Below are 54837 nucleotides of genomic sequence, written 5' to 3' on the forward strand. Positions count from 1 at the left end.
CGGATGGCCGATCGGTAGACCCGCGCCTACAATCTGCCGGTGACTTCCCCCCCTCTGCCCTCCCCGGCCCCGGCCCGGCGTGCCGCGCTGCCCTTCATCCTCCTGACCGTCCTGCTGGACGTGATGGGGGTGGGCCTGATCATCCCGGTCTTTCCGGGGCTGGTGAGCGACCTCGCGGGCGATCCCACGCTGGGGGCGCGGCTGCTGGGCGTGTTCACGGCCGTCTATGCGCTGATGCAGTTCATCTTCGCGCCCATCCTGGGGGCCTTGTCGGACCGCTATGGGCGGCGGCCGGTGCTGCTGCTCAGCCTGCTGGGGCTGGGGCTGGACTACCTGCTGCTGTATTTCGCGCCGAACCTGTGGTGGCTCTTTGTGGGCCGGGTCATCGCCGGGGTCACCGGGGCGAGCATCACGGTGGCGAACGCCTACCTGGCGGACGTCACGGCGCCGGAGAACCGCGCCCGGTCGTTCGGGCTGCTGGGAGCCACCTTCGGAGTGGGGTTCATCCTGGGTCCGGCCCTGGGCGGGGTGCTGGGCGACGTGGACGCGCGGCTGCCCTTCCTGGTGGCGGCGGTGCTCGCGCTACTGAACGCGGCCTACGGCTTTTTCATCCTGCCCGAGTCGCTGCCGCCGGAGCGCCGGGGCACGCCCGAGCGCATCCGCCTCAATCCCCTCGCGCCGCTGACCGTGCTGGGGCGCTACCCACTGGTGCGCAACCTCGCCGCCGCGTTCGTGCTGATCGGGATGGCGCAGCAGGTCATCTTCAGCACCTGGGTGCTGTTCACCGAGCGGGTGCTGGACTGGAGTTCGACCCAGAACGGGCTGGCGCTCGCGCTGGTGGGCCTGCTCTCGGCGGTCGTGCAGGCGGGGCTGGTGGGCACGGCGGTGCGGGTCTTGGGCGAGCGCGGGGCCATTATCACCGGGCTGCTGCTGGGCGTCGTGCAGTACCTGCTGCTGGGTGCCGCGCGGACGGACGCCATGCTGTACGCCTCCATCGTGCTGGGGTCGCTGGCGGGAATCGCGGGGCCGTCCATTCAGGGCCTGATCAGCCGCCGGGTGGACCCCACCGAGCAGGGACGGGTGCAGGGCGCCCTCACGAGCGTGCAGAGCCTCGTCGGGGTGGTCGGGCCGCTCGTCGCCACCAGCGTCTTCGCGGCGTTTACCCGGCCCGGCAACCCGTATCACGAACCCGGCGCGGCCTTTTACATGGCGGCGCTGTTCAGCCTCGCGGGGACGGTGGTGGCGGGCGTGGTGCTGCGCCGGGCGGGCAAGCAGAGTTAACGCAATAGACGAGACAAGCCCCTCACCTCACGCTCGGCGAGGGGTTCTTTGTCGCTGCTCCTGCCCGTCTGTCAAATGCTGGAAGCGGTCAAACTGCCTGCTCCTCCCCCACTCCCGGCCGTGCGTCCAGCACGCTGTCCGGCACCCCCGCCAGCGCCCGGCGCACCACATCCAGCCCAGCAGCAGGGCGGTGGCCCTCCTCGCTCAGCGTGCGCTTCCAGTGCCGCGCTCCCGGCTGGCCCGCGAACAGGCCCAGGGTGTGCTTCATCATCCGGTTGAGGGGTTGCCCCTGCTCAAGCTGCGCGGCGACGTAGGGCAGGAAGGCTTCGATCGCCTCGCGGCGGGTGGGCGGGGCCACGTCCTCCCCAAACACGTCCCGGTCGGCGGTTGCCAGGAGGTAGGGGTCCCCGTAAGCCGCCCGCCCGATCATCACGCCGTCGGCCCAGGTCAGGTGCTCGCGGGCGGCCTCCAGGGTCAGGACACCGCCGTTGAGCACCACCGTCAGCCCTGGAAAGTCGGCCCCCAGCTGCCGCACCACCTCGTACCGTAGCGGAGGAATCTCGCGGTTCTCCTTCGGGGAGAGGCCGGAGAGCCACGCTTTGCGGGCATGGACGATGAAGGTCTCGCAGCCCGCCGCCGCGACGGTGGACACGAACCGGGTGAGGTGCGCGTAGCTGTCCAGATCGTCAATCCCAATGCGGTGCTTGACCGTCACGGGCAGGCGGGTCGCCCCCCGCATCGCCTCCACCGCGCGGGCCACCACGTCGGGGGTCGCCATCAGGCAGGCGCCGAACGCGCCGCTCTGCACCCGGTCGGACGGGCAGCCGCAGTTGAGGTTGACCTCGTCGTAGCCCCAATCTTCGGCGATGCGGGCGCACTCGGCGAGCGCCGCCGGGTCCGAGCCGCCGAGTTGCAGGGCGACGGGATGCTCGACCGCGCTGAACCCCAGGTGCCGTTCGCGGTCGCCGTGCAGGATGGCCCCGGTCGTGACCATCTCGGTGTAGAGCAGGGTGCGGCGGGTCAACGTGCGGTGGAAGACCCGGCAGTGCCGGTCGGTCCAGTCCATCATCGGGGCGACCGAGAGGGTGTGGGGAAGGCGGGAGGCGGCGCTCATCGCCCGGCAGTGTACGGGGTGGGAGCGGCTGGAAATGGGAAGGGAACCGCAGGCCCTCGCCCACGGTTCCCCGGCTCCTCTGCCTTTACTTTCCGGCCTTGTCGTCCCGCTCGGCAGGTTGCGCGACCTCGTCCTCGTGCCCGGCGCGGACGGTCTGACGCGGCTCCACGATCAGGCCGGGGCCAACCTTCGCGCCCGACTCCACGACGCTGTGCGCCCCGATCACGCTGAGGGGCGCGTCCGCCTCCTCGCCCCCGATCACCGCATCCGCCTCTACGACCGCCCCCTGGTCCACGATGGCGCGATTGACCCGTGCCCCGGCCTTCACGACCGCCCCCGGCTGCACGATGCTGTCCCGGACACTGGCCCCCTCCTCCACGACCGCGTTGGGGCCAATCACGCTGCCCAGCACCTCGCCCGCGATCACGGCGCCGCCGCAGACATAGGTGTGGTCCATCCGGGCGCTGCCGTGAATCCGCGTCGGCGGGCGGGCGATGGAACTGGTGATAAAGGGCCAGTCGGGCGTGTCCAGCGGGAAGCCCTGGCCGTCCAGAAAGTCCTGATGGGTCTGCATGTAGGCGTCCAGCGTGCCCACGTCCATCCAGTAGCCCTCCAGCGGAAAGGCGTAGGCGTCCCCCCGCGCGACGAGGGCGGGCAACAGTTCCTCGCCGTAATCGCCCACTTCGCCCTGCCGCTCCAGCTCCTCCAGGGTGTCCATCAGAATGGCCGCGTCGTACACGAAGACCTCAGCGGTCACGGTCTTCCCCAGCGGCTCGTCGGGTTTGTAGGCGAACTCGGTGACCTTGCCCTCCGCGTCCGCCCGCACGTTGCCGAAGCGGGTGGCCTGCGCCTCGTCCCCCAGGTCGGTGGTCACCATCGTGACGCTGGCCTCCCGGCGAACGTGCTCGCGGATCACGTCGGAGTAATCCAGCTTGTAGATGTGGTCGGCGCTCATGACCAGCACCACGTCGGGGGCGAACTCGCGCATCAGCGGCACGTGCTGGGCGAGGGCGTGGGCGTTGCCCTGCGCAAACTCGCCGTCCTCGTTCTCGGGGCTGGAAAAGGGCGGCATCACCACCAGCCCGCCGCGCGTGCGGTCGAGGTCCCAGGGCCGCCCGCCCGAGAGGTGGTCGTTGAGGCCGTGAGGCAGGTACTGCTCGACCACCCACACGTCCTGCACCCCGCTGTGGACGAGGTTCGAGAGCGAGAAGTCGATCAGGCGGTAGGTGCCCAGAAAGGGCACGGCGGGCTTGGCCCGTTCGGTCGTGAGGGGAGCGAGGCGGCTCCCCTTGCCACCGGCGAGGACGATGGCGAGGACCTTTTTTCCCGCGATGCGCGTATTCACAGGGGTCAGTCTGCGGGGCTTTTCCCCGGCCGCACATGAGGGAGGGGTCGAGAGGAGTTTACCCCCCCTCCCACCTTCAGGCCCCGGCAAGGCACATGAGAAGCCCGCCGCCTACGCTGGTCCCATGTTCGCACTTCTCGTCCTGATGGTCCTGCTCGCGCTGACGGCCCACGCTGCCGCCCGGCAGGCCCGGCTGAATCTCGGCGCCGATGGCAGTAGCGGAGATACCCGCCGCACTCCGGCCCCTCCGCGCGGTGGGCACCCGGCCTGACCGGACGCAGCTTCCAGAACTCACCCCGATCAGCGGGAAAAGGCACACCCCCTCCAGTGGGCTGGGAGGCGGCGGCTGCGGTGTTTCCTCCATCGTCACAGCAGTCAGCGGGGTGAAGGGGCAGAGTTGGCCGCGCCCTACGCCCCGACCGCCCGCTCTGCCTCGGGGTTATTTTCCGCTCGCCCCAGCACGGCGTCCGCGTCGGGCCATTCGATGATCTGGAAACGGCTGTTGCGAATGGCGGGGGTAAAGCCCGCGTCCACGGCGATCCGCACGAGTTCGCGCACGGTGGCCTTATGCCGCCCGTGCCCCCCCGCCGCCGAGACGACGTTCTCCTCCAGCATGGTCGAGCCGAGGTCATTCGCCCCGTAGTACAGCGATGCCTGCGCGACCTTGAACCCCTGCCCCGGCCACGAGGCTTGCAGGTTGGGAAAGTTGTCCAGCGCGATCCGCGCGACCGCGAGCTGCTGGAGGTACTCGTGGGCCGAGGCACCGGGGGCCTTGCCGTGCAACCGGGTGTGCTGGGTCTGGAGGGTCCACAGGGCAAAGCCCGAAAAGCCGTTTCCGCCGTACTCGCGCAGCGCCCGGTCCTGCTGCTCGCGCAACCGGGTGAGGTGGCGCACCCGCTGCGCGACCGTCTCCCCGAAGCCGATCACCATCGTGGCGATGGTGTAGAGCCCCTTGCGCTGCGCCGCGTCGATGATGCGGAACCAGTCGGCGCTGCGGATGCGGGCGGGGGCGGCCTTGGCCCGCACCTCGTCCTCCAGAATCTCGCCGCCTGCCCCCGGCAGCCCATGCAGCCCGGCGTCGATCAGGGTGTCGAGCAGCTCGTCCAGGCTCAGGCCGAAGCTCTTCTCCATGAACAGAACTTCCTCGGGCGAGAAGGCGTCGATGCGGATGGTGGGGTGATGCTCGCGCACATGCCGCAGCAGCCCGGTGTAGTAGTCCAACCCCAGCGCTGGGTTAACCCCGCCCTGAAGCAGGATGCGGGTGCCGCCCACTGCCTCCAGGTCACGGATTTTGGCGCTGATCTGCTCGTAGTCCAGCACGTAGCTGTCGCTCTGGCGGCGGGTGCGGTAGAAGGCGCAGAAGTTGCAGCCCACGTTGCAGATGTTGGTGTAGTTGATGTTGCGGTCGATCAGGAAGGTGACGACCTCGGCGGGGGTGCGCTCCAGTCGCAGCCCGTGCGCCACCGCCGCCACCTCGGGAAGGGGCAGGGCGTACAGCGCCTCCAGCTCCTGCGCCTCCAGCCGCACCCCGGAAGCGGCTTTCTCCAGCACCCCGGCCCTCACTTGCACGTCCGCCGTCATGCCCGCACGCTAGCACCGCGCGGGGGCGTCAAGCGTCCCGGCCCTCACGCTCCAGCAGCGTTCTCGGGGACGAGCAGGAGGACCGTTCCCGCCTTGATGGGAAGGGCGGTCCAGGGTTCGGCGGGCGTGACCCGGTAGCCCTCGGCGGCCCGCAGGCGAACGAACTCGCCGTGGGGAAGGTCAAGCACGGCTTCTCCCGCGAGGCAGGTCAGCCAGCCCCTCACGGTGGGACCGCCCACCTTGCCCGGCAGCGCGAGCACCCGCAGCCCGCCGCCGGGGAGGGCCACCCACTCGCCCGGCGTGCCCCCCGCCAGCCGCGCGAGGTGCAGGGCCTGAGGCGGCTCGGGGCGGGTGGGCCGAGCGGGCAAGGCTCAGCCTCCCCGCGCCGCCTGGTTGAGTTTCTTGCTGGCTTGCAGGGCCATGCCCTTGGCCTTTTTCACGTCCAGGCCGAGTTCTGGGGCCACATCCTCCACCTTGCGACCCTGGTCACGGGTGGCGGTGACGAGCGCCCGCTCGGTGTCGCTCAGGACGCCGAGGTGGGGTTTCAGATCGGCCCAGGTGAGGGCGGGGGCTTTGGGCGTGCTCGCTTTGGCGGGCGACTTCTTCGCGGCGGTCTTGCTGGCCGTTTTGCTTGCTGAGGCCTTCCCCGTCGTCTTGCGAGTCGCGGCGCCCGAGGCGACTTTGCGCGGTGCGGCCTCCTTCGCCGTCCCCGTCTTGGCCCCGGCCTTCGCCCCTGTCTTCGCCGCTCGCGTGCCCGGCTTCTTCTTCGGCTCCTTGCCGCGCTCCTCCAGAATCTCCAGCGCACGTTCGGCGGTCAGACTGGTCTCGTCCTCGCCCTTGCGGAGGGTGGCATTCTTCTCGCCGTCGGTGAGGTACGGCCCGAAGCGGCCCGACTTCAGCAGGATGGGGGCACGGCCCTCGTACTCGAAGGTCCGCAGCGGTGCGGCAGCCGTCCCCCGACCCCGGAAACGCGGCTGCATGAAGATCGCCTCGGCCTCGGGCAGCGTCACGGTGAACAGTTGCTCGTGTGTGGCGAGGCTGCGCGAGTCGTTGCCGCGCTTGAGATATGGGCCGAACTTCCCATTCTGCGCCCAGATTTCCTCGCCCTCTGCGACGCCCACCAGCCGCGGCAGGCTCAGCAGCCGCAGCGCCCGCTCCAGCGTGAGCGTGGCGGGGTCGTCGCCGGGGAACAGGCTGGCCGAGCGGATGGGCGGTGTCCCCTCCCCCAGCGTCACGTAGGGGCCGTAGCGCCCGGCCCGCACCACCACCGGATGCCCGGTCGCGGGGTCCTCGCCCAACACCCGGTCCCCGGTGGGGCGGCTGAACAGGTCCTCGGCCCGCTCCAGCGTCAGGTCGTCGGGCAGCAGATCGTCGGGGAGGTTGACCTTCTCCTCACCGCGCTGCATGTAAGCCCCGTAGCGGCCCACCCGGACCTCGATGCCGCTGCCCGCAAGCCGGGGCACATGGATGGTGGCGATGCCCCGCGCGTCAATCTCGCCCATCTTGGAGTCGATCAGGGGACGCAGCGCCATTCCCTCGCCGCCCTCGCCCAGATAGAAGCGCCGCAGGTACGGCACCCGCTGCGCCCGCCCGCCCGCGATGTCGTCGAGGGCCTCCTCCATCCGGGCGGTGAAGTCGTAGTCCACCAGATTCCCGAAGTGCCCCTCCAGCAGCGCGGAGGTGGCGAAGGCCGTCCAGGTGGGCACCAGCGCCTGCCCCTTCTTGACCGCATAGCCCCGGTCCTGAATGGTGCCCAGAATCGAGGCGTAGGTCGAGGGCCGCCCGATGCCCGCCCCCTCCAACGCCTGCACCAGCGAGGCCTCGGTGTAGCGGGCAGGGGGTTGCGTCTCGTGGTCCTCGGCCTTCACCGACTCGGCGGTGACGCGCTCGCCTTCCCTCAGGGGGGGCAGGGGCGTCTCGCGGTCCTCCAGGGCGGCGGCGGGGTCGTCGCTCCCCTCCACGTAGGCCCGTAAGAAGCCGGGGAAGTCGATGGTGCGCCCGGAGGCACTCAGACCCACGGCCTCGCCGGTCGTCACTTGCCCGGACAACCGGACCCGCAGGCTGCGGCCCCGCGCGTCGGCCATCTGGCAGGCGACCGTGCGCTTCCAGATCAGGTCGTAGAGGCGCCACTCGTCGCCCGAGAGTTCGCCGCGCAGCGAATCGGGCGTGCGGAAGCTGGACCCGGCGGGCCGAATCGCCTCGTGCGCCTCCTGCGCGTTCTTGGCCTTCTTGGCGTACACACGCGGCTGGGGCGAGAGGTAGTCCTGCCCGTACATGGCCTTCACCTGGGTGCGGGCCGCCGTCACCGCCTCCAAAGAGAGGTTGGTGGAGTCGGTGCGCATGTAGGTGATGTAGCCGCCCTCGTAGAGCCGCTGCGCCGCCCGCATGGTCCGGGTGGCCGCGAAGCCCAGCTTGCGACTGCCCTCCTGCTGGAGGGTGGAGGTGATAAAGGGCGCGTAGGGCCGCTGGGTAAAGGGCTTCTCCTCCGCCGAGGTGACCCGGAGAGGCTGCCCCGTCAGGCCATCTGCGAGGGCACGGGCCGCCGCCTCGTCCAGCAGACGGACCCCCGCGCTATCCCTCAGCCGCCCGGTGAGGGGGTCGAAGTCCTTGCCCGTCGCCAGCCGCACCCCGTCCACATCGGTGAGGCGGGCGGGGAAGGTCGCTCCCGCCGCCGTGCGCCCCGTCACCACGAGGTCCCACCACACCGCGCTCACGAAGCGCATCCGCTCGCGCTCACGCTCGACGAGCATCCGGGTCGCCACCGACTGCACCCGGCCCGCGCTCAGCTTGGGCGCGACCTTCTTCCAGAGGACCGGGCTGACCTCGTACCCGTACAGGCGGTCCAGCGCCCGGCGGGCCTCCTGGGCCTCCACGAGGTTGGTGTCGATGTCGCGCGGGTTCTGGATGGCCTGCTGAATGGCTTCCTTGGTGATCTCGTGGAAGACCATCCGGCGCACCGGGACCTTGGGCTTGAGTTCCTGATACAGATGCCAAGCGATGCTCTCGCCCTCGCGGTCGTCGTCGGTCGCCAGGATAATCTCGTCGGCTTCGGCGGCCAGCTTCTTCAGGCGGGCGACGTGCTGGCGCTTTTCCGGGGAGACGATGTACAGGGGTCTGAAGTCGTCTTCCACGTCCAGGCCGAGCCGCGCCCAGGCCTTGCCCTTGTACTTCTCGGGGATGTCGGCGGCGCTTTTGGGCAGGTCGCGGATATGCCCGATGGAGGACTCCACCGCGTACCCCTTCCCGAGGTACTTCTCGATGGTTCTCGCCTTGGCGGGCGACTCGACGATCACGAGGGTTCTGGGCATAAGAGAGGGGCTCCACCGGGGCGAAGTGCGCCGAGCGTAGCACGCCCTCTCCGGGGCGCACGGCGGTGTGGGATGCGATTGGGCGTGGGGCAAGTTCTCCATCTGCTGCTTAGGCGCAGACAGAAAGGGGCAGGATCGGAAACGCGACGTGTGCCTCTGGGTTCAGGGCTGACCGGGGCAAGCGAAGCGGCGCGAATCCTGCGTTTCCAGGGTGACCCGGCTTCCTGCCCTCGCCGTGCAGGACGACAGGCATGGCCCGTGCTACGCTCGGCTCCCATGCGTGACCGGGGGTCCACCGCTTCGCTGCTGCCGCTGCTGGTGCTGCTCGGCTTGGTTCTCGGTTTTCTGCTGTTGCCGCGTGTGCCGACCCCCGCGAGTGCCCCCTACCCCACCGTCGTGGTGCTGGGGGCCGCGCAGTACGCGGGCACGCCCAGCCCGGCCTTTGCCCGGCGGCTCGACCACGCCCTCGCGCTGTACCGGGCAGGCGGAGTGCGCCGCGTCGTGGTGACGGGCGGGCGGCGGCCCGGCGACCCCCACTCAGAGGGCGAGGTCGGGGTCCGGTACCTGCGGGCAGCGGGCGTCCCGGCCTCGGCCCTGGTCGCGGAAACGGCCAGCCGCACCACGGTCGAGAACCTGCGCGGCGCCCGTGCCCTGCTGCCCCCCGCCACGCCCCTCACCCTGGTGACTGACTCAGCGCACACGCCCCGCGCCCTGGCCCTGGCGCACGCCCTGGACCTCACCGCCAATGCCAGCCCCAGCCCGCTGAGCCAGCCTCCCGCCGGGCGCTACCTGCTGCGGGAGCGACTGGCTTTGGTGGGGTATGCGGTGGTGGGGGTGCGCTAGAGAAAGTGGTGTCGTGGAGCCGAGAAGAAGGTGGGAGACGTTCCGAAGCGTCTCCCACCTTCCTTCTACAAGCCACACGCTCTACTGCCCCAGTCGCCGCAGCACCCCCGCCACCTCCGGCAGCCGCAGGGCCAGCGCTCCGGCGAGGTACACGGCCAGCCCCACGCCGCCCGCCAGCGCCAGCCCGACCACGCCGGGCACGATGAAGCCGGGCTCGGGCATCACCAGCGACACCAACCACGCGGCCAGACCGGCGGCGGCGGCCACCGGCACCACCCGCAGCAGGTGCCCGGCGACCTCGCGCGAGGGGAAGCCCAGGGCGCGGCGGTACATGAAGACGAGGGCTCCCGCCATCAGCACGCCGCTGATCGCCGTGCTCAGCCCGAAGCCCAGAAAGCCCAGCCGGGGCACCAGCAGGTTGTACAGCCCGACCTCCAGCACGAAGCCTGCGGCGCTGACGACCACGGCTTCGCGCGTGCGCTCGCGGGCGTAGAAGGTCCGCAGCAGCACGGTCACGACCGCCCAGGGCACCAGCGCCAGCGCCCACCCGGTCAGGATGCCCGACCCCGCCTGGAACTTGGCGACCTCGAAGTTGCGGCCCAGGTTGAAGAGACTCACGGCATAGGGAGCCAGCGCCAGCAGCAGCGCACTCATGGGCGCGGCGAAAAAGGTGGTGGTCCGCAGGCCCTGCACCGTCAGCGCCCGGAACGCGGCCCAGTCCCGGTCAGCCGCGTGTTGCGAAAAGCGCGGAAAGAGGGCCAGCACGGGCGAGACCACGAAGAGGCCGTTTGCCATCGTGAAGAGGGCCTCCGCGTTGGCATAGCCCGTCTGGGTGCCCACCGGAAACTGACTGCTGTTTGTGAGCAGCCGCGTCACGTAGACGTTCAGGACCTGCCGCGCCCCCGCCGTCAGGGTGAAGGGGGCCATCTGCCGCAGCACCCGCCCCAGCGCCGGGTGGCCGCGCAGCGCGGGCGTGGGCAGCACCCCGAAGCGCGAGAGCGCCGGAAGCTGCACCACGAGTTGCGCCACCCCGCCGATCAGCCACCCGAAGGCCAGCCACGTCGCCGTGTCGGGCAGCAGCAGCAGCGCGACGATGGACGCAATGTTGAAGGCGACGGGCGCGAAGCTGCTTTCCTTGAAGTGCTCGTCGGCGTTCAGCAGCCCCATCGCCACCGCCGAGAGGCTGATCAGCATCAGAAAGGGCATCACCAGCCGGGTCATGTACGTTGCCAGCGCCGGGTCCACGTTGGAGTTCGCGGCGGTGAGCAGGTCCACGATCCAGGGGGCCGCAAAGATGCCCAGCGCCATCAGCAGCAGGTTCACCGCGATCAGCACACCGCTGAAGGCCTGTGCCAGCTTCTTGCGGTCGGCCACGTCCAGCGTCTTGTAGACCGGAATGAAGGAGTTGACGAGCGCCCCCTCCGCCAGCAACTCCCGCAAGAGGTTGGGCACCCGCACCGCGACCGTGAAGGCGTCGGTGAGGGTCGCGTCGAACAGGTTGATGATCTGCTGCCGCACAATGCCCGAAAGCCGCGACCCCAGCGTCCCCGCCATCACGATCAGGGTGTTCACCCGCAGCGAGCGCCGGGGAGCCGGAGCCGGGGCGGGCGAGGCCGGACCCTGGGGCGGCGGACTGGGATCGGGCGCAGCGGGCGGAACGGTCACGGGGCCAACTGTAGTGCGGGGAGCGGCCAGCCGCCAGCTTCCAGCGGCCCGCTCCGGTCAGTTCCCCGGACGTACCGGCAGCGGCTCGTACACGCTCTTGACGCTGCCGTTGTCGAAGGTCACCTTGCCCGTCACGTTGATGCTGGTGTACACCCGCTCGGCCCGGACGCGCACGTTCAGCGGCAGGGTAAAGACCAGGCGGCTCCCCTCCTGCCGAAAGCGGGTCACGGTGCCCCCGGCAGAGGGCCAGCGGTCCACGCCGGGCAGGGTCAGCTTGCCGGTGCGCCCGCCCTCGCGGTATTCCAGCTCGTAGCGGAACTCGGCGGCGACTGGACGTGCCCCATTGGGAACCGTCTCGATCACGAGGTCACACAGGTGCGCCCGCCCCGCCACCAGCCCAGCGCGGGAGGCCCCGCTCACCGTGTCGCGGCAGGTCGTGAAATACCACTCGGTGAACTTGGGGGCACCGGCCGCCGGGGTGGAAGGGGTGGTCGCACGCGGCGCGGCCGTCGCCACCCGGCCGTAGGGCTGGCACCCGTTCACGCCCGCCCACGCCACGTCGAAGCCCCGCGCCGGGAAGGTGTAGGTCAGCGCCTGCCCCCCGGTCCGGCGGTTGACCCGCACCACCAGCCGCTTGCCCGCATTGAGCCCAGCGGCGATCTGCCGCACGACCGCGCCTTGAAAGCCGATATTGCGTGTCAGCACGTTCTCGCGGGTATCCACCACGCTCACGAGGTCCGAGTCGCGCAGCACGACGGCGGGGTCATCACCCAGCCGAATGGTCACGGCGGGTTTGAGGCCCGCGTAGGCCTCGTCCTCGCTCAGGAGGGCATTCTTGGTGGTCAGGGTGGCCCACAGCGCTGGGCGGTCGCGGTCGGCGCAGCGCAGGGCGAAGCGCGTCTGGCCGGAGGTATCGTTCACCTCGTCGATGACCACGCTGCCCGTATTCGCGTCGGTGATGGGGTCGCGGGCCGCCGAGTAGTAGGTGAAGGTGCCGGGCACACGGGTCGCCGCCAGCGCCATGCCGGACAGGGCCGCGCTGGCGAGCAGAAGGAGAGGTCGCCGCATGGCTCTACTGTGCCCCAGACGGGGCCGGGTCGGAGGCGCAAATCTGATAGCCCCCCTCCACATCTCCCCGCTGCCGTGCTATGCTCCCGGTCGCCCACTGGCCCCGGCCAGAGCAACCATACGCGGAGAGGTGCCAGAGTGGTTGAATGGGTCGGTCTCGAAAACCGAAGTAGTCGCAAGGCTACCGTGGGTTCGAATCCCACCCTCTTCGCCAAAGAAACGCCAGCCCTGATCGGGGTTGGCGTTTTTCGTGTGCCGTAGGCCCTTTGGCGGGCGCGGCCTGACCGGACGCCCCTTACGCTGAGTGACGATGACAGACGCTCCGGTCCGCCTCCACGCCGACGAGATCGAGACGAACACGGGACTGGTGCGGCGCCTGCTCGCCACTCAATTCCCGGAGTGGGCCGACCTGCCCGTGCGCGTGTTCTCCTCGGCGGGCAGCGACAACGCGATCTACCGCCTGGGGGACGCCCTCGCCGTGCGGCTGCCCCGCCGTCCCAGTGCCGCCGGGCAGGTGGAGCAGGAGCTGGCGTGGCTGCCGCGGCTCGCCCCGCATCTCCCGCTGACGATTCCGGTGCCGCTGGCCCTGGGTCAGCCGGGCGAGGGCTCCCCCCTGACCTGGGGCGTGTACCGCTGGCTGCCGGGCGAACCGGCGTTCCGGGAGAACCTGACTGACTTTCCGCAGGCAGCGCGCGACCTGGCGGGCTTCATCCGAGCACTGCAAGCGATGGACCCGACAGGTGCACCAATGGCAGACTCAACTGGCGGAGAACGCGGCGCCCCCCTGCTGAGCCGTGACGCCTACACCCGCGAGAACATCGCCCGGTCGCCCGACGATCTGGACCGGGTGGCCCTCACCGCAGCGTGGGAGGTGGCCCTGCAAGCGCCAGTCTGGGACGACGCCCCCGTCTGGATCCACGGCGACCTGAAATCCGACAACCTGCTGGCCGAGCACGGGCGCCTCAGCGCCGTGATCGACTTCGGAGCGCTGCGGGTGGGCGACCCGGCGTGTGAGCTGGCCGTGGCGTGGAACTGGCTGGACGCCGAATCGCGGCTGGTGTTCCGCGAGGCCGTGGGCTGCGACGAGGCAACCTGGGTGAGGGGGCGGGGCTGGGCGCTTTCTATCGCCGCCGCCGAGATTCCCTACTACCTGCACACCAACCCGGCGATGGTGGCGCGGTCGCGTTATGCCTTGTCGCAGGTGCTCCTCGACTCCCCCACCCGGTAGGCCACCCGGCGGATGCTCCCGGCCCCGCCCGCGTGGCACTCTGGCCCCACGATGCTCAACCTCCTGAAGTAAAGGCACACCTTTTCCGCTGCTCCCCCGATCTACCCTGGGGTGATGCCGGAACGTGCCTCCAGCCCCGCCGCCCGGTACCTGCCGCGCGGCCCAGAGTGCGTTTTTCCACCCCTTCTCGTACGGATTGCGTCCGATTCCTCAGGGTTCGGAAAAACGCCGAATCCTCCTTCAGCTCCTGCAACCCGCCCTTGTTGCTTCTCGCTCTGCTCGGGTTGACCCTGGGGGCCAACCGCAATCTCTCACCCCTGCAAAGGATGTGACCTCACATAGATAAAGTGCTTGGCAACACCTCGGGCCTGCGCCCGGCCCAACTGAAGTCCCTCGGGAACCTGTACCGCCGCCGCATCGAGCCGGGGCGGGTCGGCTCGCCCGAACTCGCCCGAAACCTCGCGGAACTCTCGCACGACATCCGCCGCGAGATCAGCGTGCTGATTGACCGCCGGGGCCGGGTGCTCTCGGTCAGCGTGGCGGACGCGAAGGGGGCCGAACTGCCCGACCTGCGCCTCGGCGAGAACCGGCTGGCGGGCTTCCACCTGCTGCACACCCACCCCCGCGGCGGGTCGCTCAGCAAGGGCGACCTTTCCACACTCTTCCTCAAGCGGCTGGACGCGGTGAGCGCCATCGAGGTGCGGAATGAGGGCCAGCCCGGTCTGGTTCACACCGCGCACCTCACCCCGCCCGGCACGGTGGGCGAGGAAGAAGACTGGCGCATCCTCGACCCGGTGCCCAGCTTCCAGATCGACGAGTTCGACCTCGGAGCGCAGGTGTCGGCGCTGGAGGAGGAAATCGCCCGCGCCGCCCGCACCCGCGAGGCGAAAAAGGACCGCGAACGGGCCATCCTCGTCCAGATCGACCAGGGCGAGTTCGACGCCGAGGAGCGGCTGGAGGAACTCTCGGAACTCGCCCGCACGGCGGGGGCCGAGGTCGTCCACAAGGAACTCGTCTACCGCCGCCATCTGAAAGCGGGGACGCTGGTCGGGGCGGGCAAGCTCGAAGAACTGACGAGCAAGGCCTACCATCTCGACGCCGACCTCCTGATCTTCGGGCAGGAACTCGGCCCGGCCCAGGCCCGCGAGATCGAGGCGGCGACCGGGCTGAAGATTCTGGACCGCACCCAGCTCATCCTCGACATCTTTGCGCTGCACGCGCAGGGGGTCGAGTCGCGGCTGCAGGTGGAACTCGCGCAGCTCCGGTACATGAAGCCCCGACTGCTGGGTGCGGGCGCTCAGCTCTCGCGCATCGGCGGCTCGGCGGGCAGCGCGGCGGGTGGCTCCATCGGCACGCGTGGCCCCGGTGAAACCAAGCTGGAGCTGGACCGCCGCCGCATCAACGACCGCCTCGCCTTTCTGGAGAAACAACTGGAAGGCGTCGCCGTTCGGCGCGAGGAACGGCGCAAGGGCCGTGCCCGCAATGACGTGCCCGTCGTGTCCATCGTGGGGTACACCAACGCGGGCAAGTCCACCCTGCTGAACGCCTTTACCCACGCCGCCGAGGAACCGCGCCGGGTGCTGGCCGAGAACAAGCTCTTCGCCACCCTGCGCCCGACCAGCCGCCAGGGCTTTATCGAGGGCATCGGCCCGGTGGTCTTTACCGACACGGTGGGCTTTATCCGCGACCTGCCCAAGGACCTCGCCCGCGCCTTCCGCGCCACGCTGGAGGAGATCGGGGACGCCGACGTGCTGCTGCATGTGGTGGACGTGGCGGCACCGGGGGCCGACACCCGCCTGGACGCGGTGAACCGCATCCTGGAGGACCTCGGCTTCCGCGAGATGCCCACCGTCGTCGCCCTGAACAAGGCTGAGGCCGCCGACCCCGACGTGCTGGAGCGCGAGGTGGAGCGTACGGGCGGCATTCCCGTCAGTGCCCTGAAGTCCCTGGGCCTGACCGACCTCAAGGACGCTCTCGCGGACGCGGTGGCCGGGGTGCAGCGCCAGGAACTCGCCCTGCGAGAGGAAGCGCGGGAGCGGGCGGCAGAGTACCGCTAGAGCAGTCAGCAATCCAAGGCCCCCGGCTTCGCGGCTGGGGGCTTTTTTTCGCGCTGGGAGGGCGCGAAGGCTACAGAATCCTGCGCCAACTTGAGGTCAAATAGGTCAATGACGTCCCCCCTGCTCGACATCCGGCACATCTACCTGGAGCCAAGGGTCGAGGAGTACGCGCGGGGGCGGGAGATTTTGGCGCGGTTTCCGGAGGCGGCACGGACGCTGGTGGACTCGCACTGGAATATTCCGGGGCTGCACGGCAACGCGGGGCTGGTGCGCGAGTGGGTACGGATCAAGCGGCAGGTGCTGGTGCTGGGGGTCCGCAAGACCTTCGCCCTGCGCGAGAACGGGCGCAGCGCGGACTGGATCGCGCCCGGCCTCGCCAACGGGTGTGCGCTGAGCTGCGCGTATTGCTACGTCCCCCGGCGCAAGGGCTTCGCCAACCCGATCACGACCTTTGTGAATGTGGAGGACGCGGAGCGGGCGCTGCGCCGCCACGCGGAGAAGCTGGGGCCGAAGGCGGAGCCCAATCAGGTGGACTCCCACCTGTGGGTCTACGACATCGGGGAGAACAGCGACCTGAGCGTGGACGCGCTGCTCTCGGACAATGTGCGCGACATGGTGGCGCTTTACCGCACCCTGCCCAACGCCAAAGCATCTTTTGCCACCAAGTATGTCAACCGCGACCTGTTGACCTACGACCCGCAGAGCAAGACCCGCATCCGCTTCTCGCTGATGCCGCGCCCCCTCGCCCGCGTGCTGGACGTGCGGACCTCGCCCATCCGGGAGCGCATCGCCGCCATCAACGACTTCGTGGAGGCGGGCTACGAGGTGCATCTCAACTTCTCGCCCGTCGTGATCTACGAGGGCTGGACCGCCGACTATGCGGAGCTGCTGCGCGAGGTGCGTGAGTCGCTTTCAGAAAAAGCCCGCGCCCAGCTTGCCGCCGAGGTGATCTTCCTGACGCACAATGCTGGTCTGCACGAGGTCAACCTGGGGTGGCACCCCAAGGCCGAATCCCTCCTGTGGACTCCGCAGTGGCAGGAGCAGAAGCGCTCGCAATACGGCGGCGAGAATGTCCGCTACCGTTACGGCTTCAAGGGGAAGGCGGTGGCCCGCTTCACGGAGCTGCTGGCGCGGGCGTTGCCGGAGTGCCGGGTGCGGTATGCGTTTTAGGTCCTGACCTGGGCTGTTCTCCGCCTTGGGTGGGCGGGTGAGGTGGTCACCCGCCCCCTTACCCCGCTGCTGCGCAGCGCCCCTCTCCACGGGGGGAGAGGGTCAATCCATCATCTTGCGTGGCAGACTCGCGGGCATGGTTCGTTCGCGCCTCGCCTGGCTGTATCTGCTGACGGTCGCGCTGATCTGGGCGCTGGGCGAGTGGGTCGGGGAGCGGACGGTGCCCACGCTGCTGCTCGCCTACGCGCCGCCGCTGCTGTGGCTGCTGCCCGCGCCACTGGTGCTGGGGTGGACGCTGTGGCGACGGCGGGGGGTGGCGGTCGCGCTGGCGGGAACGCTCCTCGCCGCCGGGGGTGCGGGTCTGCTGCACTGGCGGCCCCAGACGGACGGGCCGCTGCGGGTCGTCACCTTCAACGTGGCGCAGGGGCTGCGCGGGTCCCCGGACGAGATCGCGGCGGCGCTGCGGGCGGCGGACGCGGACCTGCTGCTGCTTCAGGAAACCAACTTCGTGCGCCCCGGCTTCCGCGAGGCCCTGCTCGCCCGGCTGCCCGGCTACGCGGTGCGGACGGGATATGAGGTGACCACCCTCTCACGCCTGCCCGTTCTGTCAGCCACCAACCATGCGGCGCCGGGCACCCGCCGCACCTTTCTGGAAACGCGGGTGCGCTGGCGGGGCCAGGAGGTGCGGGTGCTCAACGTGCATCTGGGAACCGTCCTTGTGTCCAGCGTGCGGCGCGGCGACTTTGACCGTGTGCGCCAGACGCGGGACGTGCGGACGGCGCAGGTGTCGCGGCTTTCGGCCATCGCAGGGAAGGGGACAGGGCCGCTGCTGTTGGGCGGCGACCTCAACACGCCGCCACGTGGTCTGGCCTACCAGGAGTTGCGGCGCTCGGTGGGGCCGGACGCCCACGACCTCGTCGGGCGGGGGCCAGGGTGGACCTTTCCGGGCTTGTGGTTGCGAATCGACCATCTGATGGCCCAGGGCTTGACGCCGACGCGAACAAGGGTCTTGCCGGAATCGGGCAGTGACCACCGGGCGCTGCTGGCGGAGTACCGCTGAGACGCCCCTGTTCGGTCCCCTTTAAAGAGGCTCTAGGAAATCCCCACATGAACTGACAAACGCATTAAGCCTGCCCCGCGCTTTGTGAGAATTCGCACCTCTCCTGGGCGGGCACAATGCCCGAAGGTCTTTTGCTCGGCAAGCCGGGCGAGGGGCCGCGCCCTCCCTGTCCGGGGAGTGCCGCCGGGGCACTTCTGAGACGCCGATTTGTGGCCCTGACGGGCCACCTGGGAAGGACTGCGGTCCCCGCTTCCGGGAGCAGGGGGAGGATGCATGCACAACCTGGAACTGTGGGCGGGGGTCGAGCCGACCGTCAGCCGCGTGGGGAACGATTACCTCGACCAGAATGCCCTGAGCGGCTTCGATCACCGGCTGGACGACCTCGACCGCCTGGCCGACCTGGGCATCACGGCCATGCGCTTTCCGCTGCTGTGGGAGCGCACCGCCCCCTACGGCCCCGAGCGGGCCGACTGGCACTGGGCCGACACCCGGCTCGCGCGGCTGGCGGACAGGGGAGTCGAGCCCATCGTGGGGCTGGTGCACCACGGCAGCGGGCCGCGTCACACGCACCTGCTGGACCCTGGGTTCGTCAAGGGAGTGCAGGCCTACGCGCGGGCGGTGGCCGAGCGGTATCCGCACCTGGGCGCGTATACGCCCGTCAATGAACCCCTGACCACGGCCCGCTTCTCGGCGCTGTACGGCCACTGGTACCCCCACGCGCGGGACGAGCGGTCGTTCTGGACGGCCCTCTTTCACCAGCTTCAGGCGACGGCCCTGGCGATGCGTGAGATTCGGGCGGTAAATCCGGCGGCCCGATTGATTCAGACCGAGGACCTGGGCCGGACCTACAGCACCCCGCGCATGCGCTACCAGGCCGACTTCGAGAACGAGCGGCGCTGGCTGAGCCTCGACCTGCTGCTGGGCCGGGTGGACGAGGGGCACCCGATGTGGAAGTACCTGCGCTGGATCGGCGCCCCCGAGCACGAGGTCCGCTGGTTTGCTGAGAACCCCTGTCCGCCCGACGTGCTGGGCCTGAACGTGTATGTGACGAGCGAGCGCTTTCTCGACGAGCGGCTGAGCCACTACCCTGGTCACACCCACGGCGGCAACGGCCGCGACCGCTACGCCGACGTGGAGGCGGTGCGGGTGCGCGGCGAGGGGATCGGTGGCCCTGGCGACCGATTGCGCGAGGCGCACGCCCGCTACGGCCTGCCCCTGGCGATCACCGAAGTGCACCTGGGCTGCACCCGCGAGGAGCAACTGCGCTGGCTGGCGGGCGCGTGGCAGGCCGCGCAGGAGGTCCGCGCCGAGGGGGCCGACGTGCGGGCGATCACCGTCTGGGCGGCGATGGGGGCCTGGGAGTGGAACAGCCTGCTGACCCGCCGCGACGGGCACTACGAGAGTGGCCTGTGGGACATCCGCTCTCCCGAGCCGCGCCCCACCGCGCTGGTGACCCTGGCCCGCGAACTGGCGACCGGGCAGACACCCTCCCACCCGGTCCTCGCCGGGCCGGGATGGTGGGAGCGGCCGGGGCGCCTGACCTTCCCGCCCTTCGGCCCAGTACGGGCGGACGAACCCGCCGGAGCTCCCATTTTGATCACCGGGGCGACGGGCACGCTGGGGCAGGCGCTCGCCCGCGAGTGCGAGGGGCGCGGCCTCCCCTACCGGCTGCTGCGGCGGAATGACTGCGACATCGCGGACGCGGCGTCGGTGGCGCGGGCACTGGCCGAGCACCAGCCCTGGGCCGTCGTGAACGCCGCCGGTTACGTGCGGGTGGACGACGCCGAGCGAGATCCCCGCAACGACCGCGAGAACGTGGACGGGCCGCGCCTGCTGGCGGGGGCCTGCGCCGGGGCCGGGGTGCGGCTGGTGACCTTCTCCTCCGACCTCGTGTTCGATGGGCGCAAGGGGGCACCCTACGTGGAGTTGGACCCCCCCAACCCCCTGAACGCCTATGGCCGCAGCAAACGCGCCGCCGAGGAGGCGGTGCTGGGGGCGCTGCCGGAGGCCCTGGTCATCCGCACGAGCGCCTTTTTCGGGCCTTGGGACCCTTACAACTTCGCCGCGCACGTGGTCCGCGAGCTGGGGGCCGGGCGGGTGCTGCGGGCGGCCGACGATCAGGTGGTCTCGCCCACCTACGTGCCCGACCTCACGCGGGCGGTGCTCGACCTCCTCATCGACGGCGAGCGCGGCGTGTGGCATCTCGCCAACCCCGGCGCCGTGAGCTGGGCCGACTTCGCCCGCATGGTGGCCGACGTGACCGGCCTGGACGCGGGGCTGGTGGAAGGCGTCCCCACCGCCGAGCTGGGTCTGCCCGCCCTCCGGCCCGCCTTCAGCGCCCTGGGCAGCGAGCGCGGCGAGGTCATGCCGAGCTTCGTAGACGCTCTGGGACGCTGGGCACAGCACGCCGAGTTGCCCGAGCGGGCGGAACTGGCGGCGGACTGAGCCTGTCCGGGCTGACGGCTGCATGAGGGTGGAACGTGCGAATGGTCAGGGTGCGCCGGGACGCCCTCTGCTACACTCTTCTTCGCCGGTTAGGTCCGGCGACGCACTGGGGGTGACCCGGTTTCGACAGGGGAACTGAAGGTGATGTTGCGTGTCGAGGTGCCGTTGGCCTCGTAAACAAACGGCAAAGCCATTAACTGGCAACCAGAACTACGCTCTCGCTGCTTAAGTGAGACAGTGACCGCCTAGCCCGGCCTTTGGCGCGGCGCGAACTGCAACAAAAGAAGGCTAGCCGACGCGAGGCTCCATAGCGGTAGGCGAAGATAAGTGGAGATAAGGTCAAAGGAAACCCGCCCGCTGGTGGCCTGCGACCCGACAATCAAAGAGCGGGATACACACGTAGACGCACACTGAACGGACCTTTGGACGGCGGTTCGACTCCGCCCACCTCCACCACACAGCCCCGCCCCCAGAGGCGGGGTTTTTTCTATACTGCCGGGGCACAGGCTCCCTGCCGGGATGGCGGAATCGGTAGACGCATTCGACTTAAAATCGAACACCCGCAAGGGTATACGGGTTCAAGTCCCGTTCTCGGCACCACGAGAAACCCCGCACCAGGCGGGGCTTTTTCATTCCTGTATGCCTCACTCCACGTCAAAGGCGAGCACGGTCGGCTCGGACGTGATCTTGAAGCGCAGGCGCAGGCCGTCGATCACGCGGCGCTGCTCGTCGGTGTTGCCCTTGATGCCGTGGGGCACCTCGTCGGTGACGTGGGGAAACTGCACGCCCTCCACCTCCACACCGGGTGTGCCGTCGGGCAGGGTGACGAAACGGGCGGGGACGCTTCCGCCGGGCAGCACCATCGTGAAGTTGCGGTTCTGGTCCTGGGTCATGCCCTGACCGTAGCGGGGCGGGCGGTGACGGGAGATGAGGCGACCTTCACCCGGCGGCGAGGTCCGCCCGCGCCTCGTGCAGCAGCTCGGAGAGGCGGCTGAGGCAACGGCTGTACTTCTTGGCGTAGGCGCCGTGGCGGTAGGTCTCGGAAAAGAGGGTGCCCAGCGGCGCCCCGGTAAAGGCCGCCCGCAGGCCGAGGTCATACAGCTTGTCCACGAAGTGCACGAAGCGCAGGGCGACGTTCTGGTCGGGCATGGGGGCGAGCCCCGTCACCCCCAGGGCCTCTACCCCCGCGAGCAGCCGGGCGAAGCGGCTGGGGTGAACGTCGATCAGCAGGCGGCCCAGGTCGCGGTGGCTGACCACGGCGAGGCCCGCGTCCGGCTGCCGCGCCCGCCACGCGGCGAACTCGTCGGCGCCGAGGGGCTGCGCCGGGGCTGTACCGCGCTGGCGGTAGTCGGGGCCGTCGATGCGGTGGGTTTCGAAGCGGTCGGCGATGCCCTGAATCTGGCGCTGGAAGTCGGTGGCGTTGAAGCGGCCCTGCCCCAGCGCCCCCGGCTCGGTGTTGGAGGTGGCGACCACGCTCGTCCCGGCGGGCATCAGTTGCCCCAGGAAGGTGTTCGCCATGTGGGTGTTGCCAGGGTCGTCGAGTTCGAACTCGTCGATCAGCAGCAGGTCGTGTCCACGAAAGGCGTCCACCGCCCGGCCCATGCCGAGCGCCCCGATCACGTACATCAGGTCCTGAAAGCTCATCAGCGCCCGCGTGCCCTGGGCCGCGTGGTAGGTGCTTGCCAGCAGGTGCGTCTTGCCCACCCCGAAGCCGCCGTCGAGGTACAGACCCCGGCCCTCGGGCCTGGAGCGGCGGAAGAGGCGGAAGCCGCCGGGCCGCGCCTGCGCCCCCTGCAAGAAGAGTTGCAGCGAGCGCCGGGCTTCTTCCTGGCTGGGAAACTCGGGGTTGGGCCGGTAGTTCTCGAAGCGCACCCCGTGGAAGCGGGCGCTGGGCGAGAGGTCGGCGATGAGTTCCTCGGGGCTGAGGCTGGGGCGGCGGGCGAGGAGGTCGATCATGGAAAGCGGGCGGTGGGCCATGAGCCGTGAGCCATGAGCCCGACAGCAGAAGCAAGAGCACCAGCGGCGGGAGCCTGCCCAGAGCACACCGCCCAGAGCACACCGCCCCTCACCGGTGAACCTCCAGCTCGACCTTGAAGTTCCCCCGGCGCGTCTCGTTCACGACCCGCTTGAAGTCGATGCGGCCCAGGCCCTCGGCGCTGAGGCTGTCGCCCTCCTTGATGTCGCTGCTCGCGCGGGCGGGGGCACCGTTGAGCCGCACCTTGCCGCCGTCGATGCCCTGCTGGAAGTAGGCGCGGCTCACGCCGAAGCCCTTGGCTCCCACCACGTCCACGCGCATGGAGGGCACGACCACTTCGCGCGTCTTGCTGCCGCGCCCGGCCGTCTCCCCGACCTCCTCGACCTCGACCTCACGCCCGCCGAGTTCCGTCAGGGCCTCCAGCGCCGACGCGGCCTTGCCCGTCGCGGCGACCAGGAAGGCCCCGCCGCGTTCCTCGCGCACGTCGCCCACGGCGTCCTCGGGCAGCTCCAGCCGCCGCAGGTGCACGGTGAAGTCCTGAAGGTCCCAGGCCGGGCCGGGGCCGGGGGTCACGCGCAACACGGTCACGCCGCTGTCCACCTCGGGGATATGGGCGGGGTGCAGGGTCAGGACCACCCGGCGGGCATCCGGAAAGCCGCCCGCGATCACAAACCGCACGTCGTCGTCTTGCAGCAGGCGGCGGTCGATGTCGTCCCCGTCCACGAAGGGGGTACGCACCACGCGCCCGCCCCGCGCCTGGGCCACGAGGGCACTGAGCTTGGACTTCATGGGGGGCAGGATAGCGGGTGACGGCGCCGCCCCGCCGTCACCCCCCCAGCCCCCCGCGACCCACCCCAGGCCCTAGACTGCCCCCATGCGAGTCCTCGAACCGCTCGGCCTGCCCGGTGCCCCGCTGGAAACCCACCGCGAGCTGATGGACCTGCTCGGCGCTGCGGAGGGTCGGGAGGGCGCGGGCCGCCCCGCCACCCTGTACCTGATCGCCGACTGGCAGGGGGTGCGCGACGCTTCACGCTACGCAGCCCTGATCACGCGCGGCGACGAAGCTGTGGTCACCGTGCCCGCCTACGGCCCGGCGTATGGCCCGGCGGGGGCGGGGGCGCTGGCCGAACTCGTGGAGTGGACGCAGGCGCGGGGCTGGCCCGTACGCGAGGCTGTGCTCAACCCGTCCGACTTCGTGCGCGTGCTCGCCGAACCCGACGCGGAGGAGGTCGCCCGCCTGATCGCCGCGAGCAATCCCAGTGACCCGCGCATCTACACCGCCCTGCCCCGCCACCAGCCCGAGGAGTGGCAGGACGCCGAGGCCCCCGTCACGACCCCACGGGGCTGAGGACCGGGGGACGCACCCGCCGCTAGACTGCCCCCATGTTGCTGTACGGACGGAATCCGGTGCTCGAAGCCCTGCGCGACGGGCGGGTCAGTGAGGTGCTGCTCGCGCGGGGGGTCGAAGAGGCGTTCGTGCGCGAGATCAAGGACATGGGCGTGCGGGTGCGCTTCGCCCCGCGCATCGAACTCGACCAGCTCGCGGGCACCACCCAGCATCAGGGCATCCTCGCGGAGGTGGAAGACCTCGCGTGGGCCAGCGTGGAAGACATTCTGGACCGGGCGCAGAGCCGGGGCGAGGACCTGCTGATCGTGCTGCTCGACGGGATCACCGACCCGCGCAACTTCGGGGCGATCATCCGCTCGGCGGAGGTGCTCGGTGCCCACGGGGTCGCGGTGGAGGAACGCCGCAGCGCTCCCCTATCGCCCGTGGTCGCCAAGACGGCGGCGGGGGCCACGAGCCACCTGCCCGTCGCGCAGACGAAGAACCTGCCCCGCCTGATCGACCGCCTCAAGGAACAGGGCGTGTGGGTCTACGGGGCAGCGGGCGAGGCCGCGCAGGACGTGGGCCGCCTCGATCTGCGCGGCCCGGTCGCCCTGGTGATCGGGGCGGAGGGCGAGGGCCTGCGCCGCCTCGTGCGCGAGAAGTGCGACGCGCTGGTGCGGATTCCCACGCGCGGGCAGGTCCAGAGCCTCAACGCCTCGGTCGCGGCGGGCATCCTGCTGTACGAGGCGGCGCGGGCGCGGGGCGAGAGGTGAGGACCGAAACCATCGCGGGCGAGCGCCTCACGCTGGAGGTGCTGCCCGACCTCGGCGCCAGCGTGCTGGGGCTGCGCTCGGCCTCCGGGCGCCCGGTCCTGCGGTCGGTGGACCCCGCGAAGGTGGAGACGAGCAGCCAGACGGCCAGCTTCATCATGATTCCCTATGCCAACCGGATTGCCGGGGCGCGGTTTCCCTTCGGCAGCGAGGAAGTGCAGCTCCGCCCCACGACCAAAGGCGGCCTCGCCCAGCACGGCGACGTGCGCAACCGGCCCTGGCAGGTGGAGCGGGTGACGGACGCGCACCTGCGGGCCACCTTCGACAGCCGCGACTTCGCGGACATGAACTGGCCGTGGGCTTTCACCGCCCTGGTGGAGTACCGCCTGCATGGACCCCACCTCGACACCACGGTCAGCCTGACGAACGCCGATACCCGCGAGATGCCCGCCGGACTGGGCCTGCACCCCTACTTCGCCCGCAGGGGGGACGGAGTGGACCCCACCCTGGCCTTCGACGCGGCGCTGACCTACGACACGGACGGGCAGATGCTGCCGACTGGCCCCGCCCGTCCCCTGCGCCCGGAGGAGGACTTCCGGGTGCCCGCTGCCGTGGGCGAACGCACCTTCGACCGGGTGTACACCGCCTGGGACGGCGTGCTGCGGCTGGACTGGGGCACGCGGGCGCTGGTGCTGACGGCCGACCCGGTGTATTCGCACCTGACCGTCTTTACCGCTCCCGACGGCAGCCTGGCCCTGGAGCCCGTCTCGCACGCGACCAACGCGCTGAACCTGGCTGCGCAGGGGGTGAGTGGCGTGGACCTGAAGACGCTGGTGCCGGGGCAAACGCTGGCGGGAACGGTGCGGCTGACGTTGGAAGGCGACTGGTAGAGCAGCGGAAGGTGGGAGACGCGAGAAACGTCTCCCACCTTGTTTTCTCGGTCTGCGCTAGGCCGCCGTCGCCAGCAGCGCCCCGGCCCGGTCCCGCAGCTCGAAGCCGGGGCGCTCGCGGGCGGCGAGCCAGCGCAGGGCGCCCAGGAGATCGTCAGTCTCGTACACGACTTCCGGCCCGCCGGGGCCGTGCCACAGCACGCGGTAGGTGTGGGGGTGGGTGGGCGGCGTCCAGCGCTCGCCGCCGTCTTCTTTGACAAAGGCACGCGACATGGGATTCAGTCTGCGCCGGGTGGGTAAGGCACCGGACGAGCGGACGGTGACGCCGAGTTCATGCTCGGTGCAGGGCGGCGCTCACTCGTCGCTGTTCAGATCCGTCAGCGCCCGTGCTCCCACCAAGGTGATGATCGCCTCGCGTTCCTCGCCGTCCCGGATATAGCCCAGCCGGATGGTGTCCCCGATGGTCGCGTCCCCCCGCACGGTGCGGATGAAGTCGTTGGCGTCGCGGACCCGGCGGCCATTCACGCTGAGAATCACGTCGCCGATTTCCAGCAGGTTGCCGTCCGCGTCGAAGCGGGCGCCGCGCAGCCCGGCCTCTTCCGCCGGGCTGTCACGCACCACGCGGGCGATCACCGCGCCGGGCGGATTCGTCAGGCCGCTGTGCACCTGATCAAGATTCAGCCCCACCACCGGCACGTCCCGCTGCTCCCCGGCCAGCAGCGCTGCCACCAGTGGGCTGTCCTGGGTAACGGGCACCGCGTAGGAGGCCCGCGTCTGGTTGCTCTCGTCGAGGCGGATAAAGCTCACGACCCCGATGACCTCCCCAGTGCCGTCGAGGATGGGGCCGCCGCTATCCCCCGGCGCGAGGGGCGCGGACATTTCCAGCGTCCCCTGCGGAAAGTCGGCGCGGCCCGCCTCAGCCCCCAGCCGCAGCAACACGCCCCGGCGCGGTTGCAGGAAGTCGCCGCCGCTGTTGCCGATGGCGAGCACCTCCTGCCCCACCCGTGGCTCGGCCCCCGCGAGAGGCAGGAAGGGGAAGCCGGGCGTGCGTCCCTCGACCTGCATCAGTGCCACGTCCGCCGCCGCGTCGTAGGCGGTCACGCGGGCGCGGTAGGTGCGGCCCTCCAGCGTGCGGACCCGGAACAGTTGCCCGGTCGAGACGACGTGGTAGGCGGTCATCACCTGCCCGCCCTCCGAGATGAAGAAGCCGGTGCCCAGCCCCGCCTCGCGGGTGCGGGTGTTCAGGCTCTCGACCTGCACGACCGCCGGGCGGGTGGCCTGGAACAGGTCGCTGGTGTTGGTGGGCAGCTCGTTCGGGAGCGTTTGCGAGACGGCGGGGGGCGTCGGCGACCCGGCCTCCAGGCGGGGCGACCACCCCGGCAGCAGGTAGGCCGCCAGCGCGAGCAGCAGCAGCACGGGAAGCCAGGGCAGGGGGCGCACGCCTCGCATGGTAGAGCGCCCCGCACCGGGGCAGGGTGGCGAGGGGTACGGATGGGGCGCTAGCCTGCCCGCCGATGCCCTGGCTGATCAAATCCGAACCCGACGTGTTCAGCTACGCGGACCTCGTGCGGGTGGGACGCGAGGGGTGGAACGGGGTGCGGAACTACCAGGCCCGCAACTTCCTGCGGCAGATGCGGGAGGGCGACCTCTGCCTCTTCTACCACTCCAACGCCAGACCGGCCGGGGTGGCGGGCGTGGCGCGGGTGGTGCGGGAAGCGTACCCGGACGACCTGCAATTCGACCCGGCCAGCGAGTATTTCGACCCGGCCTCCACGCCGGACAATCCCCGCTGGAGCATGATGGACGTGGCCCCGGTCTTTGACCTGCCCGCCGTGCTGCCCCTGGACACGCTGCGGACCCTTCCCGAGTGGCAGGACTCGCCCCTCACACGGAAGGGCAGCCGCCTCAGCGTGCTCCCCGTAACGCCCGAGCAGTTCCGCGCGGCGCTGCGGGCGGCGGGAGTGGATGACCGTGACGATCTCGTTTGAGCGGCTGACGGAAGCCCATCTGCCCCTGCTCACGCGCTGGCTGCAGGCCCCGCACGTCCGCGTCTTCTGGGACGACGGCGAACGGGACGAGGGGGCGGTGCGGGCACACTACTTCGAGCCAGGGCGGGACGTGCCGGGGTTCGTCTTCCGGGTGGAGGGACGGGAGGCAGGCTTCATCCAGCGCGAGCGCATCACGCCAGACAACGAATTCTGGCCCTGGGCCGCGCCGGAGGGTGAGACGTGGGGCGTGGACCTGCTGATCGGGGAGCCGGACCTGACTGGGCGGGGCCTGGGGCCAACGGTCATCCGCGCCTTTCTGGACGCGCTGCGGGCCGAGCGGCCAGCGTTGCGGCGGGTGCTGATCGACCCCGACCCCGACAACGTGCGGGCGGTGCGGGCTTACGCACGCGTGGGCTTCGCGCCCCTGACGCGGCTGGCGACGCCCTGGGGCGAGGTGCTGCTGATGGGCCTGGACGTGCCTTAAGCTGACCCCCGATGACCACTCCCGCCGCCACCTCCCTTACCCTCTACCCGTTGGGCGACGGCATCGGCTCCGTGGCGCTCGTGCAGCACGTCGGGGACGACAAGATGATCGTGAATGCCGCACGCGTCTCCTTTGGCGGCGACTCGGACGCGCCGCTGAATGACCGCGACGAGAAGTTGATTCGCTACCTCTTGCGGCACCAGCACGGCAGCCCCTTCGAGCACAACCTGATCACCTTCAAGGTGGTGTGCCCCATCTTCGTGGACCGGCAGATGGTGCGGCACCGGGTCGGCGTGAGCAAGAACGAAATTAGCGGTCGATATGTGGAGATGCAGGAGCGCAACTTCACCCCGACTTCCTTCCGCAAGCAGGCACCGTCGAACCGGCAGGCCAGCGTGGAGGACGACGGCACGCTCGACCAGGCGGCGGCGGCGGCGGTCTGGGCGGAGGCGTGGCGGCAGGCGTTCGGGGCCTACCAGGAGCTGCTGCGCCTTGGCGTGACGCGCGAGCAGGCGCGGGGCGTGCTGCCGCTCTCGCTGTATACCGAGTCGTATTACACCTTCAACGTACGTTCGCTGCTGCATTTCCTCGGTCTGCGCGACCATGAGGGGGCGCAGTACGAGACCCGCCTCTACGCGCGGGCGATGGCAGAACTTGCCGAGCCGCTCTTTCCCGTGACGTTCCGGGAGTGGCGCGAGCTGCACGCCTGACCCCAGGCCCCCCGCCGGGGCACCGTAGACTTCCGAGGTGCCCGTCACCTGGATGAACCGCCGCCCCACCCTCGCGTCCCGCCTCGCCACGCTCGCCCTGCGGCTGACCGGATGGACGCCCGTGCTCGCCCCCCCGCCGGGGCCGAAGTTCGTGGGGGCGGTGGCGCCCCACACCTCCAACGCGGATTTCTGGCCGGGCATCGGCTGGCGATGGGCCACGGGCGTTCCGGCGCACTGGGTCGCCAAGCACAGCCTTTTCCGGCCGCCGCTGGGGTGGCTGATGCGGGCCTGGGGCGGCCTGCCGGTCGACCGCCGCCGCGCGGGGGGCAACTTCGTGGACGGGGTGGTGGACATCATTCGCCGCGAACCCGAGATCATGGTCGCCGTCGCCCCCGAGGGCACCCGCGTCCGCACCGAGGGCTGGAAGACCGGCTTCTACTACATGGCGCTGGAGGCGGGCGTGCCCATCGGCGTGACGGTCTTCGACTGGGGGCGCAAACGGGTGGGCGTGGTGGGCTACGTGATGCCCACCGGGGACATCGACGCCGACTTCCGGCAGATCGCCGCCCTGCTCGACGGAGTGCAGGCCCACACGCCCGCGAACATGGGGCCGGTCGTGCCCCTGCGCCGGGGTGAGGGAACGGTCCCGGCCACTGTGACGCAGCCGTAACGCTGGGCGTATAGAATCTCTCCTGTACCACAATTCTGAAGTCAGAACAGGAGGGACAGGATGCCCCAGTCTGCATCCGGCGCCGCCCCATGACGGTGGCCGACGCCATTTCACCTACCCCCGGCCACCCTATGGGCACCGCCCTCGAAGCGCGGGCGCTCGTCAAGGATTTCCGGGGATTTCGTGCCACGAACGAGGTCGACCTCCAGATTCGGGGGGGCGAGATTCACGCGATCATCGGCCCGAACGGGGCAGGCAAGACGACGCTCTTTAACCTGCTCTCGGGCTTTCTGCGGCCCACGAGCGGGGAGGTGCTGCTGTTCGGCGAGCGCATCGACACGCTGCCGCCCCATGCAATCGTGCGGCGGGGGCTGTCGCGCTCGTTTCAAATCAGCTCGGTCTTTCCGACCATGACGGTGCGGGAAAACGTGCTCGTCGCGCTGGGGTCCCCCACCCCGCTGCCCGGTCAGTTCTGGACCCCGCTCTCGCGGCTGGAGGCCCTCGGCCCCCGCGCCGACGAGATTCTGGAGCGGGTGGGGCTGGGCGCGGCGCACGCCCGGCTCGCGGCCGACCTCAGCCACGGCGAGAAACGGCAACTGGAGATCGGCATCTCGCTGACCCAGGAGCCGCGCGTGCTGCTGCTTGACGAACCGACCTCCGGCATGGGGTCGGAAGGAATCGCCCGCGTGATCGCCCTCGTGCGTGAGGTCGCGCGGGGCCGCACAGTGGTCCTCGTCGAGCACAACATGAGCGTGGTGGCCGAACTCGCCGACCGCATCACGGTGCTGCAATACGGTCAGGTCATCGCCAGCGGGCGCTATGACGACGTGCGGCGCGACCCGCGCGTGATCGAGGCGTATCTGGGCGAGGAGGCGCACGCATGACCGCCCCCGCGCCCATCCCCGCCCCGGTGCCCACCCTGGGGGGGCCGCTGCTCGAAGTCCGCGACCTCAACGCTTACTACGGCCAGAGCCACGTCCTGCACGGGGTGAATCTGCACGTCCATCCCGGCGAGGTCGTCAGCCTGATCGGGCGCAACGGGGCGGGCAAGACGACCACCCTCAAGGCCATCATGGGCGTGCTGAGAAGCCGCACCGGGCAGATTCGCTTTGACGGGCAGGACCTGACCCGGCTGCCCAGCAACCGGGTCGCCGCGCGGGGCCTCGCCTGGGTGCCCGAGGAACGGGCGATCCTGTCGAGCCTGACGGTCCGCGAGAACCTCGAACTGCCCCCCGCCCGGCCCGGCGGCTGGAGCCTGGATCGGGCATATCAGGCCTTCCCGGTGCTGCGCGAGCGCGGGCACCATCCCGGTTCCAAGCTTTCGGGCGGCGAACAGCAGATGCTCGCCATCGTGCGGGTGCTGCGCAGCGCCCCCAGGCTGCTGCTGCTCGACGAACCCAGCGAGGGCCTCGCGCCCGTGATCGTGCAGGCCATCGGCGACATGCTTCAGGAACTGCGCCGCGACGGCCTGAGCGTGATTCTGGTCGAACAGAACCTCAAATTCGCCACCCGACTCGCCGACCGCCACTACGTGCTGGTCGACGGCGAGGTCGTGGACGAGGTCGCCCGGCACGAGGTGGAAGATCGCCGGGCCGACCTGCTGCGCTACCTCAGCGTTTAACTTCTCCGTCTCATCCCCCTTTCCTTGGAGGAACCCCCATGCAGAAGAAACTCCTGACCGCCCTCGTCGCCACCGCCGCGCTCGCCACGGTCACGGGTGCGCTCGCGCAAAGCGTCCGCCTCAGTGACAACGTGGTGCGGGTGGGCGTGCTGACCGACCTCTCCGGCGTGTACTCGGAACTCTCCGGGCAGGGCAGCGTGCGGGCCGCGCAGCTCGCCGCGCAGGACTTCATGGCGGCCAACCCCAGCTTCCGGAACAAGGTGCAGGTCGTCGGCGTGGACCACCAGAACAAGGCGGACGTGGCGAGCAACAAGGCCGCCGAGATGATCGACCGCCAGAACGTGGACATGCTCGTCGACCTGCCCACGAGCAGCGCGGCCCTCGCCGCCTCCGAAGTCGCCAGCAAGAAGAAGATTCCGGTGATGGTCGTGACGGGCGGCACCACGGCGCTCACCAACGAGAAGTGCAACAAGTACACCTTCCACTACGCCTACGACAACTACATGCTCGCCAATGGCACGGGCGCGGCCGTGACCAAGCGCGGCGGGAACTCGTGGTACATCATCTACCCCAACTACGCGTTCGGACAGGATCTCAACCGCCAGATGACGGCGGCGATCCGCGAGAACAAGGGCCGGGTCGTGACCAACAGCGACGCCACGCCGTTCCCCAACACCGACTTCTCCAGCTACCTGCTCAAGGCGCAGAGCCTCAAGCCCAAGGTGTTCGGCACCATGCAGGCGGGGGCCGACCTCGTGAACGTGGTCAAGCAGTACAACGAGTTCGGGCTGCGGCAGCAGGGCATCGGGCTGGGCATCGGCCTGCTGTTCGAGACCGACGTGGCCGCGTTGGGGCAAGACGCCTTTGCGGGGGCGCTCGCCACCGTGCCGTGGTACTGGAACCTCGACCAGCGGGCGCGGACCTGGGCCGCCAAGTTCGAGAAGTCCTTCGGCAAGAAGCCCACCTGGGCGCAGGCCGGGGTCTACTCGGCCACCATGACCTACCTGAACGCGGTCGCCCGCGCCAAGAGTGACGGCGGCGACGCGGTCGTCAAGGCGCTCGAAGGCCACCGCTTCAGCGACTTCTACGCCCGCAGCGCCTACATCCGCCCGCAGGACCACCGCGTGATCCTCGATGTGTACACCGTACAGGTCAAGCCGCGCTCGCAGGCGAAGGAAGCCGGGGACATCTTCACCAAGATCGCCACCATTCCCGCCGCCCGCGCCTTCCAGCCGCTGGCCGAGAGCAAGTGCAAGTTCTGAAAAAGGTCTAAGGGACTCAGGGTCAGAGGGTCTGGGGAGACTGGTTTTCCAAGACCCTTCGACCCTTAGACCCTCGACCCTTAGACCAACTATGAACACACAACTTCTGCTGATTCAGGTATTCAACGGGCTGGTGAACGGCGCCTTCTACGCGCTGCTCTCCCTCGGGCTCGCGGTGATCTTCGGCATGCTGCGGATCGTGAACTTTATGCACGGGGCGCTGTACATGCTGGGGGCGTTCACGGCCTTCGCGCTGGGGCAGGCGTTCGGGTTGGGGTTCTGGCCGTCGCTGATCTTGGCCCCGCTGATCGTAGCGGGCATCGGCATGGCGCTGGAACGGGGGCTGCTCTCGCGGCTCTACGGGCTGGAGCCGAGCTACAACCTGCTGCTGACCTTCGGGCTGACGCTGCTGACCCAGGACCTCGTGAAACAGGTCATGCTCTCGCAGTACGCGGTATCGAGTGCGCCCTACACGCCGCCCCCGGTGCTGTCGGGCGTGGTGAACCTGGGCTTCGTGGTGTTTCCCAAATACCGTCTGTTCGTGATCGGGCTGAGCCTCTTGATCTGCCTGATCACCTGGTTCGTGATCGAGAAGACGCGGGTGGGCGCGATCATCCGGGCGAGCACCGAGAACCCCGGCGTCACGCGGGCCTTCGGCATCGACGTGAGCAAGTGGGTCACGGGCGTGTTCGGGGTGGGCGTGGGCCTCGCGGGGCTGGCCGGAGTCCTGGCCGCGCCGATCTACTCGGTCGAGCCGTACATGGGAGCCGAACTCATTATCACGACCTTCGCGGTGGTGGTGATCGGTGGGATGGGCAGCATCCTGGGCAGTGTGATCACGGGCTTCGCTGTGGGGGTGCTGGCCGCCATCGGAGCGGCCCTGTACCCGCCCATCGCCAACACCCTCGTCTTCATCCTGATGGCGCTGGTGCTGCTGGTGCGTCCCAGCGGGCTGTTCGGGCTGCCGGAGGGGGCACGATGACGGTCATCCCACGAACAGCCGCCCGCACCGACCGCGAGCGGATGACCCGCGCTGCGTGGCTGATCGGGCTCGGCATCCTGCTGCTGGTGCTCCCCCGGTTGATCTACCCGGTGCTCGCGCTCGACATCCTGGCCTGGGGTCTGTTCGCGGTGGCCTTTGACCTGCTGTTCGGCTTCTCCGGGCTGCTGAGCTTCGGGCACGCGGCCTTCTGGGGCAGCAGCGCCTATGTGACGGCCTACCTGCTGGGGCAGGGACAGAGTGTGCCCGTCGCCATGCTGGGGGGCACTTTGTCGGCGCTGGCGCTCGCGGTCCCCATCGCCTTTCTGAGCGTCCGCAGTGCGGGCATCTACTTCTCGATGATCACGCTGGCCTTCGCGCAGATGCTCTCCTTCCTGGCGCTGCAATGGACCGACGTGACGGGCGGCGAGAACGGGCTTCAGGGCTTCGAGCGGCCCGGCTTCCTGGGGCTGGATTTCAGCGACTCGGTGACCCGCTACTACTTCTGCCTCGCGGTGTTCACGGTGGGCTTTTACGTCGCCTACCGCACGGTGCGCAGCCCCTTCGGGCAGGCGCAGCAGGCGGTGCGCGACAATGAGCAGCGGGCGCAGAGCATCGGCTACAACCCGGCCCGCTTCAAGTTCACCGCCTTTCTGATCAGCGCTGGCCTGGCGGGGCTGGCGGGCAGCATGTACACCTTCGGGCACGGGGTGGTCAGCCTGGAGGTCGTGAACTGGCGCACCTCCGGCGAGGTCGTGATGATGACCCTGCTGGGCGGCACCACCACCCTGTTCGGCCCGGTGATCGGCGCGGGGATCGTGCTGCTGCTGCGCGACGTGCTGACGACCGCCAACCTTCCGGTGGGCATCGTGACGGGCCTGGTGTTCGTGGCGACCGTGCTGTTCTTCCGCCGGGGCGTGGTGGGCACGGTGCAACACTGGCTGCGGAAACGCTGAGCTGCCCTCCACCCCCTCCCCGCCCCTGCTCCCGCGCGGGGGCTTTTCCGTTCAGGCGGGAGGCGACCAGGGGCACCCTTGGGCCTTCGGCTGCGCTGTTCAGCGGATGCGCCGCGCTGGGAGGGCAGTCAGGATGACGGGGTGGCCTTCACCCTTACCTCCGCCCCGCTGTCCGACCTCCCCGAGCTGCTGAGTCTCTACGCCTCGGTGGGCTGGACGAGCTACACCCGCGACCCGGAGGCGCTGGCCTGTGCTCTGCGGCAGTCGGGCTTCGTCTGGGCCGCGTGGGACGGGGCGGGCGACCTGATCGGCCTGGTGCGCGGCGTCACCGACGACGTGAGCATCCTGTACGTGCAGGATCTCCTCGTTCGTCCAGAATGGCAGCGCCGGGGCGTGGGGCGGGCCTTGATGAAAGCCGTGCTGGAGCGGTACGCCCACGTCATGCAAATGGTGCTGCTCACGGACGATCGGCCGGAGCAGTTCGCTTTTTATCAGTCCCTGGGCTTTCACAACACCCGCGACCTCGTGACCACCCCGACGAATGCCTTCTACCGGACCACCCAGGCGAAGCTGTCCTAGCCTTCGTCCTCTCCCTTCAGGCCGCGAATCTCCTCGATAAAGCGCTCCAGGCTGTCGAAGTCGCGGTACACGCTGGCAAAGCGGATATAGGCCACGTCGTCCAGCGGGCGCAGGAAGGCCATCGCGCGTTTGCCGATCTCACCGCTGGCGATTTCCGGCACGCCCACCTCGTCCTCGAAGCCGTAGGCGAAGGCCCGCAGCCGTTCGGGGTCCACCGGGCGTTTCTCCGTGGCGAGGGTCAGGCCGCGCAGCAGCTTGTCGGGATTGAAGGCCTCGCGCAGACCGCCGCGTTTGACCACCATCAGCGGCTCAAGTTGTGCCCGCTCGTAGGTCGTGAAGCGCCGCGCACAGCGCAGGCACTCGCGGCGGCGACGGATGGAGGCGCCGTCGTCGCTGGGGCGCGAGTTGACCACCCGTGAGTCGGGGGCCGAGCAGTAGGGGCACCTCACCGGAGCAGGGCCTCGGCCTCGGTCGGGCGCACCCTGGGCAGCGGCGGCAGCGGCACTTCCAGCACCACCCCGCGCAGGTGCGCGAGCGAGGGGGCCGCCAGCGCGAGCACCGCGTCCCCTAGGGGCCGGTCGAGCGCCTCATCGCCGCCACTGGCCCGTGAGGGAAGCACGAGGTTGACCCGCAGGTCCTCCAGATGGGCGTGTTCCACCAGCCCCCGAATCGCCCCGCGCTGGGGAAAGACATGTAGGCCCTGCTCGTCGAGGTGCGGCCCCACGATGGTCAGCCACGTCCCGCCGAGGCGGCGGCGCACGATCTGCGCGATGGCGACGCTGCTCTTGACGTTGCAGTTGAACAGGTCCATCCACTCGCCCTCGCTGAGGAGGGTGAAGTCGGTGTGCGCCCGCTTGTCGGCCAGATGCACGATGCCGTGCAGCGCCCCGAAGATTTCGAGGATGCGGTTCTGGGCGCTGAGCCAGTCGAGCGGCACCCCCACGTCGGCCTTGAGAGGGATCGCGGTGCCCCCCGCGAGTTCCAGGCCGCTCGCGGCGGCGGCGAGCGACTCGGAGTTGCCCCCGATCAGGATCACGCTGGCCCCCGCCCGCGCCAGTCGCGCACTGACGGCCCGCCCGTACCCCTGGTCGGCCCCCGTGACCGCCACAACCTGCCCGGCGAGGACGGGAAGGTCGGGGGGGAGGGGGGCCGGGGGAGCGGGAAGACTCATGAGGTCAGAATAACGCCCCCGCCACGAGAGGACGGGGGCACAGGAGAGAATTCAGCTCGCCTCGGGCAGCGGGCGCAGCGCTCCCGGCGGCGGATCGCCCGCCCGGTGGCCGCGGGCGCAGGGCACGCACCAGTACGCCTGATCGCCGTCGCGCAGGTCATAGAGGTCCATCCCCTGCCCGCACGAGGGGCAGACGTGGGCGTACCCGCGCCCGCTCGCCGGGTGCTGCGCCTCGCCTTCCGTGCGCCCATGAGCACGTAAAGACCGTTTCATATTCTGATTCTAACAGAATATGGCAGGGGCAGTCAGAGGTCGGCCTCGTCCGTCGGATCGTCGGAGAGGTCCGGCCCCACCGCGCCCACGCCTACCCGCCGCCGTTTGCGGAGCATGGCGGGTTCCTTGTCGAGGTTGAAGACGAAGTGCCGGGGCCGCCGCTCGCGCAGCCACGTTTCCAGCGACACCAGCCGGGGCCGGAAGCGGATGAACTCGCGCAGTTGCCGGATGGGGACGAAGCGGGCCTCCTGCACGTCGCGGTCGGGGTCACGCGGGGCGAGGCTGCCGCCCACCTCCCGCCCGGTGTAGAAGAACTGGAGGTGGTGCCCCCACGTCTGCGCCTGAAACTCCACGATAAAGGCGAGATCGCGCAGTTCCACGACCAGCCCGGTTTCCTCGTAGGTCTCGCGGCGGGCGCCCTCCTGCACGAGTTCACCCGTCTCCAGCCCGCCCTTGGGCAGCGACCAGCGGCCCCGCTCACGCACCAGCAGAATCTCGTCGCCGCGCAGCACGATGCAGCCCACCCCGATGCGGGGAGCCGCGAGCGCCCGCTTCTGCCCGCGCTTCTGGGGGGCGGCGGGCACCGGGACCGCCGTGGCCCCCGACACCTGACCGGGACCCGCCGGGGCCGGGGGCCGGGGCGAACGACGCCGACGCCGACGCCGCTGGTTGTTCCCCTGGCTCGCCGCCGCGCCCTTCATGTCCTCCGGCATCAGATGCCCTCCGGCGCGAGGTCGTTGAAGCGCACGTGTGCGGAGTGAAATTGCAGCCTCACCGTGCCCACCGGGCCGTTGCGTTGTTTGCCGATGATGATTTCAGCAATGCCTTGTTGATCCGTCTCTTTATTATAGTATTCGTCGCGGTAAATAAACATTACAATGTCCGCATCCTGCTCAATTGCGCCTGATTCACGAAGATCAGAAAGCATCGGCCTATGATTCGGCCGCTGTTCCACCGCACGGCTAAGCTGACTCAAAACGATGATGGGCACTTCCAGTTCACGCGCCAATCCTTTGAGACCGCGCGAGATCGTGCTGATCTCCTGCTGGCGGTTGTCGCTGCCGCCGTTGCTCTTGCCACCCGACATGAGCTGCAGGTAGTCGATCACGACCAGGCCGAGTTGCCCGTGCTGCGCGGCGATGCGCCGCAACTTGCTTCTGAGGGCGTTGAGGGTGAGGTCGGGCTCGTCGTCGATCACCATCGGCGCCTCGGCCAGCCGCCCCGCCGCGTGCGCGAGCCGCTCGAAGTCACGCTCGTTGAGCTGGCCCGAGCGGATGCGGTTCATGTCCACCCGCGCTTCACTGCACAGCATGCGCAGGGCGAGTTGCACGGAGGGCATTTCCAGGCTGAAGACGGCGACCGTCTTCTCGCCGCGCAGGGCGACATTTTGCGCTATAGACAACGCGAACGCGGTCTTTCCCATACTCGGCCGCGCCGCCAGCACGTTCAGGCTGCCCTTCTGCAACCCCGAAATCTGCTCGTCGAGGTCGCGGAAACCGCTGCTCACGCCGTCGGGAATGCCCTTGTTGGCGTGCAGCAGGGTGATGTACTCGAAGGTGTCGTGGACGACCTCGCCCATCGCTTGAAAGGCCTCGCCCTTTTTCTTCTGCTCGGCCACCTCGAAGATCATCTTCTCGGCGCGGTCGAGCAGGTCTTCGAGGGGCATCTGGCCCTCGTAGGCGAGCTGCATCGCCTTGCCCGAAGCGCTGATGAGCTGCCGCAGCGTGTGCTTCTCCTGCACGATGCGGGCGTAGTGCTCGGCGTACGCGGCGGTGGGCACCTGATCGGCCAGCCCGACGAGGTACGTCACGCCGCCCACCTCGTCGAGCTGGCCCCGCACCCGCAGGTCTTCGCTGAGGGTCACGAGGTCGACCGGTTCGCCCCGGTCTTGCAGGGTCCGCATCGCCGCGAAGATCTTGCGGTGGCCCTCCCGGTAGAACATCTCGGCGGTGACGGTATCGCCCAAGGCCGAGAGGGTGTCGTTGTCCAGCAGAATGCTGCCCAGCACGCTGATCTCGGCGTCGTTGCTGTGCGGGGGCACACGGGGGGTCACTTCCATGCAGACCTTTCGGGGCACGCGGTAGGGTCAGCCAGCGCCGCCTGACCGCTGGGGCCAGGGCGCGGGGCACGTGCAGGGTGGGAATTGGGATGGGGCCAGAGGAGGCCATTCGCCCGCGTGCGCCAGGAAAGCGCGGCACGGAACCGAACTGCCGCGCATCATACCACCCGCCTCCGCTCACCCCCCCGATACCCCCGCCGGAGGCCCATGATCGTAAGACCTCTGTTAGAGCCCCCTGAATAACCTCTCTTCAGCAAGGACGGGAGACACCCGCACCTGCACAGCATTTTCCGGCCCGAGGGACCTTCTCCCGATTCCTTATCCCGACGGCCACCCGAGGAGACACCATGAAGAACGGAACCCAAGGCTTTACCCTCATCGAGCTGCTGATCGTGATCGCCATCATCGGCATCCTTGCGGCGGTACTGATCCCCAGCCTGCTCGGCGCTCGCAGCAAGGCCAACGACGCGGCGGCCGCTTCCGTGGGCCGTCAGGTCCTGAACGCGATGGCCGCGATGGAGACGAGCAACACGGGTGGCGGCACGACTGGATGTACCCAGTCCGGTACGGTTGTCACTGTCACCTCTGGCAGTGAGACTGCCACAGTCAACGCTCCAGCCCCCATCACTACTGTGAGTTGTGCTAACAGCGCTTCGCAATTTTCCACCACTGTTGCTTACAACGGCGGTTCTGCTGCCAACAAAACCTTTACCGCTGCTAAGTAATCTCTCCTTCGCCTTTAGGACCCGCCTTCACAGCGGGTCCTCTGTTCGTTTCAGCTTTTGCTTTTCTATCAGAGGTTATAGGACACCATGTTCATAACAAGGCACAGCTACTGGGTCACGATTATTGTAATAGCATCCCTCGTCTCAGTGCCCACCACAGATCGGGAATGGCTTTTCCAGTACCCAAAGCTCATCCTTCTGGGGAGTGGTGTGCTGTTTGCCGGGTTGACCGCTGTCTTCTACCGACAGCAGCTCAAAAGCTCGTTGCCCCGGTGGGCCATCTATCTGCTGGTCGCCTATTTGGGCTGGACCATGCTCACCAACACCGTTTTGTCGTCGCAGCCTGCCTACACCCTGCTGGGTTGGGTGAACTGGAATGGTGGCTACGTCACCACATCGCTCTACGTCCTTACCCTGCTCCTCGCGTCTCTGGGTTGGCGTGACGGCCGTGACGCTGTGGGGGAAACCCGGTGGCTGTGGATTCTGTTCGGCTTCTCTGCCGTGATGGCTGCTATCTGTGTTCTGGAGATGCTGGGCTTCAGCCCCGTTCTGGGCAGCCCGTGGTTTGCGTGGCAGGGCCGTAGCCTCGACATAGGGGCAAGCAGCTTCCCGATCTCTACCATCGGCAACTCCGGGTGGGTCGCGGGCCTCTGGCTCCTGCTGGCTCCCCTGCCCTACCTCCTGAAGAAAGCGTCTCCCGCGTGGAGCCTGGCCTGGCACGGACTCATCGCACTCGGTGTCGGCAGTGTCCACAGCAAGGCTGTTCTCTTCACCTATGTGGCGATGCATCTGGCTGTCGCGGCCTACCAGCTCCTCTCCCCTGACGCGCCCAGAGGCCGCGCAGCGGCTCGGCCCATGCTGCTGGCCGCGACCTGCATCGTGGTGGCGTGGACTTCGACAGGCGTGATGCAAAGTCTCAACGCGGAGCTGTACGAACGGGGCGTAGCGGGACGGCTGAACTCGAAAATCGACCTTGATCAGGAAGCCTACCGGGGAAGCGCGGCTGGGCGCCTGGCCATCTATAAGGCAAGCTGGCGTTTGATTAAGGAGCGTCCGCTGCAAGGCTGGGGTCTAGAAACCCTGCAACATCGCTTCTACGACGTGTTCACCCCGGCAGAGTACCGGACATTCATAGGACCACTGGTCAACTTGAAGCCTGAAGAATCCCTCCGGCGATTCGGTAGCCTCCATGTCGTCGTCCACAATGACCGACCCAAGCAAGCGCTGAGGATGCAGTTCTTCGACATCGTGAAACCGCACAATGTCGTGCTAGAAGAGATTTACAGCAATGGCCTCGTGGGCCTGCTTCTGCTGGCATCGGCCCTGGGATTGATCGTGCGACAGATTTTGGTCTGGGGGCGATTTCAGGAAAAGATGCTGTTGCTGGCCGTGACCCTGTATTTCGTCTACCTCCTGCTCTGGTTTACGACGATCGCGGTGACGCCCCTGGCGTGCGTTTTGCTGGCTTTCGCTTCTAGAGGTGCGGCTGGGCGGGCCATGTCCGCATCGCAAGAAGCGCAGTGGACCGCTGAGCCTGAACCTTCTACCCTCTCCCCATGACCCCTACCCCCCACACCGCCCTCAAGGAATGGGACACCCAGTGTCAGGCCCTCGTCGCCGGGCAGGCGGCCCTCCTGATTCGCAAGGGCGGCATCATGGAGACGCACGACGGCTTCGAGGCCGAGCACCGCCGTTTCCTCCTCTACCCCACCTTCCTGCACCAGAATCCAGCAGAACTGCGGCCCGAGTTCGCCGGGCGGCTGCGCGAAGACCCGAGCCCCGGCCAGATCGTGTTGCCCGCGCTGGCGGAGGTCGTGGCCGTCCACCGGGTCGAGTCGCTGGAGGCCGCGCTCGCGCTGGAGCCGTATCAGGCGCTGACGGCGGGGGCCATCGAACGCCGCTTTCACTACCGGAATCGGCCCTGGGTCCACGCGCTGCTGCTGCGGGTGCGCCCGCTGCGGGTGCCGCTGGTGCTGGACGAGACGCCCGAGATGCTAGGCTGCGTGAGCTGGGTGCCGCTGGGCGATGTGGAGGGCGAGGCCGGGGCCTCGGCGTTGCCTGAGACGGAGCTGGAGCGGCTCCAGACGGAGATAGAGGCCCGCCTGAAGGCGCACGGGGCGTGACGCAAAGAGGAGAGGGAGGCCCGCAAGCCTCCCCCTTCTCTTTTGCCGTGCCGCTTACTGCCCAGCGGCCACCGCTTCGAGGTCGTAGTTGTTCAGCACGGTCGTCTGAACCTCACGGTTGGCAGTGTTGTAGATGTTCCAGCCCACCGTGGACCCGGCAAAGAGGGCGTTGTCGCGCTGCGAGTAGACCAGCACCTTGCCGTTGTCGCGGCTAAGCACCGGCTCGCCCGCCGTGTAGCGGCCGTCGTTGTTGGCGTCGCGGAAGACGATCACGCGGTAGGTCCCGTAGGGCACGTCGCGCGGCAGAGTCAGGGTGTAGCCCCCGGTCAGGAACTTGTCGATGACCTGCACCTGAGTGCTGTCATTGGTGTACTGACCATTGTTGTAGCCCACGACCGCGAGGCCGAGGTTCTGGTTGGCGCTGAAGCCCTTAAGCTGGCCCGACACGGCGGCGCTGCGGGTGCCGAAAATGCTGCACGAGGAAAGGGCCAGGGTGCCGAGGGCGGCGACAATCAGCATCTTTTGCATGGTGAAACCTCCTGGGAGATGAACTGCGGAAACGTCCCCACCGTACCCGCCGCCACCGCTCCGGGCTACGGGGCTACCCTTCCCGGCCGACTCACCGGAGACTCATTCTTGGGGCGAAAGTGGGCGGTTACCTGACTGGGTCTTGAGGTGCCCAGCCACGCTGCTAGAGTGACCCCCATGCAGCACCGGCCCTTTACCGCTCTCGCCGCCGTCTACGACGCAATTATGGCCGACGTGGAGTACGACCACTGGGCGGATTTCGTCCTGACTTACGCCCGCGACGGCGGCCTGGAGGGGAGTGCGGCCCTTGACCTCGCCTGCGGCACCGGGGGCTTCACGCGCGAGTTGCACCGGGCGGGATGGACGGTGACCGGGCTGGACGGCAGCGCCGAGATGCTGGCGGTGGCCCGCGAGCGCTTGCCCAGCGAGGTCGAGCTGACCGTAGGCGACCTGCGGACCTTTGACCTGGGATACACCTTCGACCTCGTGAGCTGCGTGTTCGACAGCCTGAACAACCTGCTCACGCCGGAGGCCCTCGGGGCAGCGCTGGGGCGGGCGCGGGCGCACCTGCGGCCGGGCGGCCTGCTCGCCTGCGACCTGAACACCCGCCTCGGCGTGCGCGAGCTGTGGGAGGGGGGGGCGGTGGAGGGGCTGGCAGCCACCCCCGACGGCCGAGAGGTGCATTACCACTGGTCGCACCACCACGACCCGGAGACGGATCTCGGCATCGTGCAGGCCTTTTGCCGGGTGGAGAACGGCCAGGGCGGCTGGGAGGAGTTCACCGAGACGCACCGCGAGCGTGGCTATGACCCGGCCGACCTAGAACCGCTGCTGCGGGCGGCGGGCTTCGAACGGTGGGAGATCGTCGAGTATCCCGACTACGCCCTGCCGACCCCGGAGACGCCGCGCGTGTGGGTGTTCGCATGGGCCTGAACGTTCCGGTCCTGGGGGCGGGGGGCTGGGGCACCGCCCTGGCGGTGGCGGTGCCCCGCGCCGGGGGGCAGGCGACCCTGTGGGCGCGGCGCCCCGACTTCGCCGCCCGACTCGCGGAGGTCCGCGAGAACCGCGAATACCTGCCCGGCGTGACCCTGCCGGACGCGGTGGGCGTCACCTCCGATCTGGAGGCGGCGGTGTCAGAGGCCGACTTCGCGCTGGTGGTCGTCCCCAGCGTGGGCGTGCCCGAGTTGCTGGCCGAGCTGCCCCGCCGCCTCGGCGTGGTGCTGTGCGCCAAGGGCCTGGGACCGGACGGCGGGCGGCTGACTCACCTCGCGCGGGAGCTGGGATTCGGGCGGGTGGCGGTCCTCAGCGGCCCCAACCACGCCGAGGAGGTGGGCCGGGGCCTGCCCGCCGCGACGGTGGTGGCGAGCGACGATGCCGACCTGGCCCGCGCAGTGCAGGCGGCCCTGGTCTCCCCCGCCCTGCGCGTCTACACCAGCCGCGACGAGGTGGGCGTGGAACTCGGCGGCGTGCTGAAGAACGTGATCGCCCTCGCCGCCGGAATGGGCGACGGGCTGCGGCTGGGCGACAATGCCAAGGCCGCCCTGATCACCCGTGGCCTGCGCGAGATGAGCCGTTACCTCGTCTCGCAGGGGGCGCACGAGGACACCGCCTACGGCCTGAGCGGGCTGGGGGATCTGGTCGCCACCGCCACCAGTCGCCACAGCCGCAACCGCGCGGCGGGCGAGGCCATCGCGCGGGGGGAGAACCCGGCGCAGGGGGGCAAGGTCGTGGAGGGCCTGCGGACGGCGGGTCTGCTCGAAGCCTGGGCCACCGCTCACGGCCACGACCTCCCCATCGTGCGGGCGGTCGCGCGGGTCACGTCCGGCGAGTGGTCCCCCGCCGAGGGCATCGCCAGCCTGATGGAGCGGGATGCCAAGCCGGAGCTGGAGGGCTGAAGTGACCCTGCTGGAGCGGGCAGAAGCCTTCGCCCGGCCCTTCTATGCCGAGCCGGGGCGGACCTACCACACGGCTCAGCATATTCAGGCGGTGCTGGACGCCCTCGCGTCGCGGGGGGTGCTGACCCCCACCCTCGCCCTCGCGGTCTGGGGCCACGACCTGATCTACGACCCTAGAGCCGGGGACAACGAGGCGCGGAGTGCCGCCGTCTTCGGGGAGTGGCTGGCGGCGCAGGGTGCGGACATGGACCTGATCCCGGAGGTCCGGGCACTCATTCTCGCCACCCGGCATACCGACCCACCGTCTACACGGGCGGGGGCGCTTCTGGTCGATGCCGACCTGAGCATCCTGGGCGCAGACCCGGCCACCTTCGCCGCCTACGACCGGGCCATCCGGCAGGAGTACAGCTTCGTTCCCGAGAAGGCTTACCGGATGGGGCGGGCGCAGGTCCTGCGCAGCTTTCTGGACCGCGACCGCATTTACACGGCGCCGGAATTCGCGGGACTGGAGGCGCAAGCGGGGGCCAATCTCCGGCACGTCCTGCGCGAGCTGGAATAGAAAAACCGCCCCCGGTGGGAGGCGGTCTTGGGCTGGGGGCGCTCAGTCGGCGGCGCTGCCGTGCTGGCCGCCCTGGGGGGCCTGGTCGGCCTCTTCCTTCTCGCGCTCGAGCTTGGCCTTGATCTTCTTCAGGCGGAAGCTCTCCTCGCGCTCGCGCTGGTCGAGCACGCCGCGAATGAAGCGGATGTCGTCCTGAATGCCGGGAATCACGACCTGTTCCAGCGCGTTCACGCGGCGGGAGGTCTTCTTGATCTCCTCGCCGATGCGCCGCAGCTTGGTTTCCGTCGCGGCCACCTTCACGATGGCTTCGAGCACCCCGCCGAAGTCGGTCGCCGCCTGGATGGTGCGGGCGCCGACGTTGATCGGGCTGAAGTTGACCTGCTGCTGCCGCTCCGGGATGTTGATGCGCGGCACCTTCACCCCGTAGATGCTCTCGATCTGCATGTCGATCGCGTAGTCGCCGGTTCCGGCGAGGCTGAGGCTCTCGACCGCTTCGGGGCTGTCCCAGGCCTTGGCGCCGAAGAGGCTGGTATAGGCGCCCTTGCTGACGCCCGCGAGCTGCTCACGCGCCGCGAGTGCGTCCCGGACGAGCGCGAAGAATTCGCCGATCAGGGCGTCACGCTTGCGCTTGAGCAGGTCCGCGCCGCCGCTGGCCGTCTTGAGGCTGGCCTTGCTCGCGAGCAGGGCCGAGCGGGTGGGGCTGATCTGTCCTGCCATAATTCACCTCCTTCGTCGGTGGGTGAGTGGGAAGTGGTGAAAGGGGAGTGGAAAAGGCCCTTCCCACTGCCAACTTACCACTCCCCACGGACTGTTAGATCCGGTTGCCCCGCCACATCTCGTCGACCTTGGTGCCGTAGAACTTGTCGATGGAGTCGCGCGACAAGCGGGTGAGCTGGCTCTGGGGCAGCTTGGAGAGGATGCCCCAGGCCACGGTCAGCGAGTCCTCGATGGAACGGTCCTGCCCGCCCTGGCCGATGAAGTAGTTCTCAAAGTCGTCGGCAAAGCGCAGGTACAGCTTGTCGGTCTCGGTCAGCGCGTCCTCACCCGTGATCGCCACGAGCTTGCGCAGGTCGAGGCCGTTCGCGTAGGCCGCGAAGAGCTGGTCGGAGACGTTCTTGTGGTCGGCGCGGGTCTTGCCCTTGCCGATGCCGTTGCCCTGGAGACGCGACAGCGACGGCAGCGGGTTGATGGGCGGGAAGATGCCCTTGGCGTTCAGGCCACGGTCCACCACGATCTGCCCTTCGGTGATGTAGCCGGTCAGGTCGGGGATGGGGTGCGTGATGTCGTCGTCGGGCATGGAGAGAATCGGGATCTGGGTCACCGAGCCGGGCTTGCCGTCCACCACGCCCGCCCGCTCGTAGAGCGACGCGAGGTCGGTGTACATGTAGCCGGGGAAACCGCGCCGACCGGGAATCTCCTCGCGGGCGCCGCCGATCTCGCGCAGCGCCTCGCAGTAGTTCGTGAGGTCGGTCAAGATCACCAGCACGTGGTAGCCGTGCTCGAAGGCGAGGTACTCGGCGGTCGTGAGCGCCATGCGCGGGGTCAGCAGCCGCTCGACGGCGGGGTCGTCCGCGCGGTTGAGGAACAGCACCGAACGGGCCAGCGCCCCGGTACGCTCGAATTCCTGGGTGAAGAAGCTGACCTCACGCTGGGTCAGGCCCATCGCGGCGAACACCACCGCGAAGTCGCCCTCGTGCCCCGGCACCTTCGCCTGACGGGCGATCTGGGCGGCAAGTTCGTTGTGCGGCAGACCCGAGCCGGAGAAGATCGGGAGCTTCTGCCCGCGAATCAGCGACGTGTTCACGTCGATGGTGCTGATCCCGGTCTGAATGAACTCCTCGGGCTTGGCGCGGGCAGCGGGGTTCATGGGCTGGCCGTTGATGTCCAGCCGCTTTTCCGCGACCACCTGCGGCAGCCCGTCGATGGGGCGGCCCAGGCCGTCGAAGCGGCGGCCGATCATTTCCTTGCTCACGCCCAGTCGCGCCACGTCCTCGACGAGGCTCACCGAGGCGGTGGCGAGGTCCAGGCCACGGGTCTCCTCGAACACCTGAATGACGGCGTTCTGCTCGGAGACCGAAATGACCTGCCCGCCGCGGGTGCGGCCCGAGCCGTCGCGGATGTCCACGATGGCCCCGTAGGCGAGGTCACTGGCCGCGTTCACGAACAGCAGCGGCCCGGAAATATAGGCGACGTCGTTGTATTCCTTTTTCAGGAGGGTCACGCGGTCACTCCCTTGGCAGCGTTCTTGAAGGTCACGTCGAGTTCGTCCATCACGCCCTCGCCGTACGCCATGAATTCACCCTCGGCGACGTAGCGGGCACGCGACAGCTTCTCGATGACGGGGTTCTGGATGATCTCGTCGATGGTGGCACCATTGCGGAGCGCGGCTTCTGCCTCGTCGTAGAACTTCAGCATCATCTTCATCAGGCCGTAGTTCTTGGGCATGGAGGCCGAGGCGTCCACCGGGTCGAAGCCGTTTTGCTGCAGGAAGTCCTGCCGCAGCATGCGCCCGGCCTCGATCACGAGGCGCTCCTGGTCCTGAAGCGCGTCGGGACCGACGAGCTGCACGACTTCCTGCAAGGAGGCTTCCTGCTGGAGAATGTTGCCGATGCGCTGGCGCAGTTCGGGGAAGTCCTGCCCCACGTTCTCGCGGTACCACGAGTCGAGGATGGGCGTGAAGAGGCTGTAGCTGCCGTTCCAGTTGATCGCCGGGAAGTGGCGGCGGCGGGCCAGACCCGCGTCCAGACGCCAGAAGGCGCCGGTGATGCGCAGGGTCGCCTGGGTGACGGGCTCGGACATGTCGCCACCGGCCGGGCTCACGGCGCCGATCACGCTGACCGCGCCGTCCTCCCCGGCCAGGGTCTTGACCGCCCCCGCACGCTCATAGAACGCGGCGAGCTTGGCCCCCAAGTAGGGCGGGTAGCCTTCTTCGGCGGGCATTTCTTCCAGGCGGGAGGAGATTTCGCGCAGCGCCTCGGCCCAGCGGGAGGTCGAGTCGGCCATCAGGGACACCGAGTAACCCTGGTCGCGGAAGTACTCGGCCAGCGTGATGCCGGTGTACACCGAGGCTTCACGCGCCGCCACCGGCATGTTGGAGGTGTTGGCAATCAGGATGGTGCGGTGCATCAGCGGTCCGCCGGTCTTGGGGTCTTCCAGTTCCGGGAACTCGACCAGCACGTCGGTCATCTCGTTGCCGCGCTCGCCGCAGCCCACGTAGACCACGATGTCGGCGTTGCCGTACTTGGCGACCGACTGCTGGGTCACGGTCTTGCCCGAGCCGAAGGGACCGGGAATCGCCGCCGCGCCGCCCATCACCAGCGGAAACAGCACGTCGAGGATGCGCATGCCCGTGAGGAACGGGAGGCTGGGGTCGAGCTTGCGGGCCACGGGACGCGGCGCGCGCACCGGCCAGTAGTGCGCCATGCGCAGCCGGGTGCCGTCTTCCAGTTCCGCGATGGTGTCGTCGATGGTGTATTCACCCGCATCGGCGACCCAGCGCAGGCGGCCCTGCACCTCGGGGGGCGTCAGGATCTTGTGGGTGAAGGAAAACTCGGGCACCGTCCCCAGGATGGAGCTGCCGGCCACGGTGTCCCCGGCCTGCACCGTGGGGGTAAAGGCCCAGCGCTGCGTGCGGTTGAGGGACGAGACCTCGATGCCGCGCGCGATAAAGTCGCCCGACGCCTCGCGGATCTTGTCGAGGGGGCGCTGGATGCCGTCGTAGATGCCGTTGAGCATCCCCGGCCCCAGCTCCACCGAGAGGGGCAGGCCGGTGGTCTCCACGGGCTCGCCCACGGTCAGGCCCGAGGTGTCCTCGTACACCTGCACGAAGGCGGTGTCCCCGTCGAGGCGAATGATCTCGCCTACGAGGCGCTCCTTGCCCACGCGCACGATGTCGTACATCTTCGCGCCGTACATGCCCCCGGCAATCACGGCCGGTCCGGCGATGTTCTGCACGACGCCCTGCTTGGTCTGCGTCATTTGGTCTCCTTCGGAGAGGTCGAGGGGTCGAGAAGTCGAAGGGTCGAGAGGAATTCTAGACTTCTCGACCTCCCGACTCCCCGACGACTTCACAGTTTGATATCGAACCCGATGGTGTCCCGCACCAGCTTGCCCATATACGCCTTGGCGTCCACCGTGTCGGCGGCAAAGGCGTCGCGCAGGCTGGGAATGGGCAGCAAGATGGGCAGGTCGCGCCCGCGCATCACCCGCGCGGTCGCCGTGGCCGGATCGGGCACCAGGCCGGTGTCCACGGCCACGAGGCCGTAGCGTCCCTCCACGATCAGGCGCTCGAGGGCCGAGACCGCCTCGCCGGGCGTGGTCTCGATCACCTCGGCCCCGGCGAGCCGGTAGCCCGTCGCGGTTTCGGCGTCGGTGAGCACCGCCACCCGCTGGGTATTGGTCGCCTGGGTCATGCGGTCACCTCCCGGCGAATCTGCTCGGTGGGCAGGTTGTAGAACTTGCCGCGCCCGATCAGCCGGAGCTTGGCGATCTCGATCTCCTTGCGCCGCAGGAAATCGAGGATGATCCCCACGCCGTCCACGTCCGAGACCGCCACGCTGCGGGCGGAGCGGTCCAGCAGGCTGCGGGCCGCGACCTCGGCGTCCTCAAGGCTGGGGGCGTCCAGAATGGCCGCAATGTCCGCGCTTCCAGACGCGTCCCCACCCGCGAGCCGCGCGAAGCCGCCCGCGTCGAGGCTGCCGCCCGGCACGAAGAGGGTGGGGTCGAGGGGAACCCCCTGTGCCCGCGCGGTGCGGGCAATCAGGGCGTTGGTCACGTCGATCTCGCGGCTGAGGTAGCGGCGCAGGCTGAGCTCGCGGGCCACCGCCAGGGTGTGGCGGTAGTACCCCTGGTCAAGCGCGACTTCGAGGTCGAGCAGCCGCCCGCTCCCCGCGTAGGCCGTCGCCGCCGCCCGGAAGGCCCGCGCGAGCGGGTGCCCGGTCACGGCGATGGCCGCCGCCGCGCTGGCGAGGTCGCTGCTCTGCGCCGCCGTCTGAAGGGCCGCCGGACGCAGGGTCCCGCCGGGAATCAGCCCCTCCAGGATGGCCTGGCTGCCGCGCCCGCCGACCAGCCCACGGGCGATGGTCTTGAGGTTGGCGAGGTCCCACTTCATCAGCAGGACTTCGATCTCGCGCCGCGCCTGCCCGTCCGCGAAGCCCAGCACCCGCTGGGTGGCCCGGAACAGGTTCTGCGACAGCGCCCGGTCGAGTTCGGGCAGGCCCGCGCCCTCGGCGGTCGCCTCGCGCAGGTCGGGGGCGAACTCGGTTTCGGAGAGCACGCGCAGGAACTCCTGGTAGCTGCCCGCCGCGAGCGCCGAGTCAAGGGCGCGCCCGTCGAGCAGTTTGGTCCGCATCACGCGGACGCGCGTGTTGATGTAAGCGTAGTCGTCGGGCATGGGAAAAAGGGTCCTTATTCCCCGGCGAGCAGGCGGCTGACCTGCGGCGCGAGTTCCGCGCGGACCCGTTCCAGGCGGCCCGGCAGCGTGTTGGTGATCCCGCTCTTGCCGCCGCGGGCCACAACCCGCACCCCACCGGAAATGGCCGGGTTCTCCCGCACCGGCAGATCGCTGACGAGGCCCTGGGCCACGGCCAGGTCCTGCGGGCTGACTTCCACCGCCTCGGCGTCGGGAATCGCGTCGCGGGCCTGGGCGAGCAGCCGGGCCAGGATCTCGCGGTACTCGGGCAGCCGGGCGATGTCGCCGAGCTGCGACTCCACGAGCGCGTACACCTGCGAGAGGCCCTGCTCACCGGCGGTCAGCCGCGCGGCGTTGAGTTCGAGGTCGGCCGCCGAGCGGGCACGGACCAGCCCGGCCTGACGCTGGGTGTCCAGCAGCCGGGCGCGGCTCTCGACGAGCGCCTGAGCGCGTTCCTGGGCCTGCGCCAGGATCTGCGCGGCACGGTCACGGGCCTCGGCGCGGATGCGCTCGATCTCCAACTGCGCCTCGTTTTCGAGAAGCTTGTCGAGGGCCATATCAGTTCAGGATGAACAGCGCGAGGAAGCCGAAGATGACGAGCGTTTCGGGAATCAGGAAGTACAGCAGCAGGCTGCCCGCCTTGCTGGGGTCCTCGGCGACGGCGCCGACCAGCGAAGACCCGATGCGGGCCTGCGCGATGCCGGTGCCGACCGCGCCGAGGCCCAGCGCCAGACCGGCGCCCAGCGCCCGCAGGCCGCGGTAGGTTTCGTCGCCCGCCGCGCCAGCCTCCTGCGCCAGACCGGTGCTGGCGAGGGCGAGAACGAGGGACGCGAGGACGATCTTGTTGTACTTGGTCATGGCAGACACTCCTGAAAGTTATTTGCCCTGCCCGCTGACCGTGCCAGCGGCGCTGAGGCGGCGAAGGGGGTTGTAGGCCGGGCTGGTCTCGGCGTTGAAGCCGGTCGGGTTGAGAAACTCGACCATGTGCAGACGCAGCGGCTGGATGATGTGACCGATCAAAGTGAGCGCCAGGACGAAAAAGTGCAGCAGGGCGCCCAGCAGGATGCCGATGAGAATGCCGAGGAAACCGATGTTCTCGTACAGGCTCCAGCCCACGTCGGTGCAGAGCTTGGCCAGAATGGCCGAGACCAGCCCGACCGCGAAGATACGGGCGTAGCTCACGACCGCGCCGCCCTGCGACAGCAGTTCGATGGGCAGCAGCGGGTAGTGCTTGATCACGCGCAGCCAGCCCACCACGAACAGGGCGAAGCCGACGTACATCAGCAGGATGAGGGGGTTGGCGAAGTTGGTGAACTCCCCGAAGTCCTTGCCCGCGCGGGTGGCAAAGGCCATCAGGATCAGGGCGCCCACGCCGCCGAACAGGGCGAGGCCCTCCCAGACGTGCACGGGGTCGCGGTGCTTGAGGCCCTGCTGCACGCGGATGCCCCAGCCCCACAGCACTTGCAGGATGCCGAACAGCAGCGCGAAGACCAGCGCGACGTTGGAAAAGTAGCCTGTCTCCAGGCGCGGAAAGAGAATCGGAATCAGGCCGGAGTGATGCGCTTCCTCGGCCGGGTAGCGAATGCCCGTCCAGCTCCAGAGGCTGTTGAGCAGCTCGGGGTTGAGGTAGAAGACGTGCAGGTGCTCCAGCAGGGTGCCGAAGAACTCGCCCGTGAGAAAGCCCCACAGGATGCTCCAGGCCGCCATCACGTTCGTGACGAAGCCGAGGTCGCGCAGGGTCGCGGGCGGCACGTAGGCCCCGAAGAAGCTGAGGTCCCAGCCCTCGTTCCGCCGCGCCTTGCCCAGCAGCCACAGGCCGAAGAGCAAGAACAGCAGTCCGTACCCGATGTCGGCGATGATGATGCCGAAAAACAGCGGGAAGAACAGCGCGATCACCCAGGTGGGATCGAAGGTGCCGTAGCGGGGCAGGCTCATCAGCCCCATCACGACCTGGAAGGGCCGGACGTAGCTGTTGTTCTTGAGCTGCACGGGCACCGAGAGGTCGTGGTGCTCGTCGACGGGGTGCAGTTCGTAGGCGACCGCGTCCCCGAAGCGGCCCAGTGCGGCCGTCAGCGCGGGCACCCGGTCGGCCGGGACGTACCCCTGCATCGCCAGGCTGTACTTGCCCCGCGCGGACACGGCCCGCACGTCGTGAATGGCGACCCGGTCTTTGAGGGCATCGCGCACGGCGTACAGCACCGGGCCGTGGGTGCGGGCCAGCGCCTCACGCTCCTCGCCGAGCAGGCGCTGGCGTTCTGCACCCTGGCCCCGCACCTGCTCGAAGGCGGCGGCCGCGTCCGACAGGCTCATGCTGTCGAAGCGCCCCGGCAGCCGCAGTTCCCCGAGCCGCACGCGCGACAGCGCCGCGCGGGCCGCGTCCCGGTCCCCGCGCAAGACGGCGATCAAGCCGACCCGGTTGGACCCGGCCGCGTCGGTGGCGAGCGCGTAGCGGTCTTTGAGCGTGCCCTGCAGGGCCGCTTCCAGGTCCGCGAGGCTGTCGTTGGGCTGAAGCAGGAAGGGCACCACCGTCAGGCGGCGGCTGCGGTCGACCCCCCCGGAGAGCCGGGCGAGGGTCCGCACCGCGTCCCCGTAGGAGGCCTCGGCGTCGAGGTCGGCCTGAAGCTCCTGCCGCTGGCGGGCGAGCGCCGAGACCGGCCCGGCGGCTTCCTCGACCACGCGCTCCCAGTCCTCCTGCGGGGGCAGGGGGGCGGGGGCGGGGCGGTAGGCCCCGAGTTCGGCGATGGTGCTCTCGGCGCGGGCGAGCAGCCGCTCGTCGTCCCGGCGCGACTGCGCGTCCCCCCCGGCGAGCGAGCCGGTGGAGAGCGGCCCCCCGGTGATGGGCTTGAGGTGCAGCACCCCGGCGTCTTGCAGCGCCGTGATGACCGCCTCGCTGCCGCGCCGGCGGGTGGCGATCACGACCTGCTGCATGGGGTTGATCACGGCAGCACCGCCCTCAGGATCAGTTCGGCGGCCTGCTGCACGCGGGCGCTCGCCCGCTCGCGGGTGGCCTGCGCTTCGGCCTCGGCGCGGGCACGGGCATCCGTGCGGATGCGCTCGGCCTCACTGCTCAGCTCCTGATCGTGCTGCGCCTGCATCTGCGCCGCGCGGGCCTGCGCGTCCGCCAGGATGCGGGCCGCCTGGGCCTCGGCCGCTTCGACCTCGCGCCGCGCTTCCTCGCGGGCCGCTTCGATCTGCGCGTCCAGGGCTGCCTCGCGGCTGGCCAGTTCACTCAAGACTCGACTTGAGACGTCCAACTCCCTCCTCCTTTCCCTATCGTCACCCAGTCCACCCGTGCGAAAGCCCCGTCCGTCAGGGCGGGTTCCGAGGGGGGTCCTGAGCTGCGGTTGGTGGCCCGACTGTAGGTCAATACGCTGTCAGACTCGCGGCCCATCCTAACACAGGCTTCATTCTGCCCCCGGAGGGCAAGCGTCCCGCCGGGGGGCCGACTCAGGTGCGGCCTGTCCCCACGCCGGGGAGCAGGCCGCGATCCCACCACCGGGAAAGGTGGCCGGGGCTCAATCGCCGCCCAGCACCACTGGGGAACCCAGGCGGCCGTCGGGCTCACGGTACCCCTGCTCGCTGTGGGCGCTGAGGTCCATGCCGCCGACCTCCTGGCGCGGGGAGACGCGCAGGGGCGTCAGGTGCCCGACCAGCCGCAGCAGCAGCAGGGTGCCCAGCCCGCTCAGGGCGACGCTGGCCGCAACGCTGGCCCCCTGCACGAGCAGTTGCGGCCCCACGGCCTGCCCGCTGCCGGTCGTCCAGGCCAGCGCCCCGGTGAGCAGTGCCCCCACGATGCCCGCGACCCCGTGACAGGCGAACACGTCCAGGGCATCGTCGGCCCACAGGCGGCGCTTGGCCTGCACTGCCCAGAAGCTGGCGGTCGCACCTAGCCCCCCAATCAACAGCGCGGCCCAGGGCGTCACGAACGCGCAGGCGGGCGTGATCGCCACCAGCCCGACGACCAGCCCGGTCGCGCCGCCCACGGCGGTGGGTTTGCCGCTGCGGGCCGCCTCCCAGCCCAGCCAGGTCAGCAGCGCGGCGGCGGGCGCGACCAGCGTGGTCAACAGCGCCAGCGCGGCCGTGTGGCCCGCCGCCAGGGCGCTGCCCGCATTGAAGCCCACCCAGCCGAACCACAGCAGCCCCGCGCCCAGCAGTACGAAGGGGACGTTGTGCGGCACGTGCGCCGCCTGTGGGTAGCCCAGCCGTGGACCCACGGCCCAGGCCGCGACGAGGGCACTGACTCCCGCCGCGATATGAATGACGGTGCCGCCCGCGAAATCCAGCGCCCCCAGCCGGAACAGCCAGCCGTCGGCGCTCCAGACCCAGTGGGCCAGCGGGGCGTAGACCAGCAGGCTCCACAGCCCACCGAACAGCAGAAAGGCCCCAAACCGCATTCGCTCGACAACCGCCCCACTGATCAGCGCCAGCGCGATGACCGCGAACGTCCCCTGAAAAGCCGCGAAGACGGGGGACGGCACGGTGCCGGTCAGGGTCCCGGTCAGGCCCTCCAGCCCCAGGTGCCCCAGGCCCCCGATCAGCGCTCCCCCGCCCTCCCCGAACGCCAGGGTGTACCCGGTCAGCGTCCACAGCACGAGCACCAGCCCGAGAGACACGACGCTCATCATCATGGTGTTCAGCACGCTGGGAGCGCGGGTCAGGCCCCCGTAGAACAGGGCCAGGGCGGGGGTCATCAGCAGCACCAGCGCGGTGGCAATCAGCATCCAGGCCGTGTCGCCGGAGTCGGGCGCCGGGGCGGGGGGTGCGGCCAGGGCGCTGCCGGTCAGCAGCAGGAGCACAAAGGCCCGCAGGAGCGCGGCCCCATTCATCCGACCCTCCCGGACGCCGGAACCGGCGTGAGCTGGCGCTCGGTGACGGGGGTGAGCGCGGCCGTGTCCTCCTCGCCCGTGCGGATACGGACCACGCGCTCCAGCGGCTGCACGAAGATCTTGCCGTCACCGACCTCCCCGGTGCGGGCGCCTTCGCAAATCGCGCGGATGGCCGCCTCCGCGAAGGTGTCGCTGACCGCCATGCGGAACTCGACCTTCTCGCGGAATTCGATCATCACCTGGGTGCCCCGGTAGTGCTCGACGATCTCCTGCTCGCCGCCGTGACCGGACACGCGGCTCAGCGTCAGCCCACTGATCCCCGCCCGAAACAGCGCCTCCTTGACCTGCCCCACCCGCTCGGGGCGCACCACCGCCGTGATCAGTTTCATGCTGGCTCCTTGTCGGCGCACAGGGGGTCCAGAAGCCTGCCCACCTGCCCCCAGCGTAGGCGCCTGCATGCCCAGCGTCAACAGCCCACTCGCGAAATGTCCAGACTTTTGTGGACAAGTCGCATATATCTCTCTAGATTCTTCCAAAGGTCCGACCATCGGAGCGAAACGTCACCAAACAGTTGAACAGATTGCAGACCGTGTACAGACCTTCGAACCTCTGGCCGACAGCAGAAGGGAGAGGCCCCAAGACCTCTCCCCGACTCCACGGCTCAGGAGGAAGTGGCCCGGCGCCCCCGCACCCGCTGCCACAGCCGCGCGGCAAAGACCAGCACGCCCGCCAGCCCCAGCACCGCGAGCACCGGCGCGAAAATCGCCAGCACGCTCAGGCACAGGCTGGCCCCGTCCTCGGCGGCGCTCAGCACCGGGTTGGCGATCCCACCCGTCGTGGCGGTGGCGACCGGACGCACGGCGGCGCGAGTGGCATGGACGCCGCCCGCCAC

Annotated in this window: 57 protein-coding genes, 2 tRNA genes and 1 other RNA gene (1 of these 60 only partly in view); 30 read left to right on the forward strand and 30 right to left on the reverse strand. The window is 69.4% G+C overall.

Annotation, left to right across the window (positions count from 1 at the left end; genetic code table 11):
* Positions 1-39 precede the first annotated feature (39 nt).
* A complete protein-coding gene (locus tag L1280_RS06140; protein ID WP_371922883.1) occupies positions 40-1281 on the forward strand; it encodes a TCR/Tet family MFS transporter in 1242 nt (413 codons plus the stop codon).
* Between the two features lie 88 nt (positions 1282-1369).
* On the opposite strand, the gene dusA is transcribed toward L1280_RS06140, so the two are convergent.
* Both dusA and L1280_RS06150 read right to left on the reverse strand, forming a co-directional pair.
* On the reverse strand, positions 1370-2395 hold the full coding sequence (dusA, locus tag L1280_RS06145; protein ID WP_253581229.1) for a tRNA dihydrouridine(20/20a) synthase DusA: 1026 nt from the start codon (positions 2393-2395) through the stop codon (positions 1370-1372).
* Positions 2396-2480: 85 nt separating this feature from the next.
* A complete protein-coding gene (locus tag L1280_RS06150) occupies positions 2481-3740 on the reverse strand; it encodes a sugar phosphate nucleotidyltransferase (protein ID WP_253581230.1) in 1260 nt (419 codons plus the stop codon).
* A 124-nt stretch (positions 3741-3864) separates the two neighbouring features.
* Here L1280_RS06150 and L1280_RS06155 point away from each other — a divergent pair, with 124 nt between their 5' ends.
* Positions 3865-4011 (forward strand): hypothetical protein, encoded by a 147-nt coding sequence (locus tag L1280_RS06155; RefSeq protein ID WP_253581231.1) that lies wholly within the window; start codon positions 3865-3867, stop codon positions 4009-4011.
* Between the two features lie 137 nt (positions 4012-4148).
* On the opposite strand, the gene mqnC is transcribed toward L1280_RS06155, so the two are convergent.
* The 3 genes from mqnC to topA are packed head-to-tail and all read right to left on the reverse strand — an operon-like array spanning position 4149 to position 8629.
* Positions 4149-5321 carry a cyclic dehypoxanthinyl futalosine synthase gene (gene mqnC / locus L1280_RS06160; protein WP_253581232.1) on the reverse strand — a complete coding sequence of 391 codons (1173 nt, stop codon included), beginning with the start codon at positions 5319-5321 and terminating at the stop codon, positions 4149-4151.
* Between the two features lie 44 nt (positions 5322-5365).
* Entirely contained in the window at positions 5366-5689 is a 324-nt protein-coding gene (locus L1280_RS06165) for a hypothetical protein (protein ID WP_253581233.1), read from the reverse strand.
* A gap of 3 nt (positions 5690-5692) precedes the next feature.
* Entirely contained in the window at positions 5693-8629 is a 2937-nt protein-coding gene (topA, locus tag L1280_RS06170; RefSeq protein ID WP_253581234.1) for a type I DNA topoisomerase, read from the reverse strand.
* Between the two features lie 276 nt (positions 8630-8905).
* Between topA and L1280_RS06175 the strand changes: the two genes are divergently transcribed.
* The gene (locus L1280_RS06175; RefSeq protein WP_253581235.1) at positions 8906-9472 is read left to right on the forward strand and encodes a YdcF family protein; all 567 of its coding nucleotides are present in this window, start codon (positions 8906-8908) and stop codon (positions 9470-9472) included.
* A gap of 81 nt (positions 9473-9553) precedes the next feature.
* On the opposite strand, the gene murJ is transcribed toward L1280_RS06175, so the two are convergent.
* Together murJ and L1280_RS06185 are read right to left on the reverse strand one after the other, a co-directional pair.
* Positions 9554-11137: a murein biosynthesis integral membrane protein MurJ gene (gene murJ / locus L1280_RS06180; protein WP_371922884.1), complete on the reverse strand. Its 1584-nt coding sequence runs from the start codon at positions 11135-11137 to the stop codon at positions 9554-9556.
* Between the two features lie 57 nt (positions 11138-11194).
* Positions 11195-12205, reverse strand: coding sequence for a hypothetical protein (locus L1280_RS06185; protein ID WP_253581236.1), 1011 nt, complete (start codon positions 12203-12205; stop codon positions 11195-11197).
* A gap of 124 nt (positions 12206-12329) precedes the next feature.
* On the opposite strand from L1280_RS06185, the gene L1280_RS06190 reads away from it, so the two are divergent.
* The 8 genes from L1280_RS06190 (at position 12330) to L1280_RS06225 (ending at position 20765) form a co-directional block, all read left to right on the forward strand.
* Positions 12330-12419, forward strand: a tRNA-Ser gene (locus L1280_RS06190).
* A gap of 96 nt (positions 12420-12515) precedes the next feature.
* Positions 12516-13433 (forward strand): aminoglycoside phosphotransferase family protein, encoded by a 918-nt coding sequence (locus tag L1280_RS06195; protein WP_253581237.1) that lies wholly within the window; start codon positions 12516-12518, stop codon positions 13431-13433.
* Between the two features lie 347 nt (positions 13434-13780).
* Positions 13781-15490 (forward strand): GTPase HflX, encoded by a 1710-nt coding sequence (gene hflX, locus L1280_RS06200; RefSeq protein ID WP_253581238.1) that lies wholly within the window; start codon positions 13781-13783, stop codon positions 15488-15490.
* A gap of 108 nt (positions 15491-15598) precedes the next feature.
* Positions 15599-16660, forward strand: coding sequence for a spore photoproduct lyase family protein (locus tag L1280_RS06205; protein WP_253581239.1), 1062 nt, complete (start codon positions 15599-15601; stop codon positions 16658-16660).
* A 136-nt stretch (positions 16661-16796) separates the two neighbouring features.
* Positions 16797-17720, forward strand: coding sequence for an endonuclease/exonuclease/phosphatase family protein (locus L1280_RS06210; RefSeq protein ID WP_253581240.1), 924 nt, complete (start codon positions 16797-16799; stop codon positions 17718-17720).
* A 273-nt stretch (positions 17721-17993) separates the two neighbouring features.
* Positions 17994-20165 carry a family 1 glycosylhydrolase gene (locus L1280_RS06215; RefSeq protein ID WP_253581241.1) on the forward strand — a complete coding sequence of 724 codons (2172 nt, stop codon included), beginning with the start codon at positions 17994-17996 and terminating at the stop codon, positions 20163-20165.
* A 108-nt stretch (positions 20166-20273) separates the two neighbouring features.
* Positions 20274-20621: a transfer-messenger RNA gene (gene ssrA / locus L1280_RS06220) on the forward strand.
* 57 nt (positions 20622-20678) lie between these two features.
* A tRNA-Leu gene (locus L1280_RS06225) sits at positions 20679-20765 on the forward strand.
* Positions 20766-20809: 44 nt separating this feature from the next.
* On the opposite strand, the gene L1280_RS06230 is transcribed toward L1280_RS06225, so the two are convergent.
* From L1280_RS06230 to L1280_RS06240, 3 genes are all read right to left on the reverse strand, one after another.
* A complete protein-coding gene (locus tag L1280_RS06230) occupies positions 20810-21058 on the reverse strand; it encodes a hypothetical protein (RefSeq protein WP_104989860.1) in 249 nt (82 codons plus the stop codon).
* Between the two features lie 46 nt (positions 21059-21104).
* Positions 21105-22121 carry a cell division protein ZapE gene (gene zapE / locus L1280_RS06235; RefSeq protein ID WP_253581502.1) on the reverse strand — a complete coding sequence of 339 codons (1017 nt, stop codon included), beginning with the start codon at positions 22119-22121 and terminating at the stop codon, positions 21105-21107.
* A 109-nt stretch (positions 22122-22230) separates the two neighbouring features.
* A complete protein-coding gene (locus L1280_RS06240; RefSeq protein WP_253581242.1) occupies positions 22231-22929 on the reverse strand; it encodes a S4 domain-containing protein in 699 nt (232 codons plus the stop codon).
* Positions 22930-23014: 85 nt separating this feature from the next.
* Between L1280_RS06240 and L1280_RS06245 the strand changes: the two genes are divergently transcribed.
* The 3 genes from L1280_RS06245 to L1280_RS06255 are packed head-to-tail and all read left to right on the forward strand — an operon-like array spanning position 23015 to position 25127.
* Positions 23015-23488: a DUF3197 domain-containing protein gene (locus tag L1280_RS06245; protein WP_253581243.1), complete on the forward strand. Its 474-nt coding sequence runs from the start codon at positions 23015-23017 to the stop codon at positions 23486-23488.
* A 35-nt stretch (positions 23489-23523) separates the two neighbouring features.
* On the forward strand, positions 23524-24240 hold the full coding sequence (rlmB, locus tag L1280_RS06250; RefSeq protein WP_253581244.1) for a 23S rRNA (guanosine(2251)-2'-O)-methyltransferase RlmB: 717 nt from the start codon (positions 23524-23526) through the stop codon (positions 24238-24240).
* Entirely contained in the window at positions 24237-25127 is an 891-nt protein-coding gene (locus L1280_RS06255) for an aldose 1-epimerase (RefSeq protein ID WP_253581245.1), read from the forward strand. Before rlmB ends, L1280_RS06255 begins: the two co-directional genes overlap by 4 nt.
* A gap of 57 nt (positions 25128-25184) precedes the next feature.
* Here L1280_RS06255 and L1280_RS06260 read toward each other — a convergent pair whose 3' ends face one another.
* Entirely contained in the window at positions 25185-25400 is a 216-nt protein-coding gene (locus L1280_RS06260) for a hypothetical protein (RefSeq protein ID WP_104989856.1), read from the reverse strand.
* 81 nt (positions 25401-25481) lie between these two features.
* On the reverse strand, positions 25482-26576 hold the full coding sequence (locus tag L1280_RS06265) for a S1C family serine protease (protein WP_253581246.1): 1095 nt from the start codon (positions 26574-26576) through the stop codon (positions 25482-25484).
* 65 nt (positions 26577-26641) lie between these two features.
* Here L1280_RS06265 and L1280_RS06270 point away from each other — a divergent pair, with 65 nt between their 5' ends.
* From L1280_RS06270 to L1280_RS06315, 10 genes are all read left to right on the forward strand, one after another.
* Positions 26642-27115 (forward strand): EVE domain-containing protein, encoded by a 474-nt coding sequence (locus L1280_RS06270; protein WP_253581247.1) that lies wholly within the window; start codon positions 26642-26644, stop codon positions 27113-27115.
* Complete coding sequence (locus L1280_RS06275; protein ID WP_253581248.1) at positions 27093-27599, forward strand: GNAT family N-acetyltransferase; 507 nt, start codon at positions 27093-27095, stop codon at positions 27597-27599. Before L1280_RS06270 ends, L1280_RS06275 begins: the two co-directional genes overlap by 23 nt.
* 11 nt (positions 27600-27610) lie before the next feature.
* The gene (gene thyX / locus L1280_RS06280; RefSeq protein WP_253581249.1) at positions 27611-28309 is read left to right on the forward strand and encodes an FAD-dependent thymidylate synthase; all 699 of its coding nucleotides are present in this window, start codon (positions 27611-27613) and stop codon (positions 28307-28309) included.
* A gap of 37 nt (positions 28310-28346) precedes the next feature.
* Entirely contained in the window at positions 28347-28979 is a 633-nt protein-coding gene (locus L1280_RS06285; protein WP_371922886.1) for a lysophospholipid acyltransferase family protein, read from the forward strand.
* 89 nt (positions 28980-29068) lie between these two features.
* Positions 29069-29863 carry an ABC transporter ATP-binding protein gene (locus tag L1280_RS06290; RefSeq protein ID WP_253581250.1) on the forward strand — a complete coding sequence of 265 codons (795 nt, stop codon included), beginning with the start codon at positions 29069-29071 and terminating at the stop codon, positions 29861-29863.
* Positions 29860-30600 carry an ABC transporter ATP-binding protein gene (locus tag L1280_RS06295; protein ID WP_253581251.1) on the forward strand — a complete coding sequence of 247 codons (741 nt, stop codon included), beginning with the start codon at positions 29860-29862 and terminating at the stop codon, positions 30598-30600. Before L1280_RS06290 ends, L1280_RS06295 begins: the two co-directional genes overlap by 4 nt.
* Positions 30601-30638: 38 nt before the next feature.
* A complete protein-coding gene (locus L1280_RS06300) occupies positions 30639-31862 on the forward strand; it encodes an ABC transporter substrate-binding protein (RefSeq protein ID WP_253581252.1) in 1224 nt (407 codons plus the stop codon).
* A gap of 91 nt (positions 31863-31953) precedes the next feature.
* Positions 31954-32844 (forward strand): branched-chain amino acid ABC transporter permease, encoded by an 891-nt coding sequence (locus L1280_RS06305; RefSeq protein WP_104989850.1) that lies wholly within the window; start codon positions 31954-31956, stop codon positions 32842-32844.
* Complete coding sequence (locus L1280_RS06310) at positions 32841-33797, forward strand: branched-chain amino acid ABC transporter permease (protein ID WP_253581253.1); 957 nt, start codon at positions 32841-32843, stop codon at positions 33795-33797. The genes L1280_RS06305 and L1280_RS06310 overlap by 4 nt, the downstream gene beginning before the upstream one ends.
* 141 nt (positions 33798-33938) lie before the next feature.
* On the forward strand, positions 33939-34376 hold the full coding sequence (locus L1280_RS06315; protein WP_253581254.1) for a GNAT family N-acetyltransferase: 438 nt from the start codon (positions 33939-33941) through the stop codon (positions 34374-34376).
* Here the strand turns inward: L1280_RS06315 and nrdR are convergent.
* From nrdR to dnaB, 5 genes are read right to left on the reverse strand one after another with little or no spacing between them, the layout of a single operon-like run.
* A complete protein-coding gene (gene nrdR / locus L1280_RS06320) occupies positions 34373-34825 on the reverse strand; it encodes a transcriptional regulator NrdR (protein ID WP_253581255.1) in 453 nt (150 codons plus the stop codon). The two genes, L1280_RS06315 and nrdR, sit on opposite strands and share 4 nt — an antisense overlap.
* Positions 34822-35547: an SDR family NAD(P)-dependent oxidoreductase gene (locus tag L1280_RS06325; protein WP_253581256.1), complete on the reverse strand. Its 726-nt coding sequence runs from the start codon at positions 35545-35547 to the stop codon at positions 34822-34824. Before L1280_RS06325 ends, nrdR begins: the two co-directional genes overlap by 4 nt.
* A gap of 51 nt (positions 35548-35598) precedes the next feature.
* Entirely contained in the window at positions 35599-35820 is a 222-nt protein-coding gene (locus L1280_RS06330; RefSeq protein WP_253581257.1) for a hypothetical protein, read from the reverse strand.
* Positions 35821-35852: 32 nt separating this feature from the next.
* The gene (locus L1280_RS06335; protein WP_253581258.1) at positions 35853-36533 is read right to left on the reverse strand and encodes an NUDIX domain-containing protein; all 681 of its coding nucleotides are present in this window, start codon (positions 36531-36533) and stop codon (positions 35853-35855) included.
* Complete coding sequence (dnaB, locus tag L1280_RS06340) at positions 36533-37879, reverse strand: replicative DNA helicase (protein ID WP_253581259.1); 1347 nt, start codon at positions 37877-37879, stop codon at positions 36533-36535. Before dnaB ends, L1280_RS06335 begins: the two co-directional genes overlap by 1 nt.
* A gap of 347 nt (positions 37880-38226) precedes the next feature.
* On the opposite strand from dnaB, the gene L1280_RS06345 reads away from it, so the two are divergent.
* The 3 genes from L1280_RS06345 to L1280_RS06355 all read left to right on the forward strand — a co-directional run bounded on the left by L1280_RS06345 (position 38227) and on the right by L1280_RS06355 (position 40727).
* Positions 38227-38604 (forward strand): type II secretion system protein, encoded by a 378-nt coding sequence (locus L1280_RS06345; RefSeq protein ID WP_253581260.1) that lies wholly within the window; start codon positions 38227-38229, stop codon positions 38602-38604.
* Between the two features lie 147 nt (positions 38605-38751).
* Positions 38752-40164, forward strand: a complete 1413-nt coding sequence (locus L1280_RS06350) for an O-antigen ligase family protein (protein WP_253581261.1) — start codon at positions 38752-38754, stop codon at positions 40162-40164.
* Positions 40161-40727 carry a DUF1802 family protein gene (locus tag L1280_RS06355; RefSeq protein WP_253581262.1) on the forward strand — a complete coding sequence of 189 codons (567 nt, stop codon included), beginning with the start codon at positions 40161-40163 and terminating at the stop codon, positions 40725-40727. Before L1280_RS06350 ends, L1280_RS06355 begins: the two co-directional genes overlap by 4 nt.
* Positions 40728-40781: 54 nt before the next feature.
* Here L1280_RS06355 and L1280_RS06360 read toward each other — a convergent pair whose 3' ends face one another.
* On the reverse strand, positions 40782-41255 hold the full coding sequence (locus L1280_RS06360) for a hypothetical protein (RefSeq protein ID WP_253581263.1): 474 nt from the start codon (positions 41253-41255) through the stop codon (positions 40782-40784).
* Between the two features lie 177 nt (positions 41256-41432).
* Between L1280_RS06360 and L1280_RS06365 the strand changes: the two genes are divergently transcribed.
* The 3 genes from L1280_RS06365 to L1280_RS06375 are packed head-to-tail and all read left to right on the forward strand — an operon-like array spanning position 41433 to position 43709.
* Positions 41433-42188, forward strand: a complete 756-nt coding sequence (locus L1280_RS06365) for a class I SAM-dependent methyltransferase (protein ID WP_253581264.1) — start codon at positions 41433-41435, stop codon at positions 42186-42188.
* Positions 42179-43150, forward strand: coding sequence for an NAD(P)H-dependent glycerol-3-phosphate dehydrogenase (locus tag L1280_RS06370; RefSeq protein WP_253581265.1), 972 nt, complete (start codon positions 42179-42181; stop codon positions 43148-43150). The genes L1280_RS06365 and L1280_RS06370 overlap by 10 nt, the downstream gene beginning before the upstream one ends.
* 1 nt (position 43151) lies before the next feature.
* Positions 43152-43709, forward strand: coding sequence for a phosphohydrolase (locus L1280_RS06375; protein WP_253581266.1), 558 nt, complete (start codon positions 43152-43154; stop codon positions 43707-43709).
* Positions 43710-43751: 42 nt separating this feature from the next.
* On the opposite strand, the gene L1280_RS06380 is transcribed toward L1280_RS06375, so the two are convergent.
* From L1280_RS06380 to L1280_RS06435, 12 genes are all read right to left on the reverse strand, one after another.
* The gene (locus L1280_RS06380) at positions 43752-44426 is read right to left on the reverse strand and encodes a V-type ATP synthase subunit D (protein ID WP_253581267.1); all 675 of its coding nucleotides are present in this window, start codon (positions 44424-44426) and stop codon (positions 43752-43754) included.
* A gap of 94 nt (positions 44427-44520) precedes the next feature.
* Positions 44521-45930 (reverse strand): V-type ATP synthase subunit B, encoded by a 1410-nt coding sequence (locus L1280_RS06385; protein WP_253581268.1) that lies wholly within the window; start codon positions 45928-45930, stop codon positions 44521-44523.
* Entirely contained in the window at positions 45927-47687 is a 1761-nt protein-coding gene (locus tag L1280_RS06390) for a V-type ATP synthase subunit A (protein ID WP_253581269.1), read from the reverse strand. The genes L1280_RS06385 and L1280_RS06390 overlap by 4 nt, the downstream gene beginning before the upstream one ends.
* A gap of 89 nt (positions 47688-47776) precedes the next feature.
* Positions 47777-48121: a V-type ATP synthase subunit F gene (locus tag L1280_RS06395; protein ID WP_256488067.1), complete on the reverse strand. Its 345-nt coding sequence runs from the start codon at positions 48119-48121 to the stop codon at positions 47777-47779.
* Entirely contained in the window at positions 48118-49101 is a 984-nt protein-coding gene (locus L1280_RS06400) for a V-type ATPase subunit (RefSeq protein WP_253581270.1), read from the reverse strand. Before L1280_RS06400 ends, L1280_RS06395 begins: the two co-directional genes overlap by 4 nt.
* A 14-nt stretch (positions 49102-49115) precedes the next feature.
* Complete coding sequence (locus L1280_RS06405; RefSeq protein ID WP_253581271.1) at positions 49116-49676, reverse strand: V-type ATP synthase subunit E; 561 nt, start codon at positions 49674-49676, stop codon at positions 49116-49118.
* Position 49677: 1 nt separating this feature from the next.
* Complete coding sequence (locus L1280_RS06410; protein ID WP_253581272.1) at positions 49678-49977, reverse strand: V-type ATP synthase subunit K; 300 nt, start codon at positions 49975-49977, stop codon at positions 49678-49680.
* Between the two features lie 18 nt (positions 49978-49995).
* Positions 49996-52059, reverse strand: a complete 2064-nt coding sequence (locus L1280_RS06415) for a V-type ATP synthase subunit I (RefSeq protein ID WP_253581273.1) — start codon at positions 52057-52059, stop codon at positions 49996-49998.
* Complete coding sequence (locus L1280_RS06420; protein WP_253581274.1) at positions 52056-52352, reverse strand: V-type ATPase subunit subunit G family protein; 297 nt, start codon at positions 52350-52352, stop codon at positions 52056-52058. Before L1280_RS06420 ends, L1280_RS06415 begins: the two co-directional genes overlap by 4 nt.
* Before the next feature lie 282 nt (positions 52353-52634).
* Entirely contained in the window at positions 52635-53945 is a 1311-nt protein-coding gene (locus L1280_RS06425) for an ammonium transporter (protein WP_253581275.1), read from the reverse strand.
* Positions 53942-54334 (reverse strand): P-II family nitrogen regulator, encoded by a 393-nt coding sequence (locus L1280_RS06430; protein ID WP_253581276.1) that lies wholly within the window; start codon positions 54332-54334, stop codon positions 53942-53944. Before L1280_RS06430 ends, L1280_RS06425 begins: the two co-directional genes overlap by 4 nt.
* A 272-nt stretch (positions 54335-54606) precedes the next feature.
* Positions 54607-54837, reverse strand: partial view of a DUF4126 domain-containing protein gene (locus L1280_RS06435; protein WP_253581277.1) — the end only. The gene runs 333 nt beyond the window's last position; only the last 231 of its 564 coding nucleotides appear in the window; its start codon lies off the right edge, out of view — the gene reads right to left on this strand; the stop codon is at positions 54607-54609.

Source organism: Deinococcus sp. HSC-46F16 (assembly GCF_024171495.1).
In the GTDB taxonomy this organism is placed as follows: domain Bacteria; phylum Deinococcota; class Deinococci; order Deinococcales; family Deinococcaceae; genus Deinococcus.

Excerpts from the sequence above, each read along its gene's own strand:
- L1280_RS06335 (WP_253581258.1), bottom strand. The coding sequence starts at position 36,533 with ATGCCGGAGGACATGAAGGGCGCGGCGGCGAGCCAGGGGAACAACCAG.
- rlmB (WP_253581244.1), top strand. The coding sequence starts at position 23,524 with ATGTTGCTGTACGGACGGAATCCGGTGCTCGAAGCCCTGCGCGACGGG.
- L1280_RS06365 (WP_253581264.1), top strand. The coding sequence starts at position 41,433 with ATGCAGCACCGGCCCTTTACCGCTCTCGCCGCCGTCTACGACGCAATT.
- dnaB (WP_253581259.1), bottom strand. The coding sequence starts at position 37,879 with ATGGAAGTGACCCCCCGTGTGCCCCCGCACAGCAACGACGCCGAGATC.
- L1280_RS06400 (WP_253581270.1), bottom strand. The coding sequence starts at position 49,101 with ATGCCCGACGACTACGCTTACATCAACACGCGCGTCCGCGTGATGCGG.
- L1280_RS06370 (WP_253581265.1), top strand. The coding sequence starts at position 42,179 with ATGGGCCTGAACGTTCCGGTCCTGGGGGCGGGGGGCTGGGGCACCGCC.
- L1280_RS06380 (WP_253581267.1), bottom strand. The coding sequence starts at position 44,426 with ATGGCAGGACAGATCAGCCCCACCCGCTCGGCCCTGCTCGCGAGCAAG.
- L1280_RS06270 (WP_253581247.1), top strand. The coding sequence starts at position 26,642 with ATGCCCTGGCTGATCAAATCCGAACCCGACGTGTTCAGCTACGCGGAC.
- L1280_RS06305 (WP_104989850.1), top strand. The coding sequence starts at position 31,954 with ATGAACACACAACTTCTGCTGATTCAGGTATTCAACGGGCTGGTGAAC.
- L1280_RS06265 (WP_253581246.1), bottom strand. The coding sequence starts at position 26,576 with ATGCGAGGCGTGCGCCCCCTGCCCTGGCTTCCCGTGCTGCTGCTGCTC.
- L1280_RS06205 (WP_253581239.1), top strand. The coding sequence starts at position 15,599 with ATGACGTCCCCCCTGCTCGACATCCGGCACATCTACCTGGAGCCAAGG.
- L1280_RS06210 (WP_253581240.1), top strand. The coding sequence starts at position 16,797 with ATGGTTCGTTCGCGCCTCGCCTGGCTGTATCTGCTGACGGTCGCGCTG.
- L1280_RS06345 (WP_253581260.1), top strand. The coding sequence starts at position 38,227 with ATGAAGAACGGAACCCAAGGCTTTACCCTCATCGAGCTGCTGATCGTG.
- thyX (WP_253581249.1), top strand. The coding sequence starts at position 27,611 with ATGACCACTCCCGCCGCCACCTCCCTTACCCTCTACCCGTTGGGCGAC.
- L1280_RS06330 (WP_253581257.1), bottom strand. The coding sequence starts at position 35,820 with ATGAAACGGTCTTTACGTGCTCATGGGCGCACGGAAGGCGAGGCGCAG.
- L1280_RS06175 (WP_253581235.1), top strand. The coding sequence starts at position 8,906 with ATGCGTGACCGGGGGTCCACCGCTTCGCTGCTGCCGCTGCTGGTGCTG.
- L1280_RS06230 (WP_104989860.1), bottom strand. The coding sequence starts at position 21,058 with ATGACCCAGGACCAGAACCGCAACTTCACGATGGTGCTGCCCGGCGGA.
- L1280_RS06410 (WP_253581272.1), bottom strand. The coding sequence starts at position 49,977 with ATGACCAAGTACAACAAGATCGTCCTCGCGTCCCTCGTTCTCGCCCTC.
- dusA (WP_253581229.1), bottom strand. The coding sequence starts at position 2,395 with ATGAGCGCCGCCTCCCGCCTTCCCCACACCCTCTCGGTCGCCCCGATG.
- L1280_RS06390 (WP_253581269.1), bottom strand. The coding sequence starts at position 47,687 with ATGACGCAGACCAAGCAGGGCGTCGTGCAGAACATCGCCGGACCGGCC.
- L1280_RS06430 (WP_253581276.1), bottom strand. The coding sequence starts at position 54,334 with ATGAAACTGATCACGGCGGTGGTGCGCCCCGAGCGGGTGGGGCAGGTC.
- zapE (WP_253581502.1), bottom strand. The coding sequence starts at position 22,121 with ATGATCGACCTCCTCGCCCGCCGCCCCAGCCTCAGCCCCGAGGAACTC.
- mqnC (WP_253581232.1), bottom strand. The coding sequence starts at position 5,321 with ATGACGGCGGACGTGCAAGTGAGGGCCGGGGTGCTGGAGAAAGCCGCT.
- topA (WP_253581234.1), bottom strand. The coding sequence starts at position 8,629 with ATGCCCAGAACCCTCGTGATCGTCGAGTCGCCCGCCAAGGCGAGAACC.
- L1280_RS06195 (WP_253581237.1), top strand. The coding sequence starts at position 12,516 with ATGACAGACGCTCCGGTCCGCCTCCACGCCGACGAGATCGAGACGAAC.
- L1280_RS06290 (WP_253581250.1), top strand. The coding sequence starts at position 29,069 with ATGACGGTGGCCGACGCCATTTCACCTACCCCCGGCCACCCTATGGGC.
- L1280_RS06360 (WP_253581263.1), bottom strand. The coding sequence starts at position 41,255 with ATGCAAAAGATGCTGATTGTCGCCGCCCTCGGCACCCTGGCCCTTTCC.
- L1280_RS06245 (WP_253581243.1), top strand. The coding sequence starts at position 23,015 with ATGCGAGTCCTCGAACCGCTCGGCCTGCCCGGTGCCCCGCTGGAAACC.
- L1280_RS06185 (WP_253581236.1), bottom strand. The coding sequence starts at position 12,205 with ATGCGGCGACCTCTCCTTCTGCTCGCCAGCGCGGCCCTGTCCGGCATG.
- L1280_RS06425 (WP_253581275.1), bottom strand. The coding sequence starts at position 53,945 with ATGAATGGGGCCGCGCTCCTGCGGGCCTTTGTGCTCCTGCTGCTGACC.
- L1280_RS06355 (WP_253581262.1), top strand. The coding sequence starts at position 40,161 with ATGACCCCTACCCCCCACACCGCCCTCAAGGAATGGGACACCCAGTGT.
- L1280_RS06300 (WP_253581252.1), top strand. The coding sequence starts at position 30,639 with ATGCAGAAGAAACTCCTGACCGCCCTCGTCGCCACCGCCGCGCTCGCC.
- L1280_RS06405 (WP_253581271.1), bottom strand. The coding sequence starts at position 49,676 with ATGGCCCTCGACAAGCTTCTCGAAAACGAGGCGCAGTTGGAGATCGAG.
- L1280_RS06215 (WP_253581241.1), top strand. The coding sequence starts at position 17,994 with ATGCACAACCTGGAACTGTGGGCGGGGGTCGAGCCGACCGTCAGCCGC.
- L1280_RS06275 (WP_253581248.1), top strand. The coding sequence starts at position 27,093 with ATGACCGTGACGATCTCGTTTGAGCGGCTGACGGAAGCCCATCTGCCC.
- L1280_RS06310 (WP_253581253.1), top strand. The coding sequence starts at position 32,841 with ATGACGGTCATCCCACGAACAGCCGCCCGCACCGACCGCGAGCGGATG.
- L1280_RS06155 (WP_253581231.1), top strand. The coding sequence starts at position 3,865 with ATGTTCGCACTTCTCGTCCTGATGGTCCTGCTCGCGCTGACGGCCCAC.
- L1280_RS06240 (WP_253581242.1), bottom strand. The coding sequence starts at position 22,929 with ATGAAGTCCAAGCTCAGTGCCCTCGTGGCCCAGGCGCGGGGCGGGCGC.
- L1280_RS06395 (WP_256488067.1), bottom strand. The coding sequence starts at position 48,121 with ATGACCCAGGCGACCAATACCCAGCGGGTGGCGGTGCTCACCGACGCC.
- L1280_RS06260 (WP_104989856.1), bottom strand. The coding sequence starts at position 25,400 with ATGTCGCGTGCCTTTGTCAAAGAAGACGGCGGCGAGCGCTGGACGCCG.
- L1280_RS06295 (WP_253581251.1), top strand. The coding sequence starts at position 29,860 with ATGACCGCCCCCGCGCCCATCCCCGCCCCGGTGCCCACCCTGGGGGGG.
- L1280_RS06325 (WP_253581256.1), bottom strand. The coding sequence starts at position 35,547 with ATGAGTCTTCCCGCTCCCCCGGCCCCCCTCCCCCCCGACCTTCCCGTC.